The following is a 57671-nucleotide window of genomic DNA, read 5'->3' as shown; positions in this document are numbered from 1 at the left end:
ATTTTCGTTAAAAAGTTTCAGGTAACTATGTGTTTCAGTATAAAAATAGATAATTTTAAGAATAGTTAATAGTTTTAACTGTGAGCTACTTAAATATAAAATGATAACAAATTTAGTCACAGAATAATGATATAACGTCCTTAGACTTTGTTTATTTTATGCTCCCGAAAAATAAGATATAATAAGCAACTGTATTATTAATAATAATTTGATCTTAATATGAGTCAAAATCAAGAAATTCGCCCTATTTTTACTAAAAGTTTATTACATCCTCGTTATTGGTTAACGTGGCTTGGTATTGGTATTTTATATTTAATCGTTTTATTGCCATATCCAATCATTTATCAATTGGGAAAAGGGTTAGGATTGCTTTCGATGAAATTAATCGGCAAACGTAAAGAAACGGCTAGGCAAAATCTTAAACTCTGTTTTCCTGAAAAAACACAATCTGAACGTGATCAGATGTTGCGTGAGAATTTTATTTCAACAGGTTTAGCCATTTTTGAAACTGGTATGGCATGGTTTTGGTCTGATAAACGGCTTGCTAAAAAAGTTTCTATTGTAGACGATTTTCATATCACAAAAGTTCAACAATCAGGTCAAGGTGTTTTACTCATTGGTATTCATTTTCTAACATTAGAGTTAGGTGCACGTATCTTAGGAATGAACCATCCTGGAGTCGGAGTGTACCGTCCAAATGATAATCCTGTGATGGATTATGTTCAGCTTAAAGGAAGACTCAAATCAAATAAATATATGCTGGATCGGCATAATACTAAGGGAATGATCCGCGCACTAAAAAATGGTGAATTACTTTGGTATGCACCAGATCATGATTATGGTCCTAAAAATAGTGTATTTGCGCCTCTATTTTCAGTAAAAAAAGCTGCAACAACTGTAGGCACGCGTATATTAGTGAAATTAGCTCAGCCAGCTATTATACCATTTACTCCTAAGCGTGAGAAAGATGGTCGTTACACTGTTTATGTAACATCAGAGCTTGAAGATTATCCAATTGATGATGATGTACTTGCTGCTACTTTTATGAACAAAGCGATTGAACAAGAAATTCTAAAAGCACCTGAGCAATATATGTGGTTACATCGAAGATTTAAAACTCGTCCAAAAGGTGATGCACCTTTATATACTGATAATGTTCAATCTGATTAATATGAATATTTTTTATAGCTTCTGTTGAAAGAACAAAAAATTATAATATGCAAAAACTAAACAAAATTATTCTTTATTGCCGTTGTGGATTTGAAAAAGAGTGTGCTAACGAAATTACAGATAAAGCTGCTCAGAAAGAAGTATATGGCTTTGCTAAAGTTAAAGAAAACAGTGGTTATGTTGTTTTTGAATGCTATCAAGATGATGATGCACAATTATTAATAAAAAATTTAGATTTTCGAACACTAATTTTTGCAAGGCAAATGTTTGTAGCAGGTGATCTATTAGTTGATTTACCTACAGATAACCGTATTTCTCCAATCATTGATGCATTATCTGGATGTATTGACAAAGCTGGAGATCTACGTGTTGAAGTTGCTGATACAAATGAAGGTAAAGCGCTTTATGGCTTTTGTCGTAAATTTACCGTGCCCTTTCGTCAAGCATTAAGAAGTAAACGTATTTTATTAAAAATTGAGAATCCATCAAGACCCGTTGTCCACTTATTTTTTATCAGTAATACCAGTTGTTATGTTGGTTATTCACTAAGTAAAAATAATTCGCCTTTTTATATGGGAATTCCAAGATTAAAATTTCCCTCTGATGCGCCAAGCCGTTCTACATTAAAATTAGAAGAAGCCTTCCATATTTTTATTCCTTATGATGAGTGGGAGGAGCGATTAAAAGGTGGTTTAAACGCTGTTGATTTGGGTGCTTGTCCTGGAGGTTGGACTTATCAACTGGTTAAAAGAAGTATGATGGTTTATGCCATTGATAATGGACCTATGGATGAAAAATTGATGGAAACTGGACAAGTTAAACATTATCGGGAAGATGGCTTTAAATTTATACCTAAAAAGCATAATATTTATTGGTTGGTTTGTGATATGGTTGAGAAACCAGCTAAAGTAACAGAATTAATAGCCAAATGGTTAATTAATGGTTGGTGTAGAGAGGCTATTTTTAACCTCAAATTACCAATGAAAAAACGTTATGAAGAAGTAAAACAAAATCTATATTCGTTAAATAAAGAGTTAAATAATAAAAAAATCAACGTACAAATTCAAGCAAAACAGCTTTATCATGATCGAGAAGAAATTACGGTTCATGTACAACGAATTTGGGGATAACAAAATTATAAGAGAGTAGGTATGAACTTGAAACGTTACTTTTATGCTATATTGATAATACCATTATTTACATTTTTGGTATGTTGTACTTTAGGAAATTCAGAGAAATCTCTTAACTTTGATGATAACAAAAATTCTAGTTATTATCTTTCACAAGCAGATAATAGTTTTGGAATAGATAAAGTTAATTGGCAATTATTAGCTATTCGTGCACTAATAAAAGAAAATAAATTTTCACAAGCAACTACATTATTATCAAATTTACCACCCAAACTTAATGATGAGCAACAAAAAGAAAAGTTATTATCAGAGGGGCAAATCGCTGTAAAAAAAAGGAAATCATTTGATCTGAATCAATTCACTATTGAAAATTTGTCTAATTCACAACTGTATCGTTATTACATTATTAAATTGGGTTTAGATATAAATGGTAAAGATATTAATGCTCAAGCCCACGATTATCTTCAATTAGAAAAATATGTATCAGAAACAGAAAAAAGGCAATTATTAAATAATACATGGAATTTTTTCCGTAAATTAAAATCTGGTAAAATCCGCAAAATTTTAGTTGATGAAAATGAAACTATATTACAAGGTTGGGTTGATTTAGCTTATGCTTACCAAAATGCGAGTAAAGCATCCACTCCGCAAGATGATGATACACCAGAAATTATTGCCACAAAATCCGAAAATCAAAAACAGCTATTAAAACAAGCTATCAACAATTGGGCTATACAATATCCAGATCATCCCGCAAAAGAGATTATCTCGATATTAACTGGAGAACAAACACTTGCTGTTGATGCTAATGCAAAAAAAGTTGCATTATTGTTACCATTAAATAGCTCTTCACGTATATTTGGTGAAACAATTCGTCAAGGTTACATGGATGGAATTAAGTTTTTTCCACAAGAACCACAACAAAATGTGATTATACTTGATACAACTAGTGCGCCAATGAATACTTTAATCCAGCAAGCACAGGAACAAAATGTTGAGTTAATTGTAGGTCCTTTATTAAAGAAAGAAGTTATTGAATTAAAATCACTAGAGCCAGCTATTCCTGTCTTAGCCTTGAATAAGGTTGATAACACTACTGCGTCTGCAAATAAAATTTGTTATTTTGCTTTATCTCCTGAAGATGAAGCAAAAGATGCGGCAGACCATATTTATTCTCAAAATAAAATAAAACCATTACTGTTAGTCCCTCAAAATGATTTGGGTAAACGTGTTGCACAAAGTTTTGCTGTACAGTGGTCACAATTGTCAGCAAATAGTTCACAAGCTTACGTACAATATTTTGGTAACACTCAAACACTAAGCGCCAATATGAATCGTAACATAGGGATTAGTCTTGCTGGCAATCCTATTTTGATAGATGAAACGCTATCAGGGGGAATGGTATCTGCTGGATTTGATGCTATTTATGTTTATTCTTCATATGATGAATTGACGTTGATAAAGCCAATGCTTGATATGGGTGCAAATAAAACTATTGGAAATTCATCTGCGGTTACACTTTATTCAAGTTCTAAAAGTCATGTAGCTAATGCTTCTAATGACTTTAATTATGATATGAATAAAACTGAATATGCAGATATCCCTATGGTTATAAATCAAATGGATAAGGTAAATACAAATATACCTAGCAACATTCAGAAAGATTATTCATTAATTCGCCTGTATGCAATGGGCATTGATGCGTGGAGACTAACAAATCGTTTTAATCAACTTAATTCATATCAACCTAATTTTTTAGATGGTATGACAGGTAAATTATCAACAAGTGATCAATGCGAAGTGACACGTGCACTCTCCTGGCAGCAATATATTTATGGTGAAGATAAATCTGATTCAAAAAGCGAATAAAAAACAAATTGGCGAGCATTATGAAAATATAGCTTGCAAATATTTACTTAAGCAAGGGCTTATACTTCTTGCACATAATAGCCAATTTCGCTTTGGAGAGCTGGATTTAATTATGCTTGATAATAAATGTCTTGTTTTTATTGAAGTACGTTATCGAAAAAATGCTAACTTTGGTGATGCGGAGATGACAGTTACACTAAATAAACAAAATAAAATCAGGCAGGCTGCCCAACAATGGATGATGGCGCAAAATTTAAATATTGAAGATACAGAATTTAGGTTTGATATTTTTGCTATTACAGGTAACAGCAAAAAATGGATTATTAATGCATTTTAATTTTAGGTGAAAAGTGTGCAAGATTTAATTAAAAATTACTTCACTGAAAGTATTCAAACTCAAATCGTGATGGCAGAATCACTTGGCTATTCTATTGAAAAGGCAGCAAATATTATTGTCGATAGTTTACTTAATGGCAACAAAATTATGAGTTGTGGTAATGGTTCATCAGCAGCTAATGTACAAAGCTTTACTTCACGTTTAATCACCAGTATTAATATTGAAAGACCAAGTATTCCTGCAATGGCTTTAGTATCAGACAATGTTTTATTAAGTGCTATAGCTAATCATGAGGAGATTTATGCTCGTCAAATTCAAGCATTAGGGCAACAAAGTGATGTTTTAATAATAGCAACTTGCCAAGGGAATAGCAGATCTATCATTCGTGCAGTTCAAGAAGCGGTAATTAAAGATATGAAAATTGTCGCATTAACTGCTTTTGATGGTGGTGAAGTTATTGGCTTATTAGGCCAGAACGATATTGAAATTAGAATTCCGTCTTACAAAAAAGTGATGGCATACGAAATGCACGCTATGATTCTAAATTGCTTGTGCCAATTAATCGAGAATAGACTATTTATTCACAGTAAATAAGCTGAAATAAAGACGGTTTAATTCTGCATTAATAGTGATTTTATGCTATAATTGTGAACTATTTTGATGACTTAAATTAATAAGAGTACATGGTGTTATGACCGAACTAGCCAAAGAAATAACCCCCGTTAATATAGAAGATGAATTAAAATCTTCTTATCTTGACTATGCAATGTCTGTCATTGTTGGGCGTGCCTTACCTGATGTCCGTGACGGTTTAAAACCTGTTCACCGGCGCGTTTTATTTGCTATGCATGAAGCTGGATATGATTGGAATAAACCTTATAGGAAGTCTGCTCGTGTTGTTGGGGATGTAATCGGTAAATATCATCCACATGGTGATTCAGCAGTTTATGACACAATTGTACGTATGGCTCAACCATTCTCATTACGTTATATGTTGGTTGATGGTCAAGGTAACTTTGGTTCTGTTGATGGCGATTCAGCTGCTGCGATGCGTTATACTGAAATTCGTATGCAAAAGTTTGCGGGAGCATTATTAACTGATCTAGATAAAGAGACAGTTGATTTTTCACCTAATTACGATGGTTCAGAAATGATCCCAGATGTGTTACCAACACGAATTCCTAATTTATTAATTAATGGCGCATCAGGGATTGCTGTTGGTATGGCGACTAACATTCCTCCTCATAATCTCTCTGAAGTTATCAATGGTTGCTTGGCTTTTATTGAAGACGAAAATATTTCAGTCGATGGTTTAATGGAGTATATCCATGGGCCGGATTTTCCAACAGCAGCATTAATTAATGGTCGAAAAGGTATTGAAAATGCGTATCGCACAGGTCGTGGTATTATCTATATTCGCTCTAAAGCTACCATAGAAGTTGATGATCATAGTGGACGTGAAACCATTATTGTTAATGAGATTCCGTATCAGGTTAATAAGAAAAAACTGATCGAAAAAATTGCAGAATTAGTTAAAGATAAAAAAATAGAAGGTATTTCGGCATTACGTGATGAATCAGATAAAGACGGTATGCGCATAGTTATTGAAATCAAACGTGATGCTGTTGGTGAAGTTGTATTAAATAACCTTTTCTCTTTGACTCAATTACAAGTTTCATTTGGTATCAATATGGTGGCTTTACATAAAGGCCAACCAAAACTCCTAAATTTACGCGAAATGATTGAGGCTTTTGTGCTTCATAGACGAGAAGTTGTAACTCGTCGAACCATTTATGAATTACGCAAAGCACGCGAACGTGCTCATGTATTAGAAGGTTTAGCAATCGCACTTGCCAATATTGATCCTATCATTGAGCTTATTCGTGCTGCTGCAACACCGAGTGAAGCAAAAACTAAATTATTGAACCAAGCTTGGCAACTTGGAAATGTTGCTGCTATGCTAGAAAAAGCAGGTAATGATGCAGCTAGACCAGAAGATTTAGCACCAGAGTTTGGTATTCATGATGGACATTATTATTTATCAGAAGCACAGGCTCAAGCGATTTTAGATCTCCGCTTACACCGCTTAACCGGCCTTGAACATGAAAAAATTCTTGATGAATACAAAGAATTATTGGTTCAAATTGGTGAGTTATTACATATTTTAGCTAGCTCAGAACGTTTAATGGAAGTGATTCGTGAAGAATTAGAAAGCGTTCGAGACCAATTCCAAGATGCTAGAAGAACAGAAATTACAGCGAGCAGTGCAGATATTAATATTGAAGATCTTATTGCTCAAGAAGATGTGGTCGTTACTCTTTCCCATCAAGGTTATGTAAAATATCAACCACTTTCAGATTATGAAGCTCAACGTCGAGGTGGTAAAGGTAAATCTGCCACTAAAATTAAAGAAGAAGACTTTGTCGAAAAACTATTAATTGCCAATACCCATGATACGATTCTTTGCTTCTCAAGCCGTGGTCGATTATATTGGATGAAAGTTTACCAACTGCCTGAAGCCAGCCGTGGTTCTCGAGGTCGTCCAATTATTAATTTGTTACCTCTTGAAGAAAACGAACGAATCACAGCAATCTTACCTGTTCGAGAATTTGATGATGAACATTGTGTATTTATGGCTACAGCACAAGGTACAGTTAAGAAAACATCTTTAATTGAATTTAGTCGTCCACGAAGTGGCGGTATTATTGCGATTAATTTACGTGATGATGATGAATTAATTGGCGTCGATTTAACTAGCAATGATCCATCAGCTATTGTAGATGATGAAGAACTTAATGATGATGCCATTGTTGAAGATATTGACTCAGAAGATGATAACCTGATTGGTGAAATCTCAACGACTGAAGATATTATGTTATTTTCTGCTAATGGTAAAGTTGTTCGTTTCCCAGCCAATAAAGTTCGTTGTATGGGCAGAACGGCCGCAGGTGTACGTGGCATAAAACTTGATAGCGATGATAAAGTGGTTTCGTTAATTGTACCTAGAGGTAGTGGCGCAATTTTAACTGCAACTCAAAATGGATATGGTAAACGCACACAGCAAGAACTATATCCAACCAAATCAAGAGCAACTAAAGGTGTTATTTCTATCAAAGTTAGTGAGCGAAATGGTACTGTTGTTGGCGCAGTTCAAGTTGATGAAACCGATCAAATCATGCTAATCACAGATGCAGGAACGCTTGTTCGTACTCGTGTTTCAGAGGTAAGTATTGTTGGTCGTAACACTCAAGGTGTCATGCTTATTCGAACAGCTGACAACGAAAAAGTTGTGGGATTACAACGAATAGCCGAAACAGAAGATGACGCAAGTGGATCGGAGGTATCGGAAAATAATGAACGGCACGATTCACTTCAAGTGTCCGAGGATTAATTATTTAATAATCTAAAAGGATTAGTTTTGCTAATCCTTTTTTATTTTAAAGAATCGTAAAAAGGAATAGTATTAGATGTCATTTTTAATAAAAAAAATATTAACAAATCTTGCATGGCAAATTTTGATTGCTTTGATTTTAGGAATTGCCGTAGGTGCTTATTTATTTGAGCTCTCTGCTACAAACCACCCTTTGCATTCATATTATCAATTTTCAATAGTAAATATATTTCAGCCTGCAGGCGATATCTTCATTCGGTTAATTAAAATGATTGTGTTGCCAATTATACTGAGTACTTTAACTCTAGGTATTGCAGGTCTTGGTGGTTCAAAACGGTTAGGGACCTTAGGTTTTAAAACAATTCTCTATTTTGAAATTATTACAACTATTGCTATTTTATTAGGTCTTTCTTGGGGAAATATTTTTTCACCTGGCTCGGGAATTGACTCCTCAACACTTGCAACGACAGACATTAGTAAGTATACCCAAGCAGCTGAAGAATTAAGCGGTAAACCTCATGGTTTAATTGTTATGATATTAGATATGATTCCTGCTAATATCTTTAAAGCTATGACGGACGGTGCTGTTTTACCTGTGATTTTCTTTTGTGTCTTTTTTGGTCTAGGCTTAATGTCTTTGCCAGATAAACAACGTGAACCTTTTCTTTTATTTTTAAAAGTAATTTCAGATACTATGTTTAAAGTAACTAATATGATAATGCGTTATGCACCTATTGGTGTATTTGCTCTTATCACGGTAACGGTTGCTAAATATGGATTTGAATCTTTACTTCCACTACTTAAATTAATTTTAACCGTCTATTCGGCAATGATTATTTTTACGTTAGTGGTATTAGGGCTGGTTTGTAAAATTTGTAAATTTAATATTTTTACATTATTAAAAATCTTGAAAGAAGAATTAGTGATTGCATTTTCAACCGCAAGTTCTGAAACTGCATTGCCTAAAATAATTGAAAAGATGGAAGCTTATGGAGCACCAAAATCGATAACTAGCTTTGTTATACCTACAGGCTATTCATTTAATCTTGATGGTTCAACACTCTATCAAAGTATTACTGTTATCTTTTTAGCACAGTTATTCCACATAGATTTAACTATTTTGGATCAGGTTATTATTGTCATCACTTTAATGATTGCATCTAAAGGGATTGCAGGTGTACCTGGTGCGTCAATTCTTGTTTTATCGGCAACCCTAGGTAGTGTCGGTATTCCTCTTGAAGGGATTGGTTATATTATGGGGGTAGAACGTATTTTAGATATGGGCAGAACAGTAGTTAATGTGGTTGGTAATGCACTAGCAGCAATTGTTATTGCGCGTTGGGAACATACTTTTGACGACAAAAAAGCAAGAGCTTATGAACAACAATATTTAAAATGATTAAATAATTATGTAGATTAATTTATCCCCAAAAAACTACCTGTTTATCAGGTAGTTTTATGCAAAGTATATCCATTTAATTATTGATAAGAATAAGAAATATTTTGTCATGTCAAATTCAACTCTTTCACCATCGGTGACCACTAATCAGAAAGAAATCAACTTCGCAATGCTCTCTTTTTTCATAATTAGGTATTTCATTAATTACATACCCTGATATAGTATTTATCGATTCAAAAAATAGAAAACCAAAGCTTAAGTAAATTCTAGAAGACACCTTAATTTTTTAGAGATTATTTAACTATGAAGTATAAACAACTCGTTATTTTCCATAGATTAATGTTGTTTTATTGAAAATAGCGATAATTTTGTCTACAAATCGATATAAAAAAACCCAGCATTTGCTGGGTTTTTCAGTATTTATTAGATAACTATTTAATTTTAGCTTCTTTATAAATAACATGCTGACGAACTACAGGATCGTATTTTTTGATCTCCATTTTTTCAGGCATAGTTCTTTTATTTTTGCTAGTGGTATAAAAATGACCTGTACCAGCAGAAGAAACTAATCTGATTTTTTCGCGTACACCTTTAGCCATGATATGGTTTCCTTATTAGTACTTTTCACCACGGGCACGAAGTTCAGCTAAAACTGCATCAATACCCTTTTTATCGATAGTACGCATACCTTTAGCAGATACACGCAATTTTACAAAACGTTTTTCGCTCTCAACCCAGAAACGGTGAGTTTGAAGGTTTGGTAGAAAACGACGTTTAGTAGCATTCATCGCATGAGAACGATTATTTCCTACTAAAGGACCTTTTCCTGTTACTTGGCATACTCGTGACATGTCAATAATTCTCCGAAATTTCTATGCTTAAGCCCTGGGCGTAATATGTTAATGGAATTGACCTCGTCAGGCTTTTAGTTTACTGCAGTTCTATCTGAGAAGCAGTTTAACCTCTCACACTACACCCATAATAATGAGGTAGCGAAGTATACGCTGTTATGCGCAAATTCTCAAGTATTATCTTACCTATGCATAAAATTAGTTTACAATGGCATAACTCATATAATATTTATTTTATTAGTTAAAAAAAATTCCTAAAACCATTTTGAATCAATCTGATAGATAAAATTTTTGTAAAAATTTTTTGTAATAGCACTTGCTTTTTTCTTATAACGAACAATTCATTATAAAACAATATACTGTCTTTAACATCATTTTAGAAAAAATGATTTAATTTAATAATAAATATGTTTTAATAAGCTTGATTAAGATTTTTATTTATATCGTGTTAATTTTCCAATTTATAAGGAGATTATATGAACCAGTTCACGCCGTATAGTATATATGGCATTATCGGTTATCCTTTAGGGCACAGTATGAGTCCACTTATTCATACTACGTCATTTCAAGATTATGGGATCCCAGCAGTTTTAGTTCCTTTTCCTACTCCACCAGAAGAGATACCGACACTTTTTAAATCAGTAAGATTACTAAATATCCGTGGATTATGTGTCACTATTCCACATAAACAGACTATCATCCCTTATTTAGATGAAGTGACGGATCATGTAAAAAAAGCAGGTGCGGCGAATTTGGTGTATTGGGAAGGGGATAAACTTTGTGGGGATAATACAGATATTATTGGATTCATGGAGCCACTTCAAAATAAAAAACTGCCAGCAGAATTCAAAAAAGTGTTATTACTTGGTGCAGGAGGTGCTGCACGAGCAGCTGTAGTGGGATTACAGGAACTTGGTTATACCGATATTACAGTAACGGATATTGCTGATGATTTACCTCAGGCATTAGCTAGTGAATTCAACCTTAAAACTATTTCATGGGAAGACCGTAGCAAAGTTGAAGCTCAAATTGTTATTAATTCAACACCATTAGGTATGACGGGTAAATTTGAGAATCAAACACCTTATAAACAAGCTTGGTTTAAAGGTAAAGGAGTGGCTTACGATATTGTTTATACTCCATATAATACTTGTTTTAGACAAGAAGCAGAAAAAGCTGGCTGGCAATCTATTTCAGGGCGTGAAATGTTTATTGGTCAAGCAAATGCTCAATTTAAGATTTGGACAGGAAAAGATCTTTCTGAACGAGCAAAACAAGCTGTAATTGATGCTTTAGCTAAACATTAATTACCAAACAGGCAAACATATCTAGTTAAATTGGAATTAATCGTATTTTCTACTGTTTATATAATTAGCTGCTATTGCCAACTATATTACGTTGGCATAGGCAAAGTTAATATATTAATTGGATAGTTCAAGCGCATTATAATAAGGAGCATTTATGACTAACTTAGAATTGCAAGCGTATCGTCGTTTTCTTATGCTAAAAGTATCAGAAGCTAGTGAATATATTGGCAAAACAGATATTAATACATGGCATGATTGGGAAAATGGTACAAAGCCGATCCCAGAGTTTGTCGGAAAAGCAATGCAAGAACTAAAAAAAATCAGAAACGAAAAAATAAATATTATTATAAATAGTATTAATGATCGTATTGGTAGTAATACAATCCGTTATTTTATGACATACGAAGAGTTCAAAAAGGTAAATTTAGATCTTGATGTGATTCAATGGCGATTACATCAATCGATTGCAACAGAGCTCTATTTCCGTGGTTTAGAAAAGTTATGTTAATTAACTTTATTAAGATGACTTTTAGGTTTTAAAAGCTTCCTTATAATATTGTAAACATTTCATTACGGATATATTCTATATAGGTTATTTTTAATTATATAAAAAATATATATTTATATATTTTTTATATAATATGTAAAAAATTTGTTGCAAAAATAAGAGCGAATCACTAGCATGGTTAATATATTCTATAAATCTGAAAAGATAAAACCCAATATGAATAAAACAATTTTTTTAGTTGGTGCACGGGCTGCAGGTAAAACAACGATGGGAAAGATGTTAGCAAATAAGCTATCGTTTTCTTTCATTGATACCGATAGATATTTACTCGAAACTACTCAAAAGACGGTAGCCGAAATTGTTGAAAAAGAAGGTTGGGAAGGATTTAGAGCAAGAGAGAGCCAGGTGTTGATTGATACAACTAAACCTAATTGTGTCATTGCAACTGGTGGCGGCATGGTATTAGCCGAGCATAACCGGAATTTTATGAAACAAAATGGTATAGTTATTTTTTTATCTGCGCCTGCGGCAACACTAGCTGCGCGTTTAATGAAAGATCCTAACACTGCTCAAAGACCGTCACTAACGGGTCTATCTATTTCTGATGAGATGGAAAAGGTATTAGCTGAAAGATTACCTTTATACCATGATGCTGCACACCATGTGATCAATGTTGATCAAGATGAAAGTTTGATTCTTGCAAAAATGTTTGAAATACTTCAAAGCTAATTTAACTTCTTTTAATAAAAATACCGATTAAAAAGTGGTATTTTTATTAATAATAGAAAAAATAAATTTTTAAAATTTAATTAAGATTCTATATAAGTTTAATTTTTGAATAAAACTTTATTGTTTTCTAGAACCAAATGAAAGCTAAGTAACAAATTTATACTTACTATCTTTCTGATTAATATTGATACTTGTATATTGAATAGAATTATAATTTTATGTTTTACATATGGAGTATGACAAGTGGATAATCGAAAGGTCAATTCTTATGGAATTGCAGGATCTATATATGCAAATTATATAATACAAAGTATTGCATTAATTGTGATCATGCAATTTTCATATGATATATCGAAACAACTTAATATTGATCTAATCGGCATTGGTAAAATTGCTTCGGGTATAGGAATTGGAAAAATATTATTAATGTTTGTTGGTGGTGTATTGTCAGATAAATTTGGTCGCAAACTATTTATTTGTCTAGGTATGGCTTGCTATGCTATTTTTTTTCTAGGAATGCCTTTTTGTACTAATATAAATATTGCTTTTTGTTTAGCTATTGCTATTGGGGCTGGAAATTCTTTTTTAGATACTGGTTCAATGCCAGCATTAACAGAATGTTTTCCAAACTCATGTGGTACAGCTAGCGTATTGATCAAGGCTTTCATTTCAATGGGATCTCTTGTTCTTCCATTTATTGTTGTTTTTTGCCATCAATACCAAATATGGTATGGTTGGATTTTTTTTGGTTTTGTTGCTTATTTAATAGTTAATACACTATTTTTACTTCCTAAGCAGTTTCCACATATAGATACCTCCATTAAAAGTAATGAATGCTCACAAAGTTATTTTATTGGAAAACCTAATTTTGGATTTGAAGGTATTTTATTAATTATTATGGGATTTACAACAACAGCAACATTCGTTATTGTTTTGCAGTGGTTGCCAACTATCGCTATCAGAGCTGTTAATATGAGCGAACCTGATGCTAATCAACTGATTAGTTATTATAGTACTGCCTCAATTATTTCTGTATTTGTTACGGCTTTTGTAGTCAAACATCTATTAAAACCTATCTTTTGCATCATTATTTTGCCTGCCTTATCTGCGTTGGTATTAATCATTTTTTATTTTAATGTTTCACCTGCAATGTGCGTTATCGTCGCAATAGGAATGGGATTTACTGCGGCAGGGGGGGTACTTCAATTAACTTTGGTTGTTATGCAACAAATGTTCCCAACACGAAAAGGTCTTGCTGTAGGTTGTATGTATACTTTTAGCGGTCTATCGTTTGTTATCATTCCGCTTATAGTACCAAAATTAGCTATGTTCAATGTAAGTTATGCCATATTAATTGACTTTTTTATTGCGATGTCAAGTGTAATACTTGGCTCAATTATCTTTTATCGTTTTAAAAAGGTAGTTGATATAACAAAAATATAATTTTATATATTTTAAGAATAATAATGTTAGAGGGCATGCCAATATGGCATGCTTTTTTTCGATATTAACATCTCATAAAAATTTTAATTTATTTTCGTATTTAACAATTCAATATTTTGTTAATCCATTATTACTTAATCAAAAATCATTAAGCTTAAGCCATTAACTTTTATTAATAGCAAATTTTAAGATTTTTATTAGATTCTTGAAATATTGCTTGCCATAAAACCAAAAATAAATAAAAATACATAAAAAGTGAATAAGTATTCAGCTTGAGGTGGTTGTGAAAATGAAAGAACGTACAACTGAGTTAGTTGATGGCTTAAGACATTCAGTACCTTATATTAATGCACATCATGGTAAAACATTTGTAATTTTGCTCACAGGCGCAGTGTTAAAAAGTAATAATTATTCAAGTATTATTAGTGATATTGGTTTACTTTATAGTCTTGGTATTAAACTTGTTATTGTTAATGGTGCTCGCAATCAGATTGATGAATCTTTAAAAAATCATAATATCACACCTAAATATTATAAAAATACGCGTATTACCGATGCAACAACACTGGACATCATTAAACAAGTTACTGGTTCATTACAACTCAATATTACCGCAAGTTTATCAATGAGTTTAAATAATACTCCATTACAAGGAGCTCATATCAGTGTTGTAAGTGGTAATTTTGTGATTGCACAACCTTTAGGGGTAGATGATGGGATTGATTATTGTCATACAGGTAAAATCCGTCGTATAAACAATGAGGCTATAGCTGAACAACTAGCTCGTGGCTCAATTGTGTTACTAGGCCCTGTTGGCGTTTCGGTTACTGGTGAAAGTTTCAATTTAGCGTCTGAGGATGTCGCAACCGAAGTTGCTATTCGCTTAAAAGCGGATAAATTAATCAGTTTTTGCGCTGAACAAGGAGTACTAGATGAAAACGGTCGTGTTATTACCGACCTTTATCCTGTTGATGCGGATAATTATGTCAATAAAAAAGAGCAGCAAGGTAAACCTTTATCTAGTGAAGCACGTTTTTTACGTGCAGCATCTAAAGCATGCCGTAGTGGGGTCAGACGAAGCCATTTGGTAAGTTATTTGGTTGATGGCTCAATTTTACAAGAATTATTTTCGCGTGATGGGATTGGAACACAAGTAGCGATGGAGCATTCTGAACAAGTACGTTTAGCAACTATTAACGATATTGGAGGAATTCTAGAACTCATACGCCCACTTGAAGAACAAGGTATTTTGGTTAAACGTTCACGTGAGCAGTTAGAAATGGAGATAGATAAATTTACCATTATTGAACGTGATAATATGACAATTGGTTGTGCCGCACTTTATCCATATCCTGAAGAAAAAATGGGAGAAATGGCCTGTGTAGCTATTCATCCTGATTATCGCAATTCATCTCGAGGAGATGACTTAATTGAAAAGTTAACAGAAAAGGCAATCCAGTTAGGGCTCGAAAAAATATTTGTTTTAACTACACGTAGTATTCATTGGTTTAGAGAAAAAGGTTTTAATCCTGCAGAAGTTGATGATTTACCGATTAAAAAGAAAAAACTTTATAATTATCAAAGGAATTCTAAAATTTTAATGCTTGATATTCTTTGACCTATATTTAAATAAGGTTGGGAGCGACTAAAATTTCTAATATTATAAATCTGGTATTAAATAATGGGATATTAACGCCAGCTATAAAAAGTAATTAGAATTAGTATGTTACAACAGTATTTAAAATTTGCATTGTAAATGTTTTTTTTAAGTAAAACCCACGTGGTCGAGTTAAAATAATATCACCATTTTCACCAATTGCTTCCGTAAGAGCTTGTCCATTGGCTGCTTTAGGTCTAATTTGTAAATAAGTACCATATCGAGCGGTAATTTTTTCAACATGCCCTAGTGCTATCATATCCATTAACTCTTCCCAGTCCTGTTTGAGCTGTTGCTCTTGTTCTTTAGTTAGTGTCCACATAATAGGTTTTCCAACTTTTCTATCTGCGAGAGGAATCGTTCTTTCACCTTCTATCGGAATCCAAAGCACTTTTGCAAGTTTATATCTAACATGGCTTGTCTCCCAAATAACACCATGATTAGCCATTAATGGTGTGACACTAACGAAGGTTGTTTCAAGTGGTTTACCGTGTTTATCCACAGGAATAGTTTTAAGCTCTATACCAAGATTGGCAAAATCTTGCTCAGCTTTACTACCAGCATTGGCTCCTAAAAAAGTTTCAATAAGATTGCCTACCCAACCCTTTTGTTTATTTAGATTATTCGGTATAGGTATGTTTAAGTATTGTGCTATCTCGCCAAAAGTATAACCTGCTGCTAACTGAGCTCGTTGCAATAATTCTTGTTCACTATTAGGAAAAAATATAGGCATGGCAAAAATAGTTAACTTACTTGTTAAGAAAACACAGTCAATTATATTGACTGTGAATCTTAAAATAAAGAGTTATTAGCTTAACTTTTCAACCCAACTTGCATAGCTATTAACAATAAGGGCTAAGAATTCTTTACTTTTTTCAGTAATATTACCACTTTCATCAAAAGTAGAAGCTACATTACCAATATAAGCTTCAGGCTGTTGTAATGTCGGCATATCAAGAAATACTAATGATTGACGAAGTTGATGGTTAGCGCCAAACCCACCAATTGCACCTTGTGAAACGGAAACAATTGCAGCGGCTTTTTTAGACCAAATGCTCTTACCATAAGGACGAGAACCAATATCTATTGCATTTTTGATAACAGCAGGAACTCCACGATTATATTCTGGTGTCACAAAAATAACACCCTGACAATCGGCTACTTCTTTGCGGAAACGAGTATAAGAGGCAGGAGGGGTATCATTATCAATATCTTCATTATATAAAGGTAAATCGCCAATTTGAATAATTTGTAATGAAAGTGATGGTGGTGCAATTTTTTGAAAAACTTTTGCTACTTTTAAGTTATAAGAGTCTTTGCGCAAACTTCCTACCAGTACAGCAATTTTTTTACTCATCTTAAATCTCCACTTTTTTTATAAGAGGTATTTTTAATACCTCTTAAATTAATAGTATTTGTTAATGTCCTGATGAGTCGACTTTTCGGCCTGCTTCAAATAAGAACCATGCACGTTGTTCTGTTTGATCGATCCACTCTTCAATTAAACTGGCAGTAGCGGTATCATTGTATTTATCACAAATATCATGTGCAACACGCATACGTTCTGTTAGTTTTACATTATCTTGGCATAGCTCGGCAAGCATATCTGATGGTTCAACGAAATCTGCATCATTATCAGAAATACTCTGTAATTTAGCAATGTGACCAATTGAGCGTAGAGTTGTGCCACCTAACTTACGGACACGTTCCGCAATCGGATCTGTCATTGCAAATAGCTCTTCACCTTGATCATCTAGCATTAAGTGGTAATCACGGAAATGAGGACCACTAACATGCCAATGAAAGTTTTTAGTTTTTAAATATAAAGCAAATACATCTGCTAAAACAGAATTCATTGCTCCAGAAATATCTTTTGATGCCTTTTGTCCTAAATCAGTAGGAAACAAAATAGCTGATTGTTGTAGTTTTTTAGCAGAAGCCGTACTTTTAGCCATGATATATTCTCCTTTAAATTGAATAATAAATACCCGTATTGACAAAATTACGCCAACTTAATGTTAATGTCCAATAAAAAACGTTAATTTTTTACTATCATTGCTATTTCAGTAACCTATGGTTTCTTTATCTCTTTCTTCTTTCTTGTTTTTATTTATCTGAAACAATATCTTTCAAAATAAAAGAAAATATTTCAAAATGTGATTTAGTTAAAAGTTTTTATATTTCAAAGTTGATAGCATTAATGTGAAATTTAACTCAATAGGAGACAATATGATTGATGCTATTTCATTTGGTGCCGAATGGTTTATTGGTTTATTCCAAGAAGGCGGCAAGGTATTTGTGGGTATGGTAACAAGTATATTACCATTATTAATTTCATTACTCGTTGTGATGAACGCAGTGATTAAATTTATTGGGCAAGAACGTATTGAACGTTTAGCGCAAGCTTGTGCGGGCAATCCTGTTTCTCGATATCTATTATTACCACTTATCGGAACTTTCGTATTTTGTAATCCAATGACATTAAGCCTAGGTCGTTTTATGCCAGAGTTTTACAAACCGAGTTATTATGCAGCTTCATCTTATAGTTGCCATTCAATGAATGGACTCTTTCCACACGTTAACCCTGGTGAACTTTTTGTTTATTTGGGAATAGCTGCTGGTTTAACTACCCTAAATTTACCTTTAGGTCCTCTTGCTGTGAGTTATTTCCTTGTTGGTTTAGGTACTAACTTCTTTAGGGGGTGGATTACTGACTTTTGTACTGCCATTTTTGAAAGAAAAATGGGCATCAAGTTAGAAAGAAAAGTTCATCTATAATAAAAATAAGGAATATAAAAAATGGCAAAATTTATCCACATTGAAAAAGGCGAAGCAGGTTGGGGTGGACCTTTGGAACTTCCAGTTATTGCTGGTAAAAAAATTGTTTATATTGCAGCAGGTACTCGTCCAGCCATAGTTGACACTTTAGTTGATCTAACAGGTTGGGAAGCTATTGATGGTTTTAAAGATGGTGAGCCGCCTAAAGATGAAATTGGCGTTGCTGTGATTGATTGTGGAGGAACATTACGTTGTGGAATTTATCCAAAAAATCGTATACCAACTATCAATATTCATGCCACAGGTAAATCAGGCCCTCTGGCTCAATATATTGTTGAAGATATTTATGTTTCTGCGGTAAAACCTCACAATATCAAACTAATAGAAAAAGAAGGCGATGTTGTAAGCGAACCAGCAACAAACGATAAATCGTCTGAATTTAAAGATTATGACAGCAGCAAAAAAATTACTGAACAAAGCGATGGTTTGTTAGCAAGAATTGGTATCGGTATGGGTTCTGGCGTTGCTGTCTTCTTCCAAGCTGGCCGAGATACAATTGACACTGTACTGAAAACAATACTTCCTTTTATGGCGTTTGTATCGGCACTAATTGGTATCATCATTGCATCTGGATTGGGTAACTTTATTGCGCATGGGCTAGTACCACTGGCAAACAATCCGCTTGGATTGGTTATTTTAGCCTTAATTTGTTCATTTCCATTACTTTCCCCATTCTTAGGTCCTGGTGCGGTTATTGCTCAAGTTATTGGGACATTAGTTGGTGTTCAAATTGGACTTGGTAATATTCCACCGCATTTAGCATTGCCAGCATTGTTTGCCATTAATGCACAAGCAGCATGCGACTTTATTCCGGTTGGTTTATCACTTGCTGAAGCTAAACAAGATACAGTTCGAGTAGGGGTACCATCGGTGTTAGTTAGCCGATTTTTAACCGGTGCGCCAACAGTATTAGTTGCATGGGCGGTATCGTTATTTATCTATCAATAGATTGTCTAAAAAATGGGATGGTTCCATCCCATTTTAAACTAACGTTAAAAATAAAAAGCTTGGATTAAGTGAAAGCAAGAAATAAGAAGGTTAATGATGTCAAATATTATCTATCAATCAAAAATTAGTCAAATTGGTGAGTTTGCTCAAGATGCATTAACTGATGGTATGTTAATCCTGTTTAAAACTGGAGCACCAGCAGATTTAGCGGATTATTGTTTTGTGCATAGTCATGATGATTTAAAACAAGATTTACAAGTTGGGCAGACCATTTATCTAGGTAAACAGAGTTACAAAATTACCGCGGTGGGTGATGTTGCTAGTGTTAATTTCCGTGAATTAGGTCATATCACATTAAAATTTGATAGTAATAATCAAGCCGAATTACCAGGAACCATTCATATAGAAGGCGAAACTCCAAGTCAGCTTTTTGTGGGTGATGAAATTAGAATTGTAAATGATTAAGGAACATAAAAAATGAAACAAGTAGCAGTTGTTATAGGTGGCGGACAAACTCTTGGTGAATTCTTATGTAAAGGTATCGCTGATGCTGGATACAAAGTTGCCGTTGCAGATTTGAATGCCGCTAATGCAAACAAAGTTGCAGATGAAATAAATCAAAAACATGGCGCTAGCACGGCAAAAGGCTTTGTTGTTGATGCAACCAAAGAAGATAGTGTCATCAAGTTAGCACAAGACGTTGAAGCTACATTTAAACATGCTGACTTATTAGTCTACAGTGCAGGAATTGCACGTGCAGCTCCAATTACCAGTTTTGCATTAAGTGATTTTCAATTATCGGTTGATGTCAACTTAACTGGTTATTTCTTATGTGCGCGTGAATTTGCAAAATTAATGGTAAAACATAATACCGCTGGTCGTATTATCCAAATCAATTCGAAATCTGGAAAAGTGGGTAGCAAACATAATTCAGGATACAGCGCAGCCAAATTTGGTGGGGTAGGGTTAACACAATCACTTGCCCTAGATCTTGCTGATTGTGGTATTACTGTAAACTCATTAATGTTAGGTAACTTATTAAAATCCCCTATGTTCCAATCGTTAATACCACAGTATGCTAAAAAATTAGGTATTCCTGAAAACCAAGTGGAACAAGTTTATATTGATAAAGTTCCCTTAAAACGAGGTTGTGATTATCAAGATGTACTTGACGTATTGCTATTTTATGCAAGTGATAAAGCATCATATTGCACAGGGCAATCAATCAACATTACTGGTGGACAAGTGATGTTCTAGTTAAAATAAAGTGCGAAAGTTAATTTAAACTTATCGCACTTTTTATTCTAGCTTAAACAAAATGGAAAAATATTAAATATGACGACTACTCTAGTTGCTATAGCGCTTATTGCTTGGTGTATTCAAATTATTTTTAGTTGGTTTCAAATTCGTCGTTTCAATAAAGCGTTTCTAGCTTTAAAAAAAGGTTGCTACTTAGGTGTTGGTCGTAGTAAAAGTAAACGATTTAGACCAAGAGTATTAATCGCAATTTCATTAGATGAAAATAAAGTTGTGATTGATTCTATCATAATGAAAGGGATCACGGTATTTGCATTGCCTAAATCTATTTCCCAGCTCCATGGCTTATCTGTATCAGAAATAATCCCTGAAAAAATATTTCCAAACGACGTAATATCACAAAGTGCGTTGATTGTTGCCTTAACAGCAAAAAATTAATAATTATCTTTTATTTTGAAAAGTAATTTCTTTCATTATAAAGTATAATGGTTTGCAAAATAAAATTTCCTATATACTAATAATGATGGAATCATAATATGAAAGTAAGGCAACGACAAACAGCTATTTTAGAATACCTGCAAAATAATGGGCAAGTTAGTATTGATGAATTAGTTGAGTATTTCAAAACGACTGGAACTACAATTCGTAAAGATCTCACTCAACTCAGCCAAAGTGGTCTAGTTTTACGTACTTACGGCGGCGCCATGTTAAACCGTGAAATTGGTGATAGAGCTATTGATCATAAAACTTATATCAACATTGCATCTAAAAAATCAATTGCATGCGAAGCAGTTAAATTGATCCACGAAGGTGACTCAATTATTTTTGACTCTGGAAGTACTGTTGCTCAGATGATTCCTATACTGACAAGTTTCAATAATTTGACTATTATGACTAACAGCTTACACATTGTAAATGAACTTGTTGCACATAATAATGATCATACTATTATCTTATCAGGTGGCACTTTTCGCCGTAAATCGGCCTCTTTTCACAGTAACAGTGCATCAACTGCGGCCATATTTGAATCTTACACTTTTGATAAACTATTTATGGGGGCCGATGGGATTGATTTAGTAGGGGGCGTGACAACATTTAATGAAAGCTATCACGGCAGTGTTGCCATGAGTAAAGCTGCGGCAAAATTAATATTATTAGCTGACTCAACCAAGTTTGGCAGGCGTAGTCCTAATGTTGTGTGTGACTTAAATGCTGTTGATACCATCATCACCGACAATAAATTAGATGACAAATATTATGAAGCACTCATACAACGAGGCATCAAAGTCATTAAAGTAGACGTAATTGATAAAGAATAAAAAATAGCATTGTTTAAATGTTGCATTAGCGGGAATCTATTTGAGTGATGCAAATTATTAACAAAACAAATTTAATTTACTCAAAATTAAAAACCCGCTAAAGCTGAGTGGCTAACAAGCGTACCGACTTATCACCTTAAAATAACAATCTAGCACGAATTGTTCCTGGCACGTTTTTCAGTTTAGATAACAACTCTTCAGCCTTACTTTGTTTAACTCTATCGATATCAATAACAACATAACCAATCTGAGGATCAGTTTGTAAATATTGTGCTGAAATATTAAGCCCTTGTTCAGCGAATAACGTATTGATAGCAGTTAGAACACCAGGTTGGTTACGATGAATATTAATAAAACGACTAGAGCCTTTAGCTGGAATAGGTAAAGAGGCTTCAGGAAAATTAACTGCTGAAAGTGTTGCACCAGTATCAGAATATTTAGCTAGTTTACTTGCGACCTCAATCCCAATATTTTCTTGTGCTTCGCTAGTTGAACCACCGATATGCGGAGTAATAATTACATTATCAAATTGACATAATGGAGATTCAAAAGGGTCGTTGTTACTAGCAGGCTCTGTTGGAAAAACATCAATAGCTGCCCCACTGAGTTTATTGGCTTTCAGAGCTTTAGTTAAAGCATCAAGATCGATAACTTTACCGCGTGAAGCATTGATTAAAATTGCGTCTTGTTTCATTGCATCAATTTCGTTATCACTAATCATTTTGATGGTTGTTGGATTTTCTGGCACATGCATTGAAACAATATCGCTTATTGCTAGTAATTCTTTCATTGTTGAAACTTGTTTAGCATTACCTAAAGGTAGTTTTGTTTCAATATCATAAAAATAAACATTCATCCCTAACGATTCAGCCAAAATACTTAGTTGGCTACCAATATGCCCATAACCAATAATACCCAAATTTTTACCACGAGCTTCGTGTGAACCTGTCGCAATCTTATTCCATTTTCCTCGGTGTGCTTTAGCATTTGCATCTGGTACTCGACGAAGTAATAATATTGCTTCGGCTAATACTAGTTCTGCTACAGATCGCGTATTTGAAAATGGTGCATTAAAAACAGGAATCCCTTTTACTGTCGCTGCATCAAGATCAACTTGGTTGGTACCTATACAAAAACAGCCAATGCCAGCAAGTTTAGGTGCAGAATCGATAATGTCCTTAGTTAATTGTGTTCTTGACCGGATCCCAATAAACCGGACATCTTTCAGAGCTTGCTTAAGTTCTTCAGGCGATAATGCGTTTTTATGATATTCAATATTGGTAAAGCCGGCGAATTTTAATATTTCAATTGCGCTAGGATGAACTCCCTCAAGTAATAAAAACTTATTTTCATCTTTGGTTAAAGTTTGAATAACCATTATTTCCTCTCTTTCCTTCAGCATACAAATTGGTACTTATAATTAAATACCATTATTAACTTTATTGTTGTAAATGATTTTATCTCAGCTCTTTTACACCCGTACTGCATCCAACAAGCGCAATATCAGCGCCTTTATTGGCAAATAATCCAACAGTAACCACACCTGAAATGCTATTAATTCGGTTTTCAAGCTCCATTGGTTTGGCAATGACAAGATCATGAACATCTAAAATCACATTACCATTATCAGTTATAACGCCTTGACGATATATTGGTTTACCGCCCAGCTTATATAACTCACGAGCAACATAGGAACGTGCCATTGGGATCACTTCAACCGGTAATGGGAATTTACCTAATACATCAACAACTTTTGATTCATCAACAATACAAATAAATTGTTTAGCAATGGCTGAAACAATTTTTTCGCGCGTTAAAGCTGCGCCACCACCTTTAATCATTTGCAACTGGTGATTGATTTCATCCGCACCATCGACATAGACATCCAAACAATCGACTTCATTACAATCGAGAACAGGAATACCATAGCTTTTTAATTTTTGGGTCGAAGCTTCCGAACTAGATACAGTACCTTTGATTTGATCTTTTATTGTTGCTAATGCATCAATAAAATGGGATGCAGTAGAGCCTGTTCCTACACCAATAAAAGAATCAGGTTTGATAAATTTCAAGGCTGACCAGCCTACGGCCTTTTTTAATTCGTCTTGTGTCATAATATCACCCCTATTTTGAGGATAATTTTTCTTAAAAAAATAAAATTTTGAAAGCAAAATTGTTGAAGATATGGCATAGTACCCAATTAGAAAGCAAAAATCATTAGGATTTTAAGAATTAAATCAACTTTGTGATAGGTTTAAAACTTATTACGATATTAAAGTAGATTAAATATTTGAGCAATGATCAAATCATTAATAAAGAGATTATGAAGCGTCCAGATTATAGAGCGTTACAAGCATTAGATGCGGTGATAAAGGAACGAGGATTTGAAAGAGCTGCTGATAAATTGTGTATTACACAACCTGCGGTTTCGCAACGTATCAAACAATTAGAAAGCTTTTTTGGTCAACAACTGCTAGTTAGGACCATTCCTCCGAAAGCAACCAAACAAGGTGAGCACCTGCTTGGCTTATTACATCAAGTTGAATTATTAGAACAGCAATGGTTAGGTGATAACGAGCAAAATGCCACACCGTTGTCGTTATCTATTGCGATTAATGCTGATTCTTTAGCAACTTGGTTCTTACCTGCGTTAAAACCAGTTTTAGATAAAAATATCTTACGTTTTGATATTCAAGTCAAAGATGAAGAACATACGTTAGAATTATTGCGTTTAGGGACAGTAGTTGGTGCGATTAGCATTCAAGCTAATCCTTTACCAGGTTGCTTGTCTGATTTATTAGGTGCTTTAGACTATATTTTTGTGGCTTCGCCTGATTTTGCTAAAAAGTACTTTCCAACTGGGGTAACTCGATCATCTTTATTAAAAGCGCCTGCTGTTGCATTCGATCATTTAGATGATATGCATCAGGCCTTCTTACAAGAAAACTTTAACCTTACGCCAGGTAGTGTAATTTGCCATATCACTAGTTCATCTGAAGCTTTTGTGCAATTAGCTAAACAAGGTTCGGCCTGCTGTATGTTACCAAAGTTGCAAGTTGAGCAAGAATTAAAAAATGGTGAATTAATTAACTTAACTGATGGGTTATATCAAAGACGTATGCTATATTGGCATCGTTTTGCTCCTGAAAGTAGTGTAATGCAAAATATCTCTGAAACCTTGATTCGTTATGCACAACGAACATTATCATAGCCTCAGGATTTAGATCACAAATAATAGATAAATTAAGTGATTTTTATACTGAAACACATACTTACCTGAAACTTTTTAACAAAATAAAGTCTATATTTAAAGAGCTGAAGATATGAGCCAATTAAAAAATGATCGTTATTTACGAGCTTTACAATGTTTGCCTGTAGACTATACACCAGTTTGGATGATGCGACAGGCTGGTCGTTATTTACCTGAGTATCGTCAATTAAGATCAAAAGCGGGTGATTTTATGACGATGTGTCAAACGCCAGAATTAGCTTGTGAGGTCACCTTACAACCATTACAACGATTTGAGCTTGATGCTGCTATTATTTTCTCTGATATTTTAACAATCCCTGATGCTATGGGGCTTGGCTTATATTTTGAATCGGGTGAAGGACCTAAATTTAAAAAATCGATATCTTGCATATCAGATATTGAACAGTTACCCATCCCAGATCCAGAGCAATCACTTAAATATGTGATGGATGCGATTCGATTAACAAAAAAAGAACTCAATGGTAAAGTTCCACTAATTGGTTTTTCGGGAAGCCCATGGACACTAGCCACCTACATGATTGAAGGGGGCAGTAGCAAAGCATTCACCAAAATTAAAAAGATGCTTTATAGTGAGCCCAAAGCGTTGCATCAACTACTTGAAAAACTCGCAAACAGTATCGCATTATATTTAAATGCACAAATTCAAGCAGGAGCACAATCGATTATGATTTTTGATACTTGGGGCGGCGTATTAAGTCATCAAAGCTATCAAACATTTTCACTTGACTATATGCAACAGATCTTATCGCAATTAAAACAAGGTAAAAAAAGTCAAGATATAACCTCGTACATTCCTGTTACTTTATTTACTAAAGGAGGAGGAATATGGCTTGATCGTATTATTAATACAGGTTGTGATGCGGTGGGAGTAGATTGGACTGTAAATTTAAGCCAGATTACTCAAAAAGGGAAAATAGCAGTACAAGGGAATTTAGATCCTTCCGTTTTATATGCAGGAAAGCAAACAATTGAATCCAATGTAGAGGCCGTTCTTAATGAATATGGCTATCACAATGGGCATGTTTTTAATTTAGGGCATGGTATTCACCAAGATATCCCTGTAGAGAATGTACAGTATTTGATTGAAGCGGTACATCGACTATCAAAAAGGTTTCATCATGATTAAAAATCCTGTTCAATTAAGGCTAGAAAAGTTACCACAATGGAAACAACGTCTATTTATGGTCTGCTTATGTGAACGAATGTATCCCAACTTTGTTTTTTATTGTCATCAACAACATCATGAAGATGATGCTAAAAATTATAAAAAAATACTGGATTTAGTTTGGGAATCACTATTAGTTGAAGATGTAAAAATCAATTTTGATTTACAGCTTGAGAAATTAGAACTCATTATTCCAACTGTAACTGATGATAGTCCTTATATGGTTTATCCAGCCATCGATGCTTGTCATGCACTTGGTGAGGTCTTACACTCTTACTTGAGTGGTGAAATCGCTGAACATACAGCTAAAGTCAGTAGTATATCAGCAACTACAGTTGCTGAATTTGAAATGACCAAAACAAATGTTACTCTTTCAGAAGATGAACAACAAACTTTGCCTAGTGTTATAGATGAATTCGATTTGCAGTGGGAAATATTTCGATTGCTACGCGAAGAAAATAATGAAATGAATGAGTTGATAAAAGGCTTGAAAGATGAAATTCGAGCAGCGGGAACTAGTAATATTGGTGTTTTTTTGAGCTATCAAGGCGTTTAAAGTGTAATTTTTAAAATTTTTATTAAATTTTTCTTTAATATTGGACAAATATAGACTACATTTAACAGCAATGTAATCTAAGCAACGTTTACAGTAACGACGCTAAAATATTAAGTTTTAGCTTCGTTTATAATGTTAACTTTAACAATAAAATAATATGTAAGGATATACCCATGAATAAAACAGAACTTGTCGACGCTATTGCTAGCAAAGCTGATATTACCAAAGTAGCTGCAAAAACGGCGTTGGAAGCTACATTAGCCGCTATTACTGAATCATTGAAAGCTGGTGAGCCAGTTCAATTAGTTGGTTTTGGTACATTTAAAGTTAATTCTCGTAAAGCTCGTACTGGTCGTAATCCAAAAACTGGTAAAGAAATTAAAATTGCAGCAAGTAAAGTACCAGCATTCGTATCAGGTAAAACTTTAAAAGAAGCAATCAAATAAGTTGCTTTTTCTTACTGTCAACTTGATTGATAGAAGTATTAGGTCATAGGGTATAGTCTTATGACCTTATCAACTCAATAAAAATACATTATTTTAAGGCAAATTGCTTTCGCTTTTTCTTGTTTATAAGTAGTATTAGAACCAAATTAAAATTATATTACTAATAATTTTAAGTGGTTATTTCAACCCATTTCGCTTGTAATATATCAATCAAATCTTGAGGCGCAATTTCAATTTCTAATCCTCTTCGCCCGCCTGATATAAACATTGTTGTGTGCTCACTTGCACTTAAATCAATGAGTGTGGGTAGTTGTTGTTTTTGACCGAGTGGACTAATTCCTCCCACCAAATAACCTGTTACCTTTTGAGCTAAATTAGGATCAGCTAAATCTATTTTTTTACATTTTAGTGCTTTTGCGACTTTTTTAAGATCCAAATGTCTATCGACGGGCAATACACAAACCGCTAACGTCTTATTATTACCGTTTAAACTTACAATCAAGGTTTTAAATACCTGTGTAGCTGTAACATTCAAACTGGGATCAAGTTTATTAACCGCTTCTTGCCCGTAGTTAGTTTGGTTGGGATCGTGTTTATATTGGTGGATATTAAATTTGATTTTTAGCTTTTTAAGTAAATCAATTGCTGGAGTCATAGCTTTTATCCAATAGATTTAGTTAAATCAAAATAGTATATGGTAAGCGATATCCTTACCAAAATAGAGTTGGTAAGGAAATGAATAACAATTAAAGAATTAATTAGTGGTCTTCTTTATTTTTATCATCATTGCTAGTAGACGGTGCTGCTGAGTTAGAGGCACTATTTGCTAGCGTATAAAGACGATAGAAAAAGCTAGTAACAAAAATATCAAAAAAGATACTACAGAAAGAGAAGATGGTATCAAGGACAAAATTGTCACTATCGAACGCAATAGCTAATTGAGTAAAAACCATCACAAATGCAAGGAAGATTAATACCATCAAAATAGCTGAGCGCCACTGGGTTTTTGATGACTGAATGCTTAATGAAAGTGAGTCAAGAATATTGTTTTGACCAGGTTCAACCAGCGAAGCAAAAAAGAAGTTACAAAAGATAATTAAAATTAGAATTGGAATCAGTAATACTAAAAAAATTAATATAAAAATAAGTTCTTTAGGTAAAAGCAAATTTAAACTAATAAGTACTATCAATAACATAAATGAGACTAAAAATATAAAGACTCCAATGATAAGATAAAAAAGAATAATTTTTAATGTATTTGATAACGCTTTAGACAGTAATAGATTTAAATTAAGTTTATCGCTAATATAAAGGTTAGAAATAGTTGCTATACTAATTGCTTTTAAAATAATGCTAATTAGTAATGTCAACATCACGAATAAAACATAGTTAGTTAAATTTTGTGAAAAATAGATTTGTTCAGCTAGATTTTGTTTGTCAAAGAAAGAATTAAAAAACGCATGAATTAAAGCTAGCGTTAGACTAACAAGAACAAATTGCGTAATGCGATTACGAATAAAATTGCATGTTTGTATAAAAACTAAAGAAAAAGAGATTTTTTTTTGCATTTCTATGTAAGTTCCTTATATGTGGTAACTGATTTAGTTACCACTATTATTTTTGAATGATTAAATTCGTAAATTAAGCTTGCAATAATGAAATATCCGCAACTTTTAAGAATAAATTTTGTAGCTTTTTCAAAAGTGCTAATCGATTAAGCCTAATCCCTTCATTGTCAACCATAACCATGACAGAATCAAAAAACGCATTCACTGCCTCTTTTAATGACGATAATTCAATTAACGCATCTTGATAACGGCTTTCACTAAAATACGGTGAAAGTTTATCGGTTAAAATCGCCAATTTTTTAGCTAATTCACCTTCTGCGCCTGTCTCTAGCAAGGCTGCATTGATCTGCTCAGGAATAGTAACCTCAATTTTAGATAAAATATTTGACACACGCTTATTAGCTTCGGCTAATGACGAGGCTTCGGGCAAGGTTCTAAAGTGAGTGACTGCCTTAACGCGTGCATCAAAATCAGCGGGTTTAGTTGGATTAAGTGCTAAAACTGCTTGAATCGTATCAATTGCAAAGCCTTGTTCTTGATACCAAGCTCGGAAACGACCCTGCATAAAATTAACAATATCGTCAACTACGTTTTTATTATTAAGCTTATCGCCATATAATGATGCGGCATAATTGGCTAATTCAACTAGATCTAAAGGCAGTGCCTTTTCAACAATAATACGTAAAACACCAATAGCAGCGCGACGCAATGCAAAAGGATCTTTATCACCTTTAGGATGCTGACCAATACCAAAAATGCCGGCTAAAGTATCTAATTTTTCAGCGATAGAAACTGAACAAGAAACAGCAGTACTTGGTAATTCATCACCAGCAAAACGCGGTTTATATTGTTCTTCAATGGCGGTTGCAACTTCAATACTTTCGCCATCTTTAAGGGCCAAATAACGTCCCATAATACCTTGTGTTTCAGGGAATTCAAAAACAGTATTAGTCACTAAATCGCATTTTGTTAATTTGCCCGCTCGTTTGGCTTGCTCAACATCAGCCCCAATTTTATCGGCAATAAAGCCAGATAACGATTCAATGCGAATTGCTTTATCCTTAACTGTTCCAAGCTGTTGTTGAAATAAAACTGTTTCAAGACGAGGCAAACGGTCTTCTAAACGTTGTTTTAAATCAGTTTGATAAAAGAATTCAGCATCGGCAAGGCGAGGGCGAACCACTTTCTCATTACCCGAAATTACAACTTGTGGATCTTTTGACTCAATATTAGCCACAAAAATAAAGTTTGGTAATAATTTGCCTTGTTTATCATAAACAGGAAAGTATTTTTGATCGCCCTTCATGGTATAAACCAATGATTCAGCAGGAACCTCTAAAAATCGCTCCTCAAATTTAGCAGTTAACACAACAGGCCATTCAACTAGAGAGGAAACTTCTTCAAGCAAATTATCTGTTAAATCTGCTTTACCATTTAATTTTGCAGCTTCTTCTTCAGCTTGTTGTTTAATAATAGATTTACGTTTATCGTAGTCAGCAATTACCTTACCACGTTGTTCCAAAATTTCAGGATACTGGTCTGCATTATCAATAGTGAACTCTTGCTCACCCATAAAACGATGGCCACGAATAATACGATCTGATTTAATCTCTAAAATCGTACCAGGCACAAGCTCATCACCATACAACATGGTAACAGTATGACATGGACGAATAAATTCAACTTGGCGAGCCGCCCAACGCATTGGTTTAGGGATAGGTAATTTGCTTAATGCGGTTTTAACCATATCACATAACAAATTAACAACTGGCTGACCTTTTTGATTTTGAGTATAAGAAAGCCATTCACCTTTATCAGTTTGTATACGTTCTGCCTGATCAACTGTAATACCACAACCACGAGCCCAACCTTCAGCAGCTTTAGTTGCATTTCCATTGGCATCAAAGGCTGCGCTGACCGCAGGACCACGTTTAACTATTTGGCTATCGGGTTGCGTATCATTCAAATTTAAAACTTTTAATGCTAAACGGCGAGGCGATGCATACCAAAGCACTTCACCATGTTCCAAATTGGCATTATCAAGCTGTTGTATAAAATTAGCCGCAAAGCTTTCTGCTAACGTGCGGAGTGATTTGGGTGGTAACTCTTCGGTACCAATTTCCACTAAAAATGTTTTTTGCATAATCTTCTAATTCCTACTTTGATGCACTTTCGTTAGATTGTGAATTTTGGCACATAGGGAAGCCAAGTGCTTCGCGAGATGCGTAATAGGCTTCCGCCACCATTTTGGTTAATGTTCTGATGCGCAAAATATAACGTTGTCGCTCAGTTACTGAAATCGCTTTACGAGCATCAAGTAAATTAAAACAGTGGGCCGCTTTTAAGATGCGTTCATAAGCAGGTAGTGGTAGTGGTTTTTCTAACTCAAGCAAAAACTTGGCTTCTTTTTCGTGTTGTTCAAAACAATAAAATAAAAATTCAACATTGGCGTATTCAAAATTATAAGTGGACTGCTCAACTTCGTTTTGATGGAACACATCACCATAGGTTGTTTTACCAAATGCTCCATCACTCCAAACCAAATCATAAACACTATCCACGCCTTGAATATACATTGCTAAGCGTTCAAGTCCATAAGTGATTTCACCAGTAACTGGTTTACATTCAAGCCCACCAACTTGTTGAAAGTAAGTAAATTGGGTTACTTCCATACCATTTAACCAAACTTCCCATCCAAGCCCCCAAGCACCAAGGGTTGGGTTTTCCCAATTATCTTCAACAAAACGGATATCATTAACAGTTGGATCAAGACCTAATTGTTTTAACGAACCTAAATAAAGCTCTTGAATATTATCAGGAGAAGGTTTTAAGATAACTTGAAATTGATAATAATGCTGAAGCCTGTTTGGATTCTCGCCATAGCGGCCATCGGTTGGGCGGCGAGATGGTTGAACATAAGCTGCATTAATAGGTTCTGGCCCAAGCGCTCGTAGGCAAGTCATCGGGTGAGACGTTCCCGCACCGACTTCCATATCCAAAGGCTGAATCACAGTGCATCCCTGATTAGCCCAGTAGTCTTGTAACGTAAGAATTAACCCCTGAAAGGTTTTGACATTAAACTTTTGCATGATGTTATCTTTATGGTTGAATTGATATTTCGATAATTTAAATAGTGCTATATATTATACTTTTTATCAATACTTGTGAAATGCCTAATCAGGCTCTGTCTAATATTGAATAAATGATTGATTTTTCTTTAAAAATAAAAAATTAAATAAAATCAATGCCCTACCTGAACGTTTTTTATGGAAAAGTAGAACCATATATAATCTTTTCTGATTAACATTAATTAATCTTTTAATATCAGCTAAATAGATTATATTTTATTGGTAATATGTAATGTACCTTATTTAGCTGTTGGATAAATAGCCACGACATTTATGTATTATTTTTATTGTCATTTGTTAAAAATTGACAAATTTCTTGTTGTGATTTGAGTGTTCTAATGTTTTGTAAGACTTCTGACGCTTGAACATAGTGACGTTTTAAGTAAGCAAGCCATTGTTTGATGCGAGCAGAGTGATAAAGCGGTTTAGCATTATCAATAGATGATGTTGCATAGTGAATTAAAATTTCCATCACTTGTTGCCAATTTAATGCTGATTGCTCAGTTCGTATCATATTAGCTAGGTTTGGAATAGTTAAAATACCGCGCCCTAGCATAATGTCATTAGTTTGGCTTTGGCTTATGCAATTTTTTGCATCTGCAATAGAGAAAATTTCACCATTAGCAATAACAGGAATTTTTAAGTGCTGTTTGATTTGGCCTATTGTTTGCCAATCTATTTTTTCGGTTTTATAGCCGTCTTCTTTGGTCCTTCCGTGAATTGCTATTTCATTGGCTCCAGCAAGTTCAATTGCGTTGGCAATTTCGTGACAATGCGATTTATTATCCCAACCTAAGCGAATTTTGACTGATAATTTATTTGTTGTACCTATAGCTTGTCGTACCTGGCTGACAATATTAAATATCTGCTCTGGATATTGTAATAAATAAGCGCCACCGTGGCTGCCAACTACAGTTTTGGCTGGGCAACCAAAATTGATATCTATACCATAAGAACCTAATTCGATAGCTTTAATAGCATTTTCAGCCATCCACTCTGGTGACTGTCCTAAAATTTGGACACGAACTGGCGTGCCAGATTCGGTTTTTCCATTATTGTAAAGTTCAGGACATAGGCGATAGAAAGTCCTATTTGATAATTTGTGATGGGTCACTCTGATAAATTCTGTAACACAATAATCAAATTGGTTAATTTCAGTTAAAAGTTGCCTGACTTGATAATCAAGTACTCCCTCCATAGGAGCTAAAATAATTCGATTAATTTTCATTGAGAAACCTGATTGGTATTACCATTACCACAAACGGGACAATTAGGTTGTTTGGTAAATTTAACTTGGCTAAACTCCATTGTCATTGTATCAGTCATTAATACACGACCAATTAATGGTTTTCCATATTGAGTTAACACTTTTATCGCTTCTAAGGCTTGCATGGAACCAAACATTCCAACAAGCGGAGCCATGACGCCGGTCTCAACACAAGTGAGTTGATCTTTACCAAATAAGCGACTTAAACAGTGATAACAGGGTTCATTAGGTTGGTATGTAAATACACTTAATAACCCCTCCATACGGATTGCCGCTCCAGAAACTAACGTTTTTTTTACTTGAAAGCAACAGCGGTTAATTTGCTCTCGTGTCACTAGGTTATCCGTACAGTCTATGACAATATCATGTTGTTTAATAAGTGAAATAAGCTTATTATCATCAAGTCGCTGATTTACTGTTTCAATTAACGTATTGGCATTTATATTGGTTAAGGCCTCTTTTGCCACCTCGACTTTGTATTGATTAATAAAGCTTTCGGTATATAAGATTTGTCGATTTAAGTTGGATTTTGATATGGTGTCAAAATCAACTAACGTTAATTTTCCTAAACCTGATGCCGCTAAATAGAGTGATGCAGCGCAACCAAGTCCGCCTAAACCAATGATCAGTGCTGAACTGTTTTTCAATATTTGCTGTTTATCAATATCGAAATCACGCAATGTGATTTGTCTATCATAACGAAACAATTCTTGATCTGTAAGTTCTAGCATATTGTGCGATTATTATTGTGGTTAATTATGAAGAAGCATTATAACAGAAACTTGGCACAACAATGTGCCAAGCTATTAAGATTATTTGTCAAAGCCAGATAGAAAGGTTAAATATTCCTCTTTGGTCATTAGTGGTTTATATTCTGACATCAGTTTCTGTGCAGGTTTGGCATCATCATAAAGTAAATCAATAATTGTACATGCCATCATTTGTGCAGGACGGATGTAAGCCATTTCTTCATCAAATACCGTATAATCTTTACCATGTAAAACCCCTCGAACTGAACCAATCCATGGGTGGCTAACAGGCATAATGTGAGATAAATCTCCAGTATCCGTACTACCTGTCATATGAGGCGCAATCCAAACATTATCAGCACCAATTAGATCTTGTGCATTACTTTGTAAAAAGTCATTAAGTGTTGGATTGTTTTGCAAAGGTAAATAACCTGGTAGATCTTTAATTTCACACGTTGCCCCAACAGCCATTGCTCCAGCTTTTAATGCTTGATTTATTCGTTCATTGGCATCAATCATGGCAGGCACATTGCCTGCGCGCACATAGCTTTCCATTCTGACATCGCTTGGAACTACATTTACTAAATCACCACCTTGGGTAATAATTGGATGGAATCTAATGTAGTCTTTTTCTTGAAATGTTTCACGAATAGCATGCACCCCCATCATTCCCATCATCGCAGCATTTAAGGCATTGACGCCAGCATGAGGCGCTGCAGCAGCATGTGCTGCCTCACCTTTATATTTAATTAATTTTCCGATAAAACCATTGCTAGTTGTTGATATTTCGATAAAACCATTTTGACGTTCATTAGGTACACTAGTTAAATGTATTTGTAATGCCATATCAATATCGTCAAACTCGCCACGTGAAATTAACTCTGGTTTGCCACCAATATATTTGATTTTACCTTCTTCTATTAAGCGATTTCGATAAGTTATTTCAACATATTCTTCTGCTGGAACAGCAAATGGTACGACATCGCCAGCTAAAAATTGCATAGCCCCTGAATCAATTAATCCCATCGTTACTGCCATCATATTTGCAATTTGAGCATTATGTCCACAGCAGTGCGCAGCACCAGATGTTTCGTCAGCAGCAGGATGATCTGCACAAATAATAGCATCAAGCTCGCCGATAACGGCAATGCTATATTTACTACCTTTTCCTCCTTTTAGGCGACCTTTTACTCCTGTTATTGCTAATTTATTTTTAAATGGAATACCTAGTTTTTCAAAAGTTTGCTCAACTTTTTGAGCTGTTTTGTGTTCTTTATAACCAAGTTCAGGTTCTACCCAAATTGATTCAGCAATCGCCTTAATATCGGCTTTACGGTTTGCAATTGCACTACAAACCTTTTTTTTAAGTTCTTCTTTTGTCATAAATTAAATCCTAGTGCAAATTAGATAACACCTTCCCAATGCAAGGTGATTTGAGCAATGATTGCTGCCAAAATAAAAGTGCCTGAAAATACCGCTAATGAAACAGGAATAATTCGCCATGAGATACTTTTAAATAATGCTAAATCTTTACCAATAGCCAATCCAGCATAAGCAAGCACTGGGGTACAAACCGCTAATAAAGAAACCTTGTCAGTAAGTGAAACAACTTGTTCATGAAAAGGGAAAATAGGTGATGAAGCCACTGCGGCTACAACTGATACCCATAAAATAACTGGAAATTTGTTTAATACTGGAATTTTGCCAACAAAATAACCAACAATTGATATAACAACTAAAATTGATAACGCTTCTAATGACAGCATAAAATCAATTTTGTAACCTACTGTATTACCAGCAGCCATAATAATGGCAACTAAGATCAGTAAAAATATTGTTTCTAAACTTTTCATTATAGCGCTCCTTCTTTATTACGTCGTAAACGGGAAAAGATGTTATATAAGAAAGAGGCAAACGGTAGTGAAAATAATGTATAAATATAAATACCAACAACACTCGACATTAAGTTTGCTGTTGTTGCATAGGCTTTGATTTCACTAGCCATTTCTGGATAAAGGTCACTTATTGGAGCAAGTGATGCCGCCATCATACTACCACTTCCAACCCCAGCTCCCATGGCTAAAGCATAAGGATGGAGAATATCTAGTTTTGCCATCACGCTTGCTAGTATACTCATCCAAATAGCACCATAAAGTGTGCCACAAACATACATCGCCATAACGCCTCGACCTTCAGCGGAGTCCAATCCATATTTATCTGCAACAATTGCTATATTCGGTTCGCGAGCAACAGAATAAGTTGCACCTACAGCTTCCCGTTTCATGCCTAATATCATTGCTAGTGGCAAACCCAATAAAATCGTACCAGCAAAATGACCTAATTCCTGAAAAATTAATGCTAACTTAGCATCTTTTAGAATCATATCAATCTTAGGACCGACAGAAACGCCAAGCTTGGCAATAAGTAACATCAAAGTTACAATCATGATGGCGCTGGCATTATTCATATTTTTTAGTTTTAATATTTTTAATTTGGGAACACTTATTATTCCACCAATGATCATGGCGTATAACATCGGATACACGGCGATAATCCAAATAGACTGCTTACCGATAAACTCACATGCCAAAACAACGACTAGTGCAAGTAAATGCACTTTATAATCTCGTAAAACTTTCATTATTACTCCTTAATTTATTTAAAATATTTTTAAAGTATCGTTGCCCCTAATGTATTTTTAAAATGATTTAAAGCCCATTGATGACCGATTGGATCAAAGCTGGCTACTGCCTTTTTATGAATAAATATTTTATACCCTAAATTATAGGCATCTACTGCTGTGTGCAATATGCAAATATCAGTACAAACTCCTGTCAAATGGATTTCACTGATGCATCTTTCGCGTAATCGTAAATCAAGATCTGTCCCACAAAAAGCTGAATAGTGGCGCTTATTTATCCAATAGATATGATTAGTATTTTTATATTTTTGATAAAGGTTATTTAAACTACCAAATAATTGTTGTCCTAAAGTACCAATTATATTATGAGGCGGAAAAAGAGAATATTCAGGGTGAAATCTATCAGAAGGGTCATGAGAATCGATAGCAAAAACGATAAAATTATTATTTTTTATAAATGATTCTGCTAAGTTTAGCATTTCCGCTTCAATTTTTTGACCAGCTAGGCCTGTAGTTAAAGCTCCATTATCAGCAACAAAATCATTTGTATAATCAATTGAAATTAACGCTTTCATATCAAGTAAATAGGCTATTAAATAATATTAAAGCTTATTAATAAATATTTGATATGACAAGTTATTTTCAATAAGTAATTTGATTATGTTTTTTATAAAATTAAGATCTAATTGGTATCTTTTTGAATTTAATTTATTTTATAAAAACTTTTATAAAGTAAATTTATTATTAAAAACTAACTATAAATAAATTAAATGAAAATTATTTTAAATCATGGTCTTTATACCCTGATAAATTGCTCTATAATAATTATCATTATTGCTAATAGTACACAGGATATTTTAATGAGAACAATTTATTGCGGACAACTCAATGCAAGTTATATTAATCAAGAAGTAACATTATGTGGTTGGGTCAATAAACGCCGAGACTTAGGCGGTATGATTTTTATCGATATGCGTGATCGTGAAGGTATTGTACAAGTTTTTTTTGATCCTGATTATCAACAAGCATATCAACTTGCTGGTGAACTTCGTAATGAATTTTGTATCCAAATTAAAGGCAAAGTAAGAGCTCGTCCGGAAGGTCAAATCAATAAAGATATGGCAACCGGAGAGGTTGAAATTTTGGCAACTGAATTGAAAATATTTAACCGTAGCGATGTATTGCCTCTTGATTTCAATCAAAACAACAGTGAAGAGCAACGTCTAAAATATCGTTATATTGACTTGCGTCGCCCTGAAATGGCAACGATCTTTAAAACGCGAGCTAAAATTACCGCATTTGTTCGTTCGTTTATGAACGAACATGGTTTTTTAGATATCGAAACGCCAATGTTAACCAAAGCAACTCCAGAGGGCGCAAGAGATTACTTGGTTCCAAGTCGAATCCATAAAGGTGAGTTTTATGCGCTGCCACAATCGCCACAATTATTTAAACAATTGCTAATGATGTCAGGATTCGACCGTTATTATCAAATTGTAAAATGTTTTCGTGATGAAGATTTAAGAGCCGATCGTCAACCTGAGTTTACGCAAATCGATGTTGAAACTTCATTTATGACAGCAGAGCAAGTGCGTGATGTTATGGAGAAGATGATTCGTGAGCTTTGGTTACATGTTAAAAATGTGGATTTAGGTAAGTTTCCTATTATGACTTTTGCTGAAGCGATGCGTCGCTTTGGAAGTGATAAGCCTGATCTGCGTAATCCGCTTGAAATTATTGATGTGGCTGATTTGGTTAAAGATGTTGATTTTAAAGTGTTTTCAACACCAGCTAACGATCCGAAAGGACGCGTTGCATTGCTTTGTATTCCAAACGGTGCACAATTAACACGTAAACAACTTGATGAATATACGCAATTCATTTCAGTTTACGGCGCAAAAGGTATGGCTTGGATTAAAGTTAATGAACGTTGCAAAGGGTTAGAAGGTGTACAAAGCCCAGTTGCTAAATTCTTTAATGAATTGCAAATGGAAGCACTGCTTAATCGTGCCAATGCTAAAGATGGTGATATTTTATTATTTGGTGCCGATAGCTATAAAGTAGTGAGTGATGCGTTAGGGGCATTACGTTTAAAAGTTGGTAAAGATTTAGGTTTAACCGATGAAAGTAAATGGGCGGTACTTTGGGTTATTGATTTCCCGATGTTTGAAGAAACAGATGAAGGTTTAAGTGCTATGCATCATCCATTTACGTCACCAAAAGATTATACACCAGAAGAACTTCTGAATAATCCTGAAAATGCTGTTGCAAATGCTTATGATATGGTAATCAATGGTTATGAGGTTGGTGGTGGATCGGTTCGTATTCACCGTAGCGAAATGCAACAAGCCGTCTTTTCAATTTTAGGTATTAATGAACATGATCAACGTGAGAAATTTGGCTTTTTACTTGATGCATTAAAATATGGTACACCTCCTCATGCAGGATTGGCATTTGGATTAGATCGATTAAGTATGTTATTAACTGGAACGGATAATATTCGCGATGTGATAGCGTTTCCTAAAACTACAGCAGCAACTTGTTTACTTACTGATGCTCCAAGCCCAGCCAATATTGCAGCATTGACTGAACTTGGTATTGAAGTAAGTAAAAAATAGTGATATTTGATGCGAAAATTCAAAAAACCTGAATCTGTTCTGGTGGTGATTTTCTGCCAGACAACAAACCGTTGCCTTATGTTACAGCGCCAAGACGACCCTTGTTTTTGGCAATCAGTAACAGGTAGTATGGAAAATAATGAGCTACCACGAGAAACAGCAATTCGTGAGGTTTTTGAAGAAACAGGCATTGATATTATAGGGCAAAATCTTGAGTTAATTGATGCAAAGTATTCCGTTGAATTTGAGATTTTCCCGCAATTTAGACATAAATATGCACCAGAAGTTAAGCTAAATAAAGAACATTGGTTTTATCTGCCTATTATTAATGAGATAATACCAGTACTTACTGAGCATTTAGATTATCAATGGTTAACAATTGATGAAGCAATCAATCTTACTTTATCTCCAAATAACAGTAAAGCTATTGGTAATATTCACAATTTGATTAAATCTAATTAAGAGGTTTGAAAATGAAATTAAGCCTATATGCCGTTGCGTTGTCCTGCTTATGTTTTTTTGTACAAACTTGTAATGCCGATATAAATATAAAAAAGTGCCAACCTAATCAAAATGATTATATTATTTTCGATGAGTATGACGTTAAAATATCAGAGAAGATAATTGATTATAAATTACATGATCAACCTGAAAAACGTGAAAATAGTGTTATTCAGATATTTGCTAATGAAAATAGTGATGATCGAAATGACTGGATAGCCTCGTTTCTATTTGATGATCAATCTGAACAATTTTTATTTTATCAAGTTGATCAAGATAAATTTATTGAAATCGATAAAAAACAATTTGATGCCTTATTACCTAAAATTGTTGAGTGTAATCAAAATAAACAAGTACCTATATATAGTGAAAACTTTGATGCAGATTAGTTAAATATCAAAGCTACATTAGTATTAAGTATTAAAAATGATTTTAGGATTTGGTTAACTCAAGACTATTAAGTAACAGGGAGTAGTAATAAATGAATTTTTCAAATTTTAGAGATTTTTTAGATTATCTTGAACAACAAGGTGAATTAAAAAAAATTACTTTTCCTGTTAATCCTTATCTCGAAATGACCGAAATTGCTGATCGTGTTTTACGTAATGGAGGCCCTGCTTTATTATTCGAAAATCCGATTGGTTATGATATGCCTGTTTTATGTAATTTGTTTGGCACCGCTAAACGTGTTGCAATGGGAATGGGGCGTGAAGATACTTCAGCTTTGCGTGAAATTGGTGAGTTATTGGCATTTTTACGTGAACCCGAACCGCCTAAGGGCATACGGCAATTTTTTAATGTGTTACCTAAGTATAAACAAGTACTAAATATGCCAGTCAAACATCGTTCTTCAGCACCATGCCAAGAGGTGATTTTTAAGGATGATGAGGTGGATTTGACTCGTTTACCTATTATGCATTGCTGGCCCGAAGATGTAGCACCTCTGTTATCTTGGGGACTAACTATTACTAAAGGTCCTTATAAAGATCGACAAAATGTGGGCATTTATCGCTTGCAACTTTTAGGAAAAAATAAATTGATCATGCGTTGGCTGTCACATCGTGGTGGTGCACTTGATTTTGCCGAATGGCAACAAGCACACCCAAACGAAAGATTTCCAGTTAGTATTGCTATTGGAGCTGATCCAGCCACCATTTTAGGTGCAGTGACACCAGTGCCAGATACTCTACCTGAATATGCTTTTTCTGGATTATTACGTGGTAGCCGAACAGAGGTAGTCAAATCGTTATCGAATGATTTAGAAGTTCCAGCTAGTGCAGAGATAATTCTTGAAGGTTATATTGATCCTAATGAGTTAGCATCAGAAGGTCCGTATGGTGATCACACAGGTTATTATAATGAAGTTGAGCAATTTTCCGTATTTACCGTAACGCACTTAACTCGCCGGAAAGATGCGATTTATCACTCAACTTATACAGGTAGACCACCAGATGAACCCGCAATCATGGGACTTGCTTTGAATGAAGTTTTTATTCCAATTTTACAAAAGCAGTTTCCTGAAATTGTTGATTTTTATTTACCGCCAGAAGGATGTTCATACCGTATTGCGATTGTTACTATTAAAAAGCAATATCCAGGTCATGCTAAACGAGTTATGATGGGAGTTTGGTCGTATTTAAGGCAATTTATGTATACCAAATTTGTAATTGTCTGTGATGATGATATTAATGCACGTGACTGGAAAGATGTAATGTGGGCTATTTCGACACGTATGGATCCTCATCGGGATACGACTTTTATTGATAATACACCGATCGATTATTTGGACTTTGCTTCACCTGTATCAGGATTAGGCTCTAAAATGGGTTTAGATGCTACCAATAAATGGACAGGTGAAACAAATCGTGAATGGGGAAAGATAATTAAGAAAGATCCAAAAGTCATTGCCCATATTGACGAAATTTGGGATGAGTTAGGTTTATAGAATTATCTTTAATCAATATTAATTGTATAAATAAAATAGCCCAAATAAGAATTAAACAAAAACTATTCCCTTATATTGCATTTATGTATAATTATTAAAATTGCTATAATAATTAAAAAATATGAAAAAAATTCAAATATTGTTAGTACTATTGTTATCTATTTCTTATAGTGCAATGGCTACAAATTATAAGACGCAATCAGATGATACTCAATTAAAGCTTAAAGCGTCAGATTCATTGCTCCCTTCTTTACGTTTGTCTGCAGAAAAAGGGAACTCAGAAGCTCAGTACTCATTAGGAAATATTTATAAACAAGGATTAGGTGTTGAGGTTAGTGATGTTCGAGCTTTTTTCTGGTATAAAAAAGCGGCTGAACAAGGGCTTGCCAAAGCACAAAATAATTTAGCATTTATGTACCAAAGTGGTTTAGGTACTGAACCTGATTTAAATGAAGCATTTAAATATTTTAAATTAGCGGCAGATCAAAATTATGCATTAGCTAAATATAATTTAGCTTTAATGTATAAAGAAGGCAATGGAGTAGAAAAAAACATACCGACTGCGATTGATTATTTTACAAAGGCTGGTGATGAAGGTATTTATGACGCTTATCTAAATCTTGGTATTATGTATTTTTTTGGTGATGGCGTAAAAGAAGATCGCATGACGGCAGCTGATTGGTTTAGTAAAGCAGCTAAAGATAATATTCCAGAAGCACAATATTATTTGGGGTTAATGTCTGAAAATGGCGATGGTTTAACCCAAGATTATGTGGCAGCTAGCTATTTTTATACACAAGCGGCAGAGCATGGCCATGTATTAGCGATGTACAATTTAGCAATTATGTATGTAACAGGTACAGGAACTAAACCGGACAATACGCAAGCGGCATATTGGTTCACTAAAGCCGCTGAAGCTGGTAACGCTGATGCTCAATATAATATTGGTGTGATGTATGATGTAGGTGGAGGAGTGCCTAAAGACGAGGAAAAAGCCGTTGAATGGTATCTAAAAGCTGCAGAGCAGGGCAGTGTTGATGCTCAATATAATTTAGGTGTTAAATATCTAGAAGGTGAAGGTACGGATAAAGATCAAGAGCGTGCTATTTATTGGTTTACTAAAGCTAGTGAGCAAGGAGATCAAGACGCTAAAGCTTATTTAGAACAATTATTACCAGAAAATTAAAAAAGGCATTAGCCTTTTTTAATTTATCCAGAGTTTCTCATACCCGCTGCGATTCCTGAGATGGTAATCATTAGTCCTTGTTCAACTATGATGTTTTCATTATCATTATCGTTGTTTTTTCGTGAGCGACTTAGTAACTCTACTTGTAATAAGTTTAATGGTTCAATGTAAGTATTACGTAATGCTACCGACTGTGCTATCCAAGGTAAATCAGCCATTAAACTAATATCATCAGTGATAGTTAATACTGTATTGATATCTTGGGTTAGCAAATTTCTTAATTCTTCACCTAATGGCCATAATGCAGGATCGACTAAACGTTGTTCGTAATATTGGTGAATATTTGGCGCAGATTTTGCGTAAACCATTTCAAGCATACCTAATCGGGCATTAAAGAAAGGCCAATTGTGGTACATCTCTTTAAGAATGTTTTGTCTGCCTTCTCCAATAATAGCTCTTAGTGCACTACCTGCACCGAGCCAAGATGGCACCATTAAACGGTTTTGTGTCCAAGCAAAAATCCAAGGAATAGCTCGTAAACTTTCAATCCCTCCACCTATTCGGCGCTTTTGTGGCCTTGAGCCTAGTGGTAATCTGGCTAATTCAACCTCTGGTGTTACTGCTCTAAAATAATCAACAAATTCAGAACGTTCTCGTACATAACTACGATAACAATTACATGAAATTTCTGACATTTCGTCCATGATACTGCGCCATTCCTGTTTAGGTTCTGGAGGTGGTAATAAGTTGGCTTGTAAAATAGCTGAGGTATAAAGCATAAGACTACTGAGAGCAACCTCTGGCAGGCCGAGTTTAAAGCGGATCATTTCTCCTTGTTCAGTAACTCTAAGTCCTCCTTTTAATGATCCTGGTGGTTGCGAAAGTAGTGCGGCATGAGCTGGTGCGCCCCCTCGACCAATTGATCCTCCTCGTCCATGGAATAACACCAAATTAATATTATATTTTTCAAATAAGTTAACTAATTCCTCTTGTGACCGATATTGTGCCCAAGACGCGGCAAGAGTGCCAGCATCTTTAGCCGAATCAGAATAACCTATCATTACCATCTGTTTACCTTGAATTTTATTGTAATACCAAGGGATATCCAATAGTTTTTGCATGACTGATTTAGCATTATTTAAGTCTTCTAGAGTTTCAAATAACGGTACTATGGGAATGAATTTTTGGCAGTCAACGATTTTTAATAATAGATAAACCGCTAAAATATCAGAAGGTGCTTTAGCCATTGAAATTACATAAGAAGCAATTGATTCTTCGCCCGCTTTTTTTATTACACGACAAGTGTCTAATACTTCTTGAACCATTTGATCTGGTTGCCAACTGTAAGGTAATAACGGTCGATTTGATTTTAACTCGGTTAATAAAAATGCTTGTTTTTCTTCTTCAGACCATTGAGCATAGCTACCTAAGTTAAGTTCTTTGGTTAATGCGTCGAGCGCTTCTGTATGTACTGAACTGTCTTGACGGATATCTAATCTGACTAATTGTAACCCAAAGCTTTTTATACGACGCAGTGTATCTAACAATGGTCCATGAGCAATTGTTGACATTCCATTGTCAATTAACGATTCATAACATACATAAAGCGGATTCCACAACTGCTCATTTTTAATCAAAATATCGCAAGGCGCTAATATAGGTTCATTATTCAATAAAGCTTCAATATAGTTGTGAGTTTTGATTAAACGTGTTCGTAACTGCTTCATTACAGCTCGATATGGCTCTGAAACGTTTTTGTTTTTTTCATCTAACAGTTCAATGACCGAATTACTGCATTCCGTCATTGAAAGTTCACGAACAAGTATTTGAATATCTGCTAAAAATAACTCAATTGCCTTTAATCTGGCTTGTAACATGACTTTTTCAGTTACTTTTGCTGTGACATTTGGGTTACCATCACGATCACCCCCCATCCATGAGGTAAATTTAATAGGGACATTATCAACGGATAATTGTTCATCAAACGCATCAACTAACTGATCATTAAGTTCACGTAAGAATAGAGGTACCCCATTCCATAGACTATCTTCAATGACTGAGAATCCCCATTTTGCTTCATCAATTGGAGTAGGTCGTTTTTTACGTATTTCGTCAGTATACCAAGCCTGACAAACTAACTGCTTCAAACGTCGCATAATACGCTCAATTTCGTAGTCAGCTAAATCATCATGGTCAAGTTGTGATAGACAGTTATTTATAGCAGTATAAGTATTAATCATCGTTCGGCGATTAATTTCGGTCGGATGTGCGGTTAACACTAATTCAATTGACAAATCATTAATTGCTTTTGTAATAGTTTGATTTGAAAAATTAAGGTTTTTTAGTGTGCTAAATAATTCGGTCATTTTTTTAGGACTACTAGAAGCTTCCCCATGGGGTGAAATACCATAATACTCAGCGGCTGTATTGACCAAATTCAAAAACTGATTGAATGCCCGTGCAACGTGTAATAAATCGTCATCATTAAGGTTTTCTATTAATTTAAGTAACTCATTATGAGCTTGAGTATCTCCTTGTTGAGCTGATTTTGATAATTGTCTTACCATTTCAACTAAATCAAATGTTTCATTACCGGTAGCACGTTTGATTGCGTTCCCTAGTAAAGTACCTAACATATTGACATTACTTCTCATTGATGAGTATTGGTTATTCATGATTTTCTCGTCTTCGATTTTATTATGCCTAAGCACCTTTAAGCTGTATGAATCAAAATGACAATTTAATGGGATAGGTATAATGTTGATTAATGTGCATAAGTTATACTTTATTACAATTTGATTTTGAATTTAAATAATAAAATTTTATGGTTTTTATTTGTTTTAGTTGTTTTAATTATATCTATCATGAAAAATTAGACTTCGAATGTTTATTCGATATTAGAAATATTCATTAGAAAACTTATTTAACAGGATTATTTTTTATGAATACAGTGGTAAACTGTATCTTGATATCATTTGGGTATATACTAGCTATATTATGAATACACATTGGATTATTTAATGATTGCTGTTTTTTATATCGCGTCGATTATTGCTGTCGTTGCTAGTATAAAAGTAATTAGTAGTTTACGTGTTGATAAAGCAATTTTATATCTTGTTATTTCACTTTTTGCTTCAGCATTAATATTTATTCTACTTAATACATATTATTCAGCTATTTTATATATTTTACTGTTTATTGGTGGATCGGTAACTATTTTTTTACTTGTCGCTTCAATTTTGAAAATTAAAGATGATAATGTTGAAAACCACAAGCAAGGAATTAGTCCTAAAATCTGGTTAGGTCCACTTGTCTTAGCATTTGTATTATTAGTCGCCCTAATTTATAGTGTAGTAAGTACTGACTATTCAGAACTGAAAGAGTCTCATGAATTAATGCATGAAATGTCTAAATATGCATACATTTTGATAGCTGAATTGGCACTGTTTTTACTATTGGGCGCAGTTGTGATTGCTTATCATTTTATGCATCGGCTTATGTTGGAGAAATAATATGATTCCACTCATACATAGTCTTATTCTTGCTTCTATTTTATTTGTGATTGGTTTGTTAGGAATAATGATTCGACGCCATTTCTATTTTTTATTACTTAGCCTTATCATTATGAATAATGGGGTTATAGTTGCGTTGTTTGCAGCAAGTAGCTATTGGCAACAATCTGATGGGCAAGTACTTGCTATATTAGCAGTAATAACTGCCTTAGCCGAAGTTTGTGTCGGTCTTGCATTGATGATAAAACTATTTTACCGTCGAAAAACATTTAATATTGACTCATTGAGTGAAATGAAAGGATGAATTTACTTTATTTAACTATTATTGTTCCCTTATTTTCTTTTTTAGTATTGGTGAGCTTGGGAAGACATATCAGATCAATTAATGTAATAATTATTGGTATTACTACTATGCTGATAATAGCATTAATTACTGTATTTTCTTGTATCGATTTTAGTTCAAATACAGTACCTGATATGACCTTAGTTTATACTCGACTATTATGGAATTGGTTTTCTGTTAGTGATTTTACCGTACCAATTTCTTTAACTTTGGATGGCCTATCATTAACCTTTTTAGCTTTAATCGCATTTTTTGGTTTGTTGATCTACTTTTTTGCGGCTTGCTATTTAACTCTAAAAAAGGATATTTATACTTTCTACGCTTACAGTAATTTGTTAATTGCTAGCCTATTAACCATCGTATTAGTTGATAACCTATTTGTTATGTTAATTGGCTGGGAAGGTGTAAGTATAAGTACTTACTTACTTATCGGTATTTACTATAAACAGGCGCGTAATGGTTATGCTGCGGTCAAAGCGTTTATCATCATGCATTTAACTGATATCTTTTTAATTATTGGCATATTTTTATTATATCAAACTTTAGAAACATTAAATATTCGTGATGTTTTGATGCAAGCACATGATAATTTGGCTATCGATTCAGATATCGTATTTTGGATTACTCTAATGTTATTCCTTGGTGCAATGAGTAAGTCTGCACTATTTCCTATGCATTCATGGTTTGCTGAAACAACATTAGCTCCGATGCCAGCGATGGCTTTATTGCAATCTTCAACAGTGATTTTGGCTGGAGTGTATTTAGTATTAAGACTTAGTGATTTGTTTATGATGTCTAGCGATGTTCTTGCTATTATAGCAATGATTTCATCATTGACTATATTATTTGCTAGCACCATTGCATTAGTGCAGTATGATATTAAACGAATTGTTACATATATTAATTTAACGCAAATTAGCTATTTATTTTATGCTTTTTCAACAAAAAGTTGGAGTTTATCTCTTAATTGCTTAATTAATTATGTCGTAACAAGCACATTGCTAATTTTAGCTTCATCTATTTTAATTAAGAAATGTCAAGGTGAACGAGATATCAGTAAATTAGGTGGTTTAATTAAAACGTTTCCGATGTTATATGCGATATTTTTGTTAATCATGCTATCACTTAGTGCTATGCCTTGGGTTTCATCATCATTTTATATTAAAGGCGATATCATATTGGGTTTAATGACTCAAGATAAATTGATATTAGGAACCATTGGTTTGTTTGGTATTTTACTTTCTAGTTTAGGTATTTGGCGCTTAATTTCAATGGTTTTTTATCGTAAACAAAAACAGTATGATTTTACTAAAACCAAGTGGTTAAGTTATTTACCAATTTTCATCTTATTAATATTTACTACAGCTTTATTTATCTATTTCCCATTACCAACTCAAGGTATTATTCCGATAGCTGAGTTAGATACTAATGGGCAGTTACCTTTTCAACTACTTCTAGTAGCTGTGACTGGATTGAGTTTTTTGATTGCTTATATTTTATATGCTCATCCAAATAGCGAAGTACAAGAAATTCTAAATACGCCAATGGTTAAATTCCTTTTACGTTTATGTAATAGTGATTGGCATTATGATTATTTATTGCATACTTTATTTGTTAAACCTTATGTCTATTTAGCCCGTTTTTTGAAAAAAGATCCACTAGCTTTTTGGGATAATTGGATAATGAGGGGAATCAAAAAAGTAAACGCGTTCACCGTTGATCTAGAAAATGGGCAAATTCGGTGGTATATGGTTTCGATGGTTATAGGTAGTATTTTCATATTAATGCTACTGATTTTTATTTAATAAAGGTGTAATCATTCATGTTATTATGGCTCGTTTTTTTACCTATAATAGGCGGATTTATTGGTTGGTTATGCCATGTATGTTTACAAAGAGGCGTTGTTTCAGCCAATGTACAAATGCGTTGGTCAAAATTACCAATAATTGTAGCTTTTATTACTATTTTTCTTACATTATTGATGTCGATATTATTATGGATAGATGCTATAAATATATTAAATCAAGGGGGAAATTGGGTAAAAGAAGTTAATCTAGAATGGATCCCTCTATTAGGAATTCGTTTTCATCTTGTCTTAGATGGTTTATCTATGGTTGTTATTACCTCAACCTTATTTATTGTATTATTGACTATTATCTATTCTAGTAAAGAAAGCTTAAACAATCTTGGTCTATTTTACTTATGTCTATTATTTATGACATCGGCAATCATGATGTTATTTGTAATCACTGACTTATTTTTAATGTTTTTCTTTTGGGAAGCTGTAGCAATCCCCATCTATTTTTTAATCTCCTTATGGGGACGACGAGATTCAAGTTCGCAATTGCGTTTTAATGGTGCAAGTAAATTCCTGATTTATACTCAAGTGAGCAGTTTACTTATGCTAATTTCGATAGTTTCATTAGCTTTGATTAACTGGAATTTAACAGGACATTGGACGTTTGATTATCAAGAATTAACCAAAACGCCAATTTCAAGTTATACTGAATTTTTAATTATGCTAGGATTTTTAGCTGCTTTTATTGTTCGTATACCATTTGTTCCATTTCATGGTTGGTTTATTGAAGCCCATATTGAATCTTCAACAACTGGCTCAATGATGATTAGTGGATTATTACTTAACACAGCTGCATTTGGCTTATTGCGTTTTGTTATACCATTATTTCCTAATGCATCAATCATTATTATGCCGTTAATGTTAGCATTTGCACTACTTACGGTTGTTTATGCTGCTTTGCTTGCTTTTAACCAAACTGATATTAAAAAGCTAATAGCTTATATTCATATTGCTTTAATGGGATTTGTAACTGCAATAATCTATAGTGGTTCTGTTCTTGCTTATCAAGGTGTGGTTATTCAAATGATAGCCATCAATTTGGCAATCGTCGGCATGTTTATAATTAGTGGATTATTAGTTGAATGTTATTCAACGCGAAATATAAATCAATTTGTTGGGCTTAAAGAAAGAGTGCCTTATTTATCTTCTTTTACTTTGTTTTTTATATTGGCAGTGTTAGGCATTCCTGGTACGGCTAATTTTATTGGGAATTATATGATGTTGCTTGGTAGTTATAATGCTTTTTCCTATTATACAATTTTACTAGTAATTGGTTTATTATTACTGTCCATTTCATTTATTGTACGTATACAGCCAATTTTTTATGGTGTAGTTGATAAAGGAGCTGCAACAAAATGCCGGCTTAGTAAGAAAGATCTTTTATTATTATCAAGTATTTTAAGTGTACTTATTTTTATCGGTTTATATCCTCAATTGGTTTTAGATATGTCTTATTCTGTCGTGAATCAAACACAGCAATACATAACCATAGAGCGGGTAGGGGAGTAATAAACTATGATAGCTTTATCACCCATTCTTGTATTAAGTCTAGCCATCATCGTTTTTTTATCTTTACTATTTGCTTTTAAGCTAAGTACCAAAGGATGTGCTATTTTAACGGTATGCGGATTAACCTGTGCTTTAATTTGCTCTGTGATGGTTGGATACAAAATTTCTTTTAGTACTCAAGCTATTACTGATATCAGCAGTGATAATATGCAAATATCAGCATCGATTTCAGAGCCAGCTAAAGAACAAATCCGATCGAGTGAAGAAACTATTGCAATTGATACGGTGTCTACAGAAACGACCGAATCATCTAATGAAGATGAAACTCTAAATATTGATAGTAATACCGAAGATAATAGCATTGACAATAAAAATATCGATACTAATTCTAATTTTGGGGATAATTCGAATATTGATGACGAGTCAACAGACGAGTGGAAAGCACACCATATCACAGCTCTTTTTACTTGTGATGGCTATGGGCTACTTTACACCAGTTTGATTTTAATGATATCTATTTCAGTTGCATGTTTTGCTTATCGCTGGTTTAAACAAGAACAGAATCATCATGGATTATTTTATTTAATTTTACTTTTCATGGCATTAGGTGGTGTAACACTTGTTTACGCAAGCCATTTAATTGCATTTTTTATTGGGATCGAACTATTATCTATTCCATTTGTTGGATTAATTGGTTATCAATATACGCAGACTCATTCATTGGAAGCCGCAGTTAAATACATGATTTTATCTGCTATCGCCAGCGTGTTTTTATTAATGGGGATTGCTTTTTATTATGCAACTACTGGAGAACTTACTTTTAGTGGTTTAAGTTATCAACTCTCAACAATGTCTTATCCAAGTCTATTATTACTGATAGGTGTGTGCTTAATGCTAGTCGGCATCGGTTTTAAATTATCTCTTGTACCATTTCAACTTTGGTTACCAGATGTTTATCAAGGTGCACCAACAATAGTCGCCTTATTGTTATCAACAGTCGGAAAAGTTGCAATTTTTTGTGCTATCGCAAGACTTTTTTTATTGGCACCTATTGTTAACAATGAAACTATTCGTATTATTTTAGTTATTATGGCGTTTTGCTCTATTCTGTGGGGTAACTTATTGGCGCTAATGCAAAGTAGTTTAAAGCGACTATTAGCTTATTCATCGATAGCACATTTTGGATATTTATTAACGGCATTAATAGCTGTGCAATATCAAGTATTAGCATTAGAAACTATTGGTGTTTATCTAATTGGATATATTTTAGCTAATATCTGTATTTTAGGTGCGATCAGTTTAGATTCACACTCTGATGAACTTCAAGATCATGAAAACGAAATTGACCTATCAGGACTATTTTGGCGAAGGCCAATTCTAGCATTAGCCATGGGAGTTGGACTTTTATCTTTAGCAGGAACTCCTTTAACTGCGGGATTTGTTGGGCGATTTTTATTAGTGTTATTAGGTGTAACTGCCGAATTATGGTGGCTAGTCGCAGCCGTTGTTATTGGCAGTGCATTAGGCCTTTACTTCTATGCTCGCTTAATTATCAACCTTTATATAAGACCAGTTTGTCGTGATGATCTAATATCAAGCAAATCTTCAATTAAATTAAAATGGACTGATATTAGAATAAGTGAATTAATCATTGTGTTATGTGCTTTACTGACGATGCTTTGTGGAATATACCCTAAATGGCTATTTAATTTAGTCAGTATGGCGCAATATTTGACCACCTAATTAACATTTATCTGCCACATCGTTTTATTGGCGGAATTATATCAGCCTAGGTAGCATTGAATGCTTCGTTTTTATACTAGAACGCATAGTTACCTGAAACTTTTTGACAAGAAATAGTTAATAATAGCTTAATTTATTATGTTATAATTCCGACCTTTAAAATTTATTTTAATCAAGAGGACCAGTATGGACTTTTTAATCTCTAATGCTTATGCTATTGATGGGCAAGCCACTGAAAGCAATCCTTATTTTTTACTAATCATGTTAGTAGTTTTTGGGCTATTTTTCTACTTTATGATTATGCGACCTCAGCAAAAACGTGCCAAAGCTCATCGTGATCTAATGGCTTCTATTTCAAAAGGTGATGAAGTGTTAACTAATGGTGGACTTATTGGTCGTGTATCAAAAGTTAACGAAAATGGTTACATTGCGTTAGAATTAAATGATACGACTGAAGTTGTGATCAAACGTGACTTTATTACATCAGTCTTACCAAAAGGGACAATGAAATCACTATAATAGAAATAGTATTTATTCGCTATTATTGTTCATTGTATTAATTACCTAATACCACAAGAGAATATGTCGTGTTAAACCGTTATCCTTCGTGGAAGTACATTATGTTGGTCGTCGTAATTTGCCTCGGCCTTCTTTATGCACTTCCAAATATTTATGGTGAAGATCCTGCTATACAAATTTCAGGATCAGATACTGCTGAAATTAACGTTGCTACGCAAGATAAAATCAAAAAACTTTTAACTGATAATCATATCGAACCAAAATCAATAGTTTATGAAAATAAGTCTATTTTAATTCGTCTTGGTGATAACGATACGCAGCTTAAAGCAAAAGAAATTATATCAGAAGCATTAGGTGAGCAGTATATCGTTGCATTAAATTTAGCTCCAGCAACACCAACTTGGCTTACGGTGTTAGGTGCTGAACCAATGAAGCTTGGTCTCGATTTACGCGGTGGTGTTCACTTTTTAATGGAAGTCGATATGACAACCGCATTAAGTAAACTCACTGAACAATCCATTGAAAACATAAAAGCCGAATTTACTAATAGCAAACTAAATTATAAAACGATCAGTAAAGATAGTAATCAGCAAATTTTAATACAATTTGATAATACTGAAGATCGCAATAAAGCTATCACTAAGATCAACAGTATACAAGATTTCAAAGTTGTTTCTCAAAGTGATAATACTATTGTAATTAATGTCAGTGAGCAACGGTTACAACAAGCCAAAAATGATGCAGTACAACAAAACACTACAATTTTACGAAATCGTGTTAATCAGTTGGGTGTAGCTGAACCAATTGTTCAACGCCAAGGAGCAGATCGTATAGTTGTTGAATTACCTGGTATACAAGACACAGCATTAGCTAAACGCATTTTGGGAGCAACAGCAACACTTGAATTTAGACAAGTTAATGAAGAAAGCTCTCCTAACTTGCCAGCTATCTTAAAGGGTGATATGCGTGTTCCTTACGGCTCAGAAATTAAATATATGGAGAACGGTCGCCCAGTACTACTTTATAAGCGTATTGTATTAACGGGGGATCATATAACTGATTCTTCATATCGTGCTAATCAATATGGCCAACCCGAAGTTGCTATTACTCTTGATGGCTCGGGGGGTAAAAGAATGTTTGATTTTACCCAAAAAAATCTTCATAAAGCGATGGCAACATTGTTTGTTGAATACAAAGACACTGGTAAACGTGATGAAAACGATAAACCAATTCTTGAAAAACAAGAGCGTGTTATCAATGTAGCAACGATTCAAGGTATTTTCAGTGACCGTTTTCAGGTAACGGGTATTGGTAATATTGATGAAGCTAAAAATTTATCATTATTATTACGTGCAGGAGCTTTAATTGCTCCGATTCAAATCATTGAAGAGCGCACTGTTGGACCATCAATGGGGCAAGAAAATATAACTCAAGGGTTAGAATCTTGCGCATGGGGTTTAGCGATTTCAGTCATCTTTATGTTAGTGATGTATCGTCTGTTTGGCGTATTTGCTAGCCTTGCGTTAGTTGCTAACTTAATTTTAATTGTTGGTGCAATGTCTTTACTTCCTGGGGCAACGCTAAGCATGCCAGGTATTGCGGGTATTGTGTTAACCGTTGGCATGGCTGTTGATGCCAACGTACTGATTAATGAAAGAATAAAAGAAGAACTTAGCAATGGACGCAGTGTTCAGCATGCAATTAATGAAGGGTATGCTGGTGCTTGGAGCAGTATTTTTGACGCCAACCTAACAACATTAATTACAGCTGTTATTCTTTATGCTGTTGGTACAGGCTCAATTAAAGGCTTTGCCATTACATTAGGCATCGGTATTGTAACATCAATGTTTACATCGATTGTTGGTACTCGCGCATTAGCCAATCTTATTTATGGCGGACGCCGTGTTAATAAGTTATCAATTTAGAGGTTTATTGTGGTTATTAATAAAAAAGAAAATCATGATGTTAGAGATTTAAATCATGGTCGCAGAGTCCTCGACTTTTTAAAATTTGGCTTTATTGCTTTTGTTATTTCAATGTTATTGGTAGTTGCATCGTTTGTGGTTATTTTTGTTAAAGGATTTAATCTAGGACAAGACTTCACTGGCGGTACGACAGTAGAACTCACAGTAACAAAAGTGGTTAACCTTGATGACCTTCGTAACAGTTTACGCGACGCTGGCTATCATGAGCCGATAGTACAATATTATGGTAGCAGTAAAGATATCATTATTCGATTACCTTCAGCTAAACAAGAAGATGGCAGTACGTCATCTGCTATTGATAATGCACTAGGTACAAAAATTTCCAATTTAATACATAAAGATATTGATGCCGATGCTCAAATCAAACGTATTGAATTTGTAGGACCAACAGTAGGCTCTGAACTTGCCCAAGATGGTATTTTGGCAATCTGCGCCGCATTAGTGTGTATTTTAATCTATATTGCCTTTCGTTTTGAATGGCGATTTGGTACTGGTGCCGTTGTTGCCTTAGCGCATGATGTTATCATCACCGCAGGTTATCTATCGTTATTTGAACGAGAACTAGATTTAACTATCATTGCTGCAATGTTATCGATAATTGGTTATTCGCTCAATGATACCATTGTAGTTTTCGACCGAATTCGTGAGAATTTTAGAAAGATTCGACGAGCAGAGCCTTATGATGTTATCAACATCTCGTTAACACAAACATTGCACCGTACTTTGATGACATCAGGAACAACCCTTGCAGTAGTCATCATTTTGTATATCTTTGGCGGTTCAATGTTAAAAGGTTTCTCTGAAACATTAGGCGTTGGTATTGTGCTTGGTACAATCTCATCAATTTATGTGGCTGCGTATATGTCACTCAAATTAGGCGTAAAACGTGAACACTTTATGCCACCAAAAATTGAAGCTGAAGGTGCAGATCAACCTTCAATATTGCGTTAATTATGTGAACTCTGCCATTAATTGGCAGAGTTTTATTAGACTGTTTTTCAAACAAATAACATCAAATCAATTGACACTTATCTTTTAGTTGCATATTATTAGCCACAGTTTTATCCTTTTCATTTGGGGCCATAGCTCAGCTGGGAGAGCGCAACGCTGGCAGCGTTGAGGTCAGGGGTTCGATCCCCCTTGGCTCCACCAATTCAATAATCAGTAACATTCTTTTAAACCCTACAAAGTACACCAAACCCAGTAGTAACAAGCCTTAAAGTCTATTTTATTGCCCATTAAGTATCAGTAAGGTACATTTACAACCATAATTTTTAGGTATATGCTTAGGTATACAGACGCAATATACTTATATATCGTATACCTAAAATAATTATGGCAAGGAAAACACATCCATTAACAGACACCCAAATAAAAGCAGCCAAACCAAGAGATAAAGATTACTCTTTATTTGATGGCGGTGGTATGTATCTCTTAGTTAAATCGAATAATTCTAAAATCTGGCGTTTTAAGTATACGCGTCCATATACCAAAAAGGGCGCATTAATTAGCTTCGGTAGTTATCCTGAGGTTTCACTACAGCAAGCGCGAAAACAACGAGATGAAGCGCGAGAATTAATAAAGCAAGGTGTAGATCCTCAAGAGCACAAAGCAGAACAAGAACAACGTAAGCATGACGAAATTACTAGCACCTTTAAAAAGGTAGCCGCTGATTGGTTTAAAGTTAAAAGTGGCAAAGGACTAACTGAAAGCACCTTAAAAAGAACGTGGGAATCGTTAGAGTTACATTTATTTCCTTATATTGGTGATAAATCAATCTTTAAATTAAAAGCAAAAGAATTTATTAAGGCCATGGAGCCACTAAGAGCTAATGGTAAATTAGAAACAATTAAAAGACTTTGCCAACGTATCAATGAAATTATGTTTTATGCGGTGAATATAGGCTTGATTGATGCTAACCCAGCAGCCAAGATAAAAGATGCTTTTGAAAGCCCTATAAAAGGGCAAATGCCAACAATAAACGCGCAAGAGCTGCCCCAATTTATGCAATCCCTTGCTATGGCCAGAATCGAATTACAAACGCGTTGCTTGATTGAATGGCAATTATTAACAATGACACGCCCAAATGAAGCGGTAGGGGCAAAATGGCAAGAGATTGATCTAGACAATTGCTTATGGGTTATTCCTGCCGAAAAAATGAAAATGAGGCGAGAGCATACTATTACACTCAATAAGCAGGCTATGGCTATATTATCAATTATGAAGCCTATAAGTGGGCATAGAGAGCATATATTCCCAAGTATGAAACCGCCTTATACAACCCCGATGAATAGTAGTACTGCTAACATGGCAATAAAGCGCATGGGATATAAAGATAAGCTTGTTGCGCATGGCTTAAGAGCTTTAGCAAGCACGATATTAAATGAGCAAGGCTTTGACCCTAATATTATTGAAGCGGCACTAGCCCATGTTGATACTAATAGCGTCAGGCGAGCCTATAACCGTGCTACTTACCTAGAACAGCGCAGAATCATGCTTGACTGGTGGGGGGACTTTGTCGAGCAAGCCAGCCAAGGAAATGTCTCACTATCAGGTAACCGCAATTTAAAGCTAGTTAATCATTAACCATATCGCGCTATTCATACCGTGCCTCATATTTGGGTTATTCACTTCAATTCTTCATAATAACCACTCCTCATATCTGAGGGGTGTTTTTTCAAATGTTACCCTTTACTTACCCAGTCATTAGGCTGTTTTTATGCTTACCTCCCCATAATCTTAAACTTTTAATATAAAGTGTTCACTACTATTCACTAACCTAATATTAATTTATATATATCAATATATTATATGCTTATTATATATATTTTTTTGGTGTTCACTAGTATTCACTACTGTTCACTACTATACACATTTAAAAATAATCTTGATCCTGTAGTTAACCAATTGAAATATAAATATATTTATATGGCGCTATTTTTTTATTAAAATAAAATAATTATTAATCATAATGTTAAGTTATGATGATTTTAAGGTTGATCCAGGGC

Annotated in this window: 55 protein-coding genes and 1 tRNA gene (1 of these 56 running past the window's edge); 38 read left to right on the top strand and 18 right to left on the bottom strand. The window is 34.2% G+C overall.

What is annotated here, in order from left to right; translation table 11 throughout:
* The 8 genes from thyA to gltP all read left to right on the top strand — a co-directional run.
* Position 1, top strand: a 1-nt sliver of a protein-coding gene (gene thyA, locus ACGH6Q_RS08145; protein ID WP_411592570.1) for a thymidylate synthase. Its footprint begins 794 nt before the window's first position; just 1 of its 795 coding nucleotides falls inside the window; its start codon lies off the left edge, out of view; only part of the stop codon is in view: it crosses the left edge, with 1 base visible at position 1.
* A gap of 218 nt (positions 2-219) precedes the next feature.
* A complete protein-coding gene (lpxL, locus tag ACGH6Q_RS08140; RefSeq protein WP_065590268.1) occupies positions 220-1170 on the top strand; it encodes an LpxL/LpxP family Kdo(2)-lipid IV(A) lauroyl/palmitoleoyl acyltransferase in 951 nt (316 codons plus the stop codon).
* Between the two features lie 47 nt (positions 1171-1217).
* Entirely contained in the window at positions 1218-2300 is a 1083-nt protein-coding gene (rlmM, locus tag ACGH6Q_RS08135; RefSeq protein WP_411592569.1) for a 23S rRNA (cytidine(2498)-2'-O)-methyltransferase RlmM, read from the top strand.
* 21 nt (positions 2301-2321) lie between these two features.
* Positions 2322-4169, top strand: a complete 1848-nt coding sequence (locus tag ACGH6Q_RS08130; protein ID WP_411592568.1) for a penicillin-binding protein activator — start codon at positions 2322-2324, stop codon at positions 4167-4169.
* The gene (locus ACGH6Q_RS08125; protein ID WP_065590271.1) at positions 4135-4506 is read left to right on the top strand and encodes a YraN family protein; all 372 of its coding nucleotides are present in this window, start codon (positions 4135-4137) and stop codon (positions 4504-4506) included. Before ACGH6Q_RS08130 ends, ACGH6Q_RS08125 begins: the two co-directional genes overlap by 35 nt.
* A 15-nt stretch (positions 4507-4521) precedes the next feature.
* A complete protein-coding gene (locus ACGH6Q_RS08120; RefSeq protein ID WP_065590272.1) occupies positions 4522-5100 on the top strand; it encodes an SIS domain-containing protein in 579 nt (192 codons plus the stop codon).
* A 97-nt stretch (positions 5101-5197) separates the two neighbouring features.
* Positions 5198-7897: a DNA topoisomerase (ATP-hydrolyzing) subunit A gene (gyrA, locus tag ACGH6Q_RS08115; protein WP_174798813.1), complete on the top strand. Its 2700-nt coding sequence runs from the start codon at positions 5198-5200 to the stop codon at positions 7895-7897.
* Between the two features lie 88 nt (positions 7898-7985).
* The gene (gltP, locus tag ACGH6Q_RS08110; RefSeq protein ID WP_085165204.1) at positions 7986-9296 is read left to right on the top strand and encodes a glutamate/aspartate:proton symporter GltP; all 1311 of its coding nucleotides are present in this window, start codon (positions 7986-7988) and stop codon (positions 9294-9296) included.
* A 431-nt stretch (positions 9297-9727) separates the two neighbouring features.
* Here gltP and rpmG read toward each other — a convergent pair whose 3' ends face one another.
* Positions 9728-9895 (bottom strand): 50S ribosomal protein L33, encoded by a 168-nt coding sequence (gene rpmG / locus ACGH6Q_RS08105; protein WP_025314526.1) that lies wholly within the window; start codon positions 9893-9895, stop codon positions 9728-9730.
* Positions 9896-9910: 15 nt separating this feature from the next.
* On the bottom strand, positions 9911-10147 hold the full coding sequence (gene rpmB / locus ACGH6Q_RS08100) for a 50S ribosomal protein L28 (RefSeq protein WP_174798812.1): 237 nt from the start codon (positions 10145-10147) through the stop codon (positions 9911-9913).
* A 476-nt stretch (positions 10148-10623) separates the two neighbouring features.
* On the opposite strand from rpmB, the gene aroE reads away from it, so the two are divergent.
* From aroE to argA, 5 genes are all read left to right on the top strand, one after another.
* Positions 10624-11454 (top strand): shikimate dehydrogenase, encoded by an 831-nt coding sequence (gene aroE / locus ACGH6Q_RS08095; protein ID WP_085165191.1) that lies wholly within the window; start codon positions 10624-10626, stop codon positions 11452-11454.
* Positions 11455-11608: 154 nt separating this feature from the next.
* Positions 11609-11962: a DUF1870 family protein gene (locus ACGH6Q_RS08090; RefSeq protein ID WP_034913431.1), complete on the top strand. Its 354-nt coding sequence runs from the start codon at positions 11609-11611 to the stop codon at positions 11960-11962.
* Positions 11963-12178: 216 nt separating this feature from the next.
* Entirely contained in the window at positions 12179-12691 is a 513-nt protein-coding gene (aroL, locus tag ACGH6Q_RS08085; protein ID WP_411592567.1) for a shikimate kinase AroL, read from the top strand.
* 243 nt (positions 12692-12934) lie between these two features.
* A complete protein-coding gene (locus ACGH6Q_RS08080; RefSeq protein WP_296317053.1) occupies positions 12935-14134 on the top strand; it encodes an MFS transporter in 1200 nt (399 codons plus the stop codon).
* Positions 14135-14423: 289 nt separating this feature from the next.
* Positions 14424-15752: an amino-acid N-acetyltransferase gene (argA, locus tag ACGH6Q_RS08075; RefSeq protein WP_296317055.1), complete on the top strand. Its 1329-nt coding sequence runs from the start codon at positions 14424-14426 to the stop codon at positions 15750-15752.
* Between the two features lie 100 nt (positions 15753-15852).
* Here argA and mutH read toward each other — a convergent pair whose 3' ends face one another.
* From mutH to ACGH6Q_RS08060, 3 genes are all read right to left on the bottom strand, one after another.
* Entirely contained in the window at positions 15853-16524 is a 672-nt protein-coding gene (mutH, locus tag ACGH6Q_RS08070) for a DNA mismatch repair endonuclease MutH (protein ID WP_411592566.1), read from the bottom strand.
* A gap of 75 nt (positions 16525-16599) precedes the next feature.
* Positions 16600-17148 (bottom strand): NADPH-dependent FMN reductase, encoded by a 549-nt coding sequence (locus tag ACGH6Q_RS08065; protein WP_411592565.1) that lies wholly within the window; start codon positions 17146-17148, stop codon positions 16600-16602.
* A 61-nt stretch (positions 17149-17209) separates the two neighbouring features.
* A complete protein-coding gene (locus ACGH6Q_RS08060; RefSeq protein ID WP_034913453.1) occupies positions 17210-17746 on the bottom strand; it encodes a Dps family protein in 537 nt (178 codons plus the stop codon).
* A 274-nt stretch (positions 17747-18020) separates the two neighbouring features.
* Between ACGH6Q_RS08060 and srlA the strand changes: the two genes are divergently transcribed.
* The 6 genes from srlA to srlR all read left to right on the top strand — a co-directional run bounded on the left by srlA (position 18021) and on the right by srlR (position 22153).
* On the top strand, positions 18021-18569 hold the full coding sequence (srlA, locus tag ACGH6Q_RS08055) for a glucitol/sorbitol-specific PTS transporter subunit IIC (protein ID WP_034913455.1): 549 nt from the start codon (positions 18021-18023) through the stop codon (positions 18567-18569).
* 21 nt (positions 18570-18590) lie between these two features.
* Entirely contained in the window at positions 18591-19577 is a 987-nt protein-coding gene (locus ACGH6Q_RS08050; RefSeq protein ID WP_174798804.1) for a PTS glucitol/sorbitol transporter subunit IIB, read from the top strand.
* A gap of 96 nt (positions 19578-19673) precedes the next feature.
* Positions 19674-20042 carry a PTS glucitol/sorbitol transporter subunit IIA gene (locus ACGH6Q_RS08045; RefSeq protein WP_065590281.1) on the top strand — a complete coding sequence of 123 codons (369 nt, stop codon included), beginning with the start codon at positions 19674-19676 and terminating at the stop codon, positions 20040-20042.
* A 12-nt stretch (positions 20043-20054) separates the two neighbouring features.
* Positions 20055-20834, top strand: coding sequence for a sorbitol-6-phosphate dehydrogenase (gene srlD / locus ACGH6Q_RS08040; protein ID WP_174798803.1), 780 nt, complete (start codon positions 20055-20057; stop codon positions 20832-20834).
* A 78-nt stretch (positions 20835-20912) separates the two neighbouring features.
* Complete coding sequence (gene gutM, locus ACGH6Q_RS08035) at positions 20913-21272, top strand: transcriptional regulator GutM (protein WP_065590283.1); 360 nt, start codon at positions 20913-20915, stop codon at positions 21270-21272.
* Positions 21273-21370: 98 nt separating this feature from the next.
* Positions 21371-22153: a glucitol operon DNA-binding transcriptional repressor SrlR gene (srlR, locus tag ACGH6Q_RS08030; protein WP_065590284.1), complete on the top strand. Its 783-nt coding sequence runs from the start codon at positions 21371-21373 to the stop codon at positions 22151-22153.
* Positions 22154-22289: 136 nt separating this feature from the next.
* Here the strand turns inward: srlR and serA are convergent, their stop codons facing one another.
* Both serA and rpiA read right to left on the bottom strand, forming a co-directional pair.
* Complete coding sequence (gene serA / locus ACGH6Q_RS08025) at positions 22290-23531, bottom strand: phosphoglycerate dehydrogenase (RefSeq protein ID WP_411592564.1); 1242 nt, start codon at positions 23529-23531, stop codon at positions 22290-22292.
* Positions 23532-23610: 79 nt separating this feature from the next.
* Positions 23611-24267 (bottom strand): ribose-5-phosphate isomerase RpiA, encoded by a 657-nt coding sequence (gene rpiA / locus ACGH6Q_RS08020; RefSeq protein WP_411592563.1) that lies wholly within the window; start codon positions 24265-24267, stop codon positions 23611-23613.
* Between the two features lie 209 nt (positions 24268-24476).
* Between rpiA and ACGH6Q_RS08015 the strand changes: the two genes are divergently transcribed.
* From ACGH6Q_RS08015 to ACGH6Q_RS08000, 4 genes are all read left to right on the top strand, one after another.
* A complete protein-coding gene (locus tag ACGH6Q_RS08015; RefSeq protein ID WP_085165171.1) occupies positions 24477-25364 on the top strand; it encodes a LysR family transcriptional regulator ArgP in 888 nt (295 codons plus the stop codon).
* 112 nt (positions 25365-25476) lie between these two features.
* Positions 25477-26550, top strand: coding sequence for a uroporphyrinogen decarboxylase (gene hemE, locus ACGH6Q_RS08010; protein WP_174798799.1), 1074 nt, complete (start codon positions 25477-25479; stop codon positions 26548-26550).
* Complete coding sequence (locus ACGH6Q_RS08005; protein ID WP_296302323.1) at positions 26543-27145, top strand: YjaG family protein; 603 nt, start codon at positions 26543-26545, stop codon at positions 27143-27145. Before hemE ends, ACGH6Q_RS08005 begins: the two co-directional genes overlap by 8 nt.
* A 173-nt stretch (positions 27146-27318) precedes the next feature.
* A complete protein-coding gene (locus tag ACGH6Q_RS08000; RefSeq protein WP_034912351.1) occupies positions 27319-27591 on the top strand; it encodes an HU family DNA-binding protein in 273 nt (90 codons plus the stop codon).
* A 169-nt stretch (positions 27592-27760) separates the two neighbouring features.
* Here ACGH6Q_RS08000 and ybaK read toward each other — a convergent pair whose 3' ends face one another.
* The 10 genes from ybaK to ACGH6Q_RS07950 form a co-directional block, all read right to left on the bottom strand.
* A complete protein-coding gene (ybaK, locus tag ACGH6Q_RS07995) occupies positions 27761-28246 on the bottom strand; it encodes a Cys-tRNA(Pro) deacylase (protein ID WP_065590290.1) in 486 nt (161 codons plus the stop codon).
* 103 nt (positions 28247-28349) lie between these two features.
* Positions 28350-29159, bottom strand: a complete 810-nt coding sequence (locus ACGH6Q_RS07990) for a hypothetical protein (protein ID WP_411592562.1) — start codon at positions 29157-29159, stop codon at positions 28350-28352.
* A gap of 73 nt (positions 29160-29232) precedes the next feature.
* Positions 29233-31305, bottom strand: coding sequence for a glycine--tRNA ligase subunit beta (gene glyS / locus ACGH6Q_RS07985; RefSeq protein WP_363319005.1), 2073 nt, complete (start codon positions 31303-31305; stop codon positions 29233-29235).
* Between the two features lie 10 nt (positions 31306-31315).
* Complete coding sequence (gene glyQ / locus ACGH6Q_RS07980) at positions 31316-32248, bottom strand: glycine--tRNA ligase subunit alpha (protein ID WP_034912362.1); 933 nt, start codon at positions 32246-32248, stop codon at positions 31316-31318.
* Positions 32249-32558: 310 nt separating this feature from the next.
* Entirely contained in the window at positions 32559-33515 is a 957-nt protein-coding gene (gene dusC / locus ACGH6Q_RS07975; RefSeq protein ID WP_411592561.1) for a tRNA dihydrouridine(16) synthase DusC, read from the bottom strand.
* Positions 33512-34285 (bottom strand): molybdopterin-synthase adenylyltransferase MoeB, encoded by a 774-nt coding sequence (locus ACGH6Q_RS07970; protein WP_174798795.1) that lies wholly within the window; start codon positions 34283-34285, stop codon positions 33512-33514. Before ACGH6Q_RS07970 ends, dusC begins: the two co-directional genes overlap by 4 nt.
* 81 nt (positions 34286-34366) lie before the next feature.
* The gene (locus ACGH6Q_RS07965) at positions 34367-35686 is read right to left on the bottom strand and encodes an amidohydrolase (RefSeq protein ID WP_065590296.1); all 1320 of its coding nucleotides are present in this window, start codon (positions 35684-35686) and stop codon (positions 34367-34369) included.
* Between the two features lie 20 nt (positions 35687-35706).
* Positions 35707-36156: a hypothetical protein gene (locus ACGH6Q_RS07960; protein ID WP_065560819.1), complete on the bottom strand. Its 450-nt coding sequence runs from the start codon at positions 36154-36156 to the stop codon at positions 35707-35709.
* Positions 36156-36944, bottom strand: a complete 789-nt coding sequence (locus ACGH6Q_RS07955) for a DUF3100 domain-containing protein (RefSeq protein WP_296300186.1) — start codon at positions 36942-36944, stop codon at positions 36156-36158. The genes ACGH6Q_RS07960 and ACGH6Q_RS07955 overlap by 1 nt, the downstream gene beginning before the upstream one ends.
* A 29-nt stretch (positions 36945-36973) precedes the next feature.
* On the bottom strand, positions 36974-37519 hold the full coding sequence (locus tag ACGH6Q_RS07950) for a cysteine hydrolase family protein (RefSeq protein ID WP_411592559.1): 546 nt from the start codon (positions 37517-37519) through the stop codon (positions 36974-36976).
* Between the two features lie 285 nt (positions 37520-37804).
* Between ACGH6Q_RS07950 and aspS the strand changes: the two genes are divergently transcribed.
* The 5 genes from aspS to ACGH6Q_RS07925 all read left to right on the top strand — a co-directional run bounded on the left by aspS (position 37805) and on the right by ACGH6Q_RS07925 (position 43194).
* Positions 37805-39562: an aspartate--tRNA ligase gene (gene aspS / locus ACGH6Q_RS07945; protein ID WP_296317076.1), complete on the top strand. Its 1758-nt coding sequence runs from the start codon at positions 37805-37807 to the stop codon at positions 39560-39562.
* A 9-nt stretch (positions 39563-39571) separates the two neighbouring features.
* On the top strand, positions 39572-40024 hold the full coding sequence (nudB, locus tag ACGH6Q_RS07940) for a dihydroneopterin triphosphate diphosphatase (protein ID WP_065590300.1): 453 nt from the start codon (positions 39572-39574) through the stop codon (positions 40022-40024).
* Between the two features lie 11 nt (positions 40025-40035).
* Positions 40036-40452 carry a hypothetical protein gene (locus tag ACGH6Q_RS07935; protein WP_296207263.1) on the top strand — a complete coding sequence of 139 codons (417 nt, stop codon included), beginning with the start codon at positions 40036-40038 and terminating at the stop codon, positions 40450-40452.
* A 92-nt stretch (positions 40453-40544) separates the two neighbouring features.
* Positions 40545-42008 carry a 4-hydroxy-3-polyprenylbenzoate decarboxylase gene (gene ubiD, locus ACGH6Q_RS07930; protein WP_085165137.1) on the top strand — a complete coding sequence of 488 codons (1464 nt, stop codon included), beginning with the start codon at positions 40545-40547 and terminating at the stop codon, positions 42006-42008.
* 121 nt (positions 42009-42129) lie between these two features.
* Complete coding sequence (locus tag ACGH6Q_RS07925; RefSeq protein ID WP_411592558.1) at positions 42130-43194, top strand: hypothetical protein; 1065 nt, start codon at positions 42130-42132, stop codon at positions 43192-43194.
* A 23-nt stretch (positions 43195-43217) separates the two neighbouring features.
* Here ACGH6Q_RS07925 and ppc read toward each other — a convergent pair whose 3' ends face one another.
* A complete protein-coding gene (ppc, locus tag ACGH6Q_RS07920) occupies positions 43218-45869 on the bottom strand; it encodes a phosphoenolpyruvate carboxylase (RefSeq protein ID WP_411592557.1) in 2652 nt (883 codons plus the stop codon).
* Between the two features lie 345 nt (positions 45870-46214).
* Here ppc and ACGH6Q_RS07915 point away from each other — a divergent pair, with 345 nt between their 5' ends.
* The 10 genes from ACGH6Q_RS07915 (at position 46215) to ACGH6Q_RS07870 (ending at position 57249) form a co-directional block, all read left to right on the top strand.
* A complete protein-coding gene (locus tag ACGH6Q_RS07915; protein ID WP_296210737.1) occupies positions 46215-46706 on the top strand; it encodes an NADH-quinone oxidoreductase subunit J in 492 nt (163 codons plus the stop codon).
* Position 46707: 1 nt separating this feature from the next.
* Complete coding sequence (gene nuoK / locus ACGH6Q_RS07910; RefSeq protein ID WP_034912410.1) at positions 46708-47010, top strand: NADH-quinone oxidoreductase subunit NuoK; 303 nt, start codon at positions 46708-46710, stop codon at positions 47008-47010.
* A gap of 107 nt (positions 47011-47117) precedes the next feature.
* Entirely contained in the window at positions 47118-48854 is a 1737-nt protein-coding gene (locus tag ACGH6Q_RS07905) for an NADH-quinone oxidoreductase subunit L (RefSeq protein ID WP_411592556.1), read from the top strand.
* 17 nt (positions 48855-48871) lie between these two features.
* Positions 48872-50416: a NuoM family protein gene (locus ACGH6Q_RS07900; RefSeq protein WP_296210730.1), complete on the top strand. Its 1545-nt coding sequence runs from the start codon at positions 48872-48874 to the stop codon at positions 50414-50416.
* A gap of 6 nt (positions 50417-50422) precedes the next feature.
* The gene (locus tag ACGH6Q_RS07895; protein ID WP_296300202.1) at positions 50423-52159 is read left to right on the top strand and encodes an NADH-quinone oxidoreductase subunit N; all 1737 of its coding nucleotides are present in this window, start codon (positions 50423-50425) and stop codon (positions 52157-52159) included.
* Between the two features lie 186 nt (positions 52160-52345).
* A complete protein-coding gene (gene yajC, locus ACGH6Q_RS07890) occupies positions 52346-52678 on the top strand; it encodes a preprotein translocase subunit YajC (RefSeq protein WP_034912418.1) in 333 nt (110 codons plus the stop codon).
* A 68-nt stretch (positions 52679-52746) separates the two neighbouring features.
* Positions 52747-54603, top strand: a complete 1857-nt coding sequence (gene secD / locus ACGH6Q_RS07885; RefSeq protein ID WP_411592554.1) for a protein translocase subunit SecD — start codon at positions 52747-52749, stop codon at positions 54601-54603.
* Between the two features lie 15 nt (positions 54604-54618).
* Complete coding sequence (gene secF / locus ACGH6Q_RS07880; protein ID WP_065590368.1) at positions 54619-55614, top strand: protein translocase subunit SecF; 996 nt, start codon at positions 54619-54621, stop codon at positions 55612-55614.
* 125 nt (positions 55615-55739) lie between these two features.
* Positions 55740-55815: transfer RNA gene (locus ACGH6Q_RS07875), tRNA-Ala, on the top strand.
* A 183-nt stretch (positions 55816-55998) separates the two neighbouring features.
* Entirely contained in the window at positions 55999-57249 is a 1251-nt protein-coding gene (locus ACGH6Q_RS07870; RefSeq protein WP_065737821.1) for an integrase domain-containing protein, read from the top strand.
* The last annotated feature ends 422 nt before the right edge of the window (positions 57250-57671 follow it).

This window comes from Gilliamella sp. BG2 (assembly GCF_046635645.1).
Classification (GTDB): Bacteria; Pseudomonadota; Gammaproteobacteria; order Enterobacterales; family Orbaceae; genus Gilliamella; species Gilliamella bombi.
Note: the sequence above shows the minus strand (reverse complement) of the source record. Positions and strands in the feature narration are given on the sequence as shown.

What these genes read in the sequence shown, in the direction of transcription:
- lpxL (WP_065590268.1), top strand. Translation starts at nt 220, where the DNA reads ATGAGTCAAAATCAAGAAATTCGCCCTATTTTTACTAAAAGTTTATTA.
- rlmM (WP_411592569.1), top strand. Translation starts at nt 1,218, where the DNA reads ATGCAAAAACTAAACAAAATTATTCTTTATTGCCGTTGTGGATTTGAA.
- ACGH6Q_RS08130 (WP_411592568.1), top strand. Translation starts at nt 2,322, where the DNA reads ATGAACTTGAAACGTTACTTTTATGCTATATTGATAATACCATTATTT.
- ACGH6Q_RS08125 (WP_065590271.1), top strand. Translation starts at nt 4,135, where the DNA reads ATGGTGAAGATAAATCTGATTCAAAAAGCGAATAAAAAACAAATTGGC.
- gyrA (WP_174798813.1), top strand. Translation starts at nt 5,198, where the DNA reads ATGACCGAACTAGCCAAAGAAATAACCCCCGTTAATATAGAAGATGAA.
- rpmG (WP_025314526.1), bottom strand. Translation starts at nt 9,895, where the DNA reads ATGGCTAAAGGTGTACGCGAAAAAATCAGATTAGTTTCTTCTGCTGGT.
- rpmB (WP_174798812.1), bottom strand. Translation starts at nt 10,147, where the DNA reads ATGTCACGAGTATGCCAAGTAACAGGAAAAGGTCCTTTAGTAGGAAAT.
- aroE (WP_085165191.1), top strand. Translation starts at nt 10,624, where the DNA reads ATGAACCAGTTCACGCCGTATAGTATATATGGCATTATCGGTTATCCT.
- ACGH6Q_RS08090 (WP_034913431.1), top strand. Translation starts at nt 11,609, where the DNA reads ATGACTAACTTAGAATTGCAAGCGTATCGTCGTTTTCTTATGCTAAAA.
- aroL (WP_411592567.1), top strand. Translation starts at nt 12,179, where the DNA reads ATGAATAAAACAATTTTTTTAGTTGGTGCACGGGCTGCAGGTAAAACA.
- argA (WP_296317055.1), top strand. Translation starts at nt 14,424, where the DNA reads ATGAAAGAACGTACAACTGAGTTAGTTGATGGCTTAAGACATTCAGTA.
- mutH (WP_411592566.1), bottom strand. Translation starts at nt 16,524, where the DNA reads ATGCCTATATTTTTTCCTAATAGTGAACAAGAATTATTGCAACGAGCT.
- ACGH6Q_RS08065 (WP_411592565.1), bottom strand. Translation starts at nt 17,148, where the DNA reads ATGAGTAAAAAAATTGCTGTACTGGTAGGAAGTTTGCGCAAAGACTCT.
- ACGH6Q_RS08060 (WP_034913453.1), bottom strand. Translation starts at nt 17,746, where the DNA reads ATGGCTAAAAGTACGGCTTCTGCTAAAAAACTACAACAATCAGCTATT.
- srlA (WP_034913455.1), top strand. Translation starts at nt 18,021, where the DNA reads ATGATTGATGCTATTTCATTTGGTGCCGAATGGTTTATTGGTTTATTC.
- ACGH6Q_RS08050 (WP_174798804.1), top strand. Translation starts at nt 18,591, where the DNA reads ATGGCAAAATTTATCCACATTGAAAAAGGCGAAGCAGGTTGGGGTGGA.
- ACGH6Q_RS08045 (WP_065590281.1), top strand. Translation starts at nt 19,674, where the DNA reads ATGTCAAATATTATCTATCAATCAAAAATTAGTCAAATTGGTGAGTTT.
- srlD (WP_174798803.1), top strand. Translation starts at nt 20,055, where the DNA reads ATGAAACAAGTAGCAGTTGTTATAGGTGGCGGACAAACTCTTGGTGAA.
- gutM (WP_065590283.1), top strand. Translation starts at nt 20,913, where the DNA reads ATGACGACTACTCTAGTTGCTATAGCGCTTATTGCTTGGTGTATTCAA.
- srlR (WP_065590284.1), top strand. Translation starts at nt 21,371, where the DNA reads ATGAAAGTAAGGCAACGACAAACAGCTATTTTAGAATACCTGCAAAAT.
- serA (WP_411592564.1), bottom strand. Translation starts at nt 23,531, where the DNA reads ATGGTTATTCAAACTTTAACCAAAGATGAAAATAAGTTTTTATTACTT.
- rpiA (WP_411592563.1), bottom strand. Translation starts at nt 24,267, where the DNA reads ATGACACAAGACGAATTAAAAAAGGCCGTAGGCTGGTCAGCCTTGAAA.
- ACGH6Q_RS08015 (WP_085165171.1), top strand. Translation starts at nt 24,477, where the DNA reads ATGAAGCGTCCAGATTATAGAGCGTTACAAGCATTAGATGCGGTGATA.
- hemE (WP_174798799.1), top strand. Translation starts at nt 25,477, where the DNA reads ATGAGCCAATTAAAAAATGATCGTTATTTACGAGCTTTACAATGTTTG.
- ACGH6Q_RS08005 (WP_296302323.1), top strand. Translation starts at nt 26,543, where the DNA reads ATGATTAAAAATCCTGTTCAATTAAGGCTAGAAAAGTTACCACAATGG.
- ACGH6Q_RS08000 (WP_034912351.1), top strand. Translation starts at nt 27,319, where the DNA reads ATGAATAAAACAGAACTTGTCGACGCTATTGCTAGCAAAGCTGATATT.
- ybaK (WP_065590290.1), bottom strand. Translation starts at nt 28,246, where the DNA reads ATGACTCCAGCAATTGATTTACTTAAAAAGCTAAAAATCAAATTTAAT.
- ACGH6Q_RS07990 (WP_411592562.1), bottom strand. Translation starts at nt 29,159, where the DNA reads ATGCAAAAAAAAATCTCTTTTTCTTTAGTTTTTATACAAACATGCAAT.
- glyQ (WP_034912362.1), bottom strand. Translation starts at nt 32,248, where the DNA reads ATGCAAAAGTTTAATGTCAAAACCTTTCAGGGGTTAATTCTTACGTTA.
- dusC (WP_411592561.1), bottom strand. Translation starts at nt 33,515, where the DNA reads ATGAAAATTAATCGAATTATTTTAGCTCCTATGGAGGGAGTACTTGAT.
- ACGH6Q_RS07970 (WP_174798795.1), bottom strand. Translation starts at nt 34,285, where the DNA reads ATGCTAGAACTTACAGATCAAGAATTGTTTCGTTATGATAGACAAATC.
- ACGH6Q_RS07965 (WP_065590296.1), bottom strand. Translation starts at nt 35,686, where the DNA reads ATGACAAAAGAAGAACTTAAAAAAAAGGTTTGTAGTGCAATTGCAAAC.
- ACGH6Q_RS07960 (WP_065560819.1), bottom strand. Translation starts at nt 36,156, where the DNA reads ATGAAAAGTTTAGAAACAATATTTTTACTGATCTTAGTTGCCATTATT.
- ACGH6Q_RS07955 (WP_296300186.1), bottom strand. Translation starts at nt 36,944, where the DNA reads ATGAAAGTTTTACGAGATTATAAAGTGCATTTACTTGCACTAGTCGTT.
- ACGH6Q_RS07950 (WP_411592559.1), bottom strand. Translation starts at nt 37,519, where the DNA reads ATGAAAGCGTTAATTTCAATTGATTATACAAATGATTTTGTTGCTGAT.
- aspS (WP_296317076.1), top strand. Translation starts at nt 37,805, where the DNA reads ATGAGAACAATTTATTGCGGACAACTCAATGCAAGTTATATTAATCAA.
- nudB (WP_065590300.1), top strand. Translation starts at nt 39,572, where the DNA reads ATGCGAAAATTCAAAAAACCTGAATCTGTTCTGGTGGTGATTTTCTGC.
- ACGH6Q_RS07935 (WP_296207263.1), top strand. Translation starts at nt 40,036, where the DNA reads ATGAAATTAAGCCTATATGCCGTTGCGTTGTCCTGCTTATGTTTTTTT.
- ubiD (WP_085165137.1), top strand. Translation starts at nt 40,545, where the DNA reads ATGAATTTTTCAAATTTTAGAGATTTTTTAGATTATCTTGAACAACAA.
- ACGH6Q_RS07925 (WP_411592558.1), top strand. Translation starts at nt 42,130, where the DNA reads ATGAAAAAAATTCAAATATTGTTAGTACTATTGTTATCTATTTCTTAT.
- ppc (WP_411592557.1), bottom strand. Translation starts at nt 45,869, where the DNA reads ATGAATAACCAATACTCATCAATGAGAAGTAATGTCAATATGTTAGGT.
- ACGH6Q_RS07915 (WP_296210737.1), top strand. Translation starts at nt 46,215, where the DNA reads ATGATTGCTGTTTTTTATATCGCGTCGATTATTGCTGTCGTTGCTAGT.
- nuoK (WP_034912410.1), top strand. Translation starts at nt 46,708, where the DNA reads ATGATTCCACTCATACATAGTCTTATTCTTGCTTCTATTTTATTTGTG.
- ACGH6Q_RS07905 (WP_411592556.1), top strand. Translation starts at nt 47,118, where the DNA reads ATGCTGATAATAGCATTAATTACTGTATTTTCTTGTATCGATTTTAGT.
- ACGH6Q_RS07900 (WP_296210730.1), top strand. Translation starts at nt 48,872, where the DNA reads ATGTTATTATGGCTCGTTTTTTTACCTATAATAGGCGGATTTATTGGT.
- ACGH6Q_RS07895 (WP_296300202.1), top strand. Translation starts at nt 50,423, where the DNA reads ATGATAGCTTTATCACCCATTCTTGTATTAAGTCTAGCCATCATCGTT.
- yajC (WP_034912418.1), top strand. Translation starts at nt 52,346, where the DNA reads ATGGACTTTTTAATCTCTAATGCTTATGCTATTGATGGGCAAGCCACT.
- ACGH6Q_RS07870 (WP_065737821.1), top strand. Translation starts at nt 55,999, where the DNA reads ATGGCAAGGAAAACACATCCATTAACAGACACCCAAATAAAAGCAGCC.